This is a genomic window from Methylobacterium brachythecii, from assembly GCF_014196345.1.
GTDB lineage: Bacteria > Pseudomonadota > Alphaproteobacteria > Rhizobiales > Beijerinckiaceae > Methylobacterium > Methylobacterium brachythecii.
This window is the reverse complement of the sequence record NZ_JACIDN010000005.1, coordinates 114,227-169,815: the sequence shown is the minus strand read 5'-3', so window position 1 is coordinate 169,815 and position 55,589 is coordinate 114,227. Positions and strand designations below refer to the sequence as shown.

Below are 55,589 nucleotides of genomic sequence, written 5' to 3'. Positions count from 1 at the left end.
TGAGGCGCAGGGTCGAGTCGGGAATGAGCCAGATCGGCATCAGGCTGGCATGGCTGCCCGTGAGCGTGCCGGAAGCCACGACGATGCCTTCGCGTCGCTCGACGACGACGCGGTAACGTACGCGCACGGCCTCGACCCCCTCCGCCGAGACATGACCTCGCCCGGTGAGGACCTGCAGGACTTCGTTCGGCTCGAACATGGAGGAGCGATCGGGGATCGGGACGTTTCGGCAAGTACTTTGCCGTTTAATCCCGAGAAAGGGTAGCCCCCTTCGTCATCGCCGAGCCCGCGACTGCTGCGGACGGCGCCCGAAGAGCCGCTTCAGGAAGGATATGCCCCTTAGCTCAGCTCGCGCACGACGACGCGGCCGTGCTCCGTCGAGAGCGCCAGACGGCCGGTCTTCAGCGCCAGCGCCTTCTCGCCGAACAGGCTGCGCCGCCAGCCCTGGAGCACCGGCACGTCGGCGTGGTCGTCATCCGCGATCGCCTCGAGATCGTCCACCGTAGCGATGATCTTCGGGGCGATGCCCTCCTCCTCCGCGACGGCCTTGAGCAACACCTTGAGCAGCTCGACCACCGCCGCATTGCCCCCGCGCGAGCGCCCCCGCTCGGGAAGCTTGATGTCGGTGGTGTCGCGCGCGAAACCCTGCTCGACGGCGGCGAGGATGTCGGCGCCGGTCCGCGAGCGCTCGAAGCCGGTGGGGATCGTGCGCAGGCGGCCGAGGGCCTCAATGCTGCGCGGCGCCGAGGAGGCGATGTCGATGACCGCCTCGTCCTTGAGGATGCGCCCGCGCGGGACGTTGCGGGTCTGCGCCTCGCGCTCGCGCCAGGCCGCGACCTCCATCAGCACGGCGATTTCGCGGGCTTTCCGCATCCGTCCCGAAAGGCGCCGCCACGCCAGCGCCGGGTCGGCCCGGTAGGTGTCAGGCGAGGTCAGCACCGCCATCTCGTCGTCGAGCCAGGCGCCGCGATCGGTCTCGATGAGCTGCTTGGCGAGGGCTTCGTAAACCTTCACGAGATGCGTCACGTCCGAGAGCGCGTAGGTGAGCTGGGCATCCGAGAGCGGCCGGCGCGACCAGTCGGTGAAGCGCGAGGACTTGTCGATCTTTGCCTTGGCGAGGTCGTTGACGAGCTGCTCGTAGGAGACGCTGTCGCCGTAGCCGCAGACCATGGCCGCGACCTGGGTGTCGAAGAACGGGTGCGGCAGCAGCTCGCCCATCAGCCAAATGATCTCGAGGTCCTGGCGGGCCGAATGAAACACCTTCACCACGCCCTCGTCGGCCATCAGGTCGACGAAGGGCTTGAGATCGAGATCCTTGGCGAGCGGATCGACCAGCGCCGCGAAGCCGTCCGGCGCCGCCATCTGGATGAGGCAGAGCTTCGGGTAATAGGTCGTCTCGCGCATGAACTCCGTGTCGACGGTGACGAAGGATTGCGCGGCGAAGCGGGCACAGGCGTCGGCGAGTTCCGACGTGGTCGAGATCAGGTCCATTCCTGAGGCTATATCGAAGGTTCCGGGCTCAGGCGAGGCGAAGTCCGCCAATACGAGGTGGACGTTTGGCTGGGCGGATGCGCCTTGGCCAAGGTCCGCGCCTTGACTTGCCCGGCATCGCGTGAATGGTGCCGGCCTTCATTCCCAAGAGCCCGTCATGCACCGTTACCGTTCGCACACCTGCGGGGCGCTTCGCCCGTCCGATGTCGGGCAGACCACGCGTCTGTCGGGCTGGTGCCATCGTATCCGCGACCATGGCGGTGTGTTGTTCATCGATCTGCGCGACCATTACGGCCTGACGCAATGCGTGGTGGATTCCGATTCCAAGGCGTTCAAGCTTGCCGAGTCCGTGCGCTCGGAATGGGTGATCCGCCTCGACGGCCGCGTCCGTACCCGGCCCGCCGGCACCGAGAATGCCGAGCTGCCAACGGGCTCGATCGAGGTCTATATCGACGACATCGAGGTGCTCGGCCCCGCGGCTGAACTGCCGCTGCCGGTCTTCGGCGACCAGGAATATCCGGAAGAGACGCGCCTCGCCTACCGCTTCCTCGACCTGCGCCGCGAGAAGCTGCACGCCAACATCATGAAGCGCGGGGCGATCATCGACTCGCTGCGCCGTCGCATGCGCGAGAGCGGCTTCTTCGAGTTCCAGACGCCGATCCTGACGGCCTCCTCGCCCGAAGGTGCGCGCGACTTCCTGGTGCCGTCCCGCCTGCATCCCGGCAAGTTCTACGCGCTGCCGCAGGCGCCGCAGCAGTTCAAGCAGCTCACGATGATCGCGGGCTTCGACCGCTACTTCCAGATCGCGCCCTGCTTCCGCGACGAGGATCCGCGCGCCGACCGTCTGCCCGGCGAGTTCTACCAGCTCGACGTCGAGATGAGCTTCGTCACGGAGCAGGACGTCTACGCCACGATGGAGCCGGTCGTCCGCGATACCTTCGTGGAGTTCGCCGACGGCAAACCCGTCACGGAGACGTTCCCGCGGATTCCCTATGCCGAGGCCATGCTCAAATACGGTTCGGACAAGCCGGATCTGCGCAACCCGCTGATCATCGCCGACGTGTCGGACGAGTTCGCCCGCGACGAGGTCGAGTTCAAGGCGTTCAAGGGCGTGATCAAATCCGGCGGTGTCGTGCGCGCGATTCCCGCGACGGGAGCGGCCGGCCAATCGCGCTCGTTCTTCGACAAGCTGAACGACTGGGCCCGCTCCGAGGGCGCGCCGGGCCTCGGCTACGTCGTGTTCGAGGACGAGGGCGGCACGCTCACGGGCAAGGGCCCAATCGCGAAGTTCATTCCCGCCGAGGTCCAGGCGATCATCGCCGAGAAGGCCGGTGTGAAGGCTGGCGACGCGGTGTTCTTCTCGGCCGGCACCGAAGACAAGGCGGCGGCGCTCGCCGGCAAGGCGCGCAACCGCATCGCCGACGAACTCGGCCTCGTCGACCGCGACCGCTACGCCTTCTGCTGGATCACCGACTTCCCGATGTACGAGTGGAACGAGGACGAGAAGAAGATCGACTTCTCGCACAACCCGTTCTCGGGCCCGAACGTCAGCCACGAAGAGTTCCTGGCGCTCGACCCGGCCGACACCGAGGCGGTGCTGAAGCTCAAGGCCGTGCAGTACGACATGGTCTGCAACGGCTACGAGGTCGCCTCGGGCTCGATCCGTAACCACCGCCCCGATGCGATGGTGAAGGCCTTCGAGATTGCCGGTTACGGCGAAGCGGATGTCCATGCCCGTTTCGGCGGCATGTATCGCGCCTTCCAGTATGGGGCGCCGCCCCACGGTGGCATGGCGGCGGGCATCGACCGTCTGGTGATGCTGCTCGTCGGCGCGATCAACCTGCGCGAGGTGACGCTGTTCCCGATGAACCAGCGGGCCGAGGATCTGCTGCTCGGTGCGCCGTCGGAGGCCACGCCGAAGCAGCTGCGTGAGCTTCACATCCGGTTGAACCCGCCCGAGAAGAAGGCCTGAGGGCCGGGCGGGGGCTGGTGATCCGCTCCTGCGTCTCCCTCTCCCCTCTGCGGGAGAGGGTGGGCCTCGCGTCAGCGAGGGTCGGGAGAGGGGTGCGCCCTCTCCGGACACGTCGCTCCCCTCTCCCGACCCGCTCTGCGGGCCACCCTCTCCCGCAGAGGGGAGAGGGATCTCCGCCTTCCGGCGGGGATTTCGCGACGTGACCCTCACCGCCATCGTCGTCTCCCACGACAGCGCCCAGGCGCTGCCGGATTGCCTCGCGGCCCTCGCGCGCGAAAAGATCCCCGCCATCGTCGTCGACAATGCCAGCCGCGACGCCTCGGTGCGGGTAGCCGAGGCGGGGGGTGCCCGGGTGGTGCGCAACGCGCGCAACGAAGGCTACGGCCGTGCCAACAATCGCGGTGTGAGGGCGGCGGAGGGGGCGAGCCATGTCGTCATCCTCAACCCCGACCTGATCCTGCAGCCCGGCGCCGCGCGCGCCCTGATGGCGGCGGCCGAGGCCTATCCCGATGCTGGCTTGTTCTCGCCGCGCATCATGGAAGCCGATGGACGTTACTTCTTCCAGCCGCGCTCGCTGCTCTCGCCCTATCTCCACAATCCGAAGGGCATTCGCTCCCTGCCCGAGGGCGATGCCTGTGCGCCCTTCCTGATGGGTGCGTGCCTGATGGCCGAGCGCGGCCTGTTCCTGGAGCTCGGCGGCTTCGATCCCAACATCTTCCTGTTCTTCGAGGACGACGACCTCTGTCGGAGGGTCGCGGATACCGGCCGGGCACTGATCCACGTCCATGACGCGGTAGCCTTGCACGGGCGCGGAAAATCCTCGTCGCCGGAGCCGGGACGGGTCTTCCGCACACGCTGGCATCAGGCTTGGTCGCGCAGCTACGTTTCCCGCAAATACGGTCTGCCCGATCCGAACCTGAAGATGCTCGCGGTGAACGCGCCGAAGGCTGCGCTCTCGGCACTCCTCCTGCGTCGAGCCGGCATGGAGCGCTATGGAGGCTCGGCCGCCGGGGCATTCGCAGCCCTGCGCGGACGACAGGCCCTTGCGCGCGAAGACCTCGGCCGGGACGAGCCGGCGTGAGGCCTACGCCGACCCTCGCCGAGGCGCTCGCGCGTCCGCACAACGCCTTCTCGATTCTGCGGCTCGCCCTGGCCCTGGCAGTGGTGGTCTCGCACGCCTTCAGCCTTCCGACCGGGCGCGTCGAGGACGAGCCTCTGTTCGGCCTGACCGGCTTCTCCCTGGGCGAACACGCGGTGAACGGCTTCTTTGCCGTATCCGGCTTCCTCGTCACGATGAGCCTCGATCGCCGGGGCTTGCGCGACTACGTCCTCGCCCGTACGCTGCGCATCCTGCCCGGCCTCGTCGCGGCGACGCTCGTGGTCTCGCTGGCACTCGGCGCTGCGATGACGCGGCTGCCATTGGCCGAGTATTACGGCTTGCCGGATCTCTGGCGCTTCATCCTGGGCACGCTGACGAGCTTCAAGAGCCACGCGAGCCTGCCGGGCGTGTTCGAAGATAATCCGATCCGCAGTCCGCTCGGAACCGTCTGGACCCTGAAATACGAGACCCTCTGCTATCTCGGCGTATGTCTGGCCGGGCTGCTGAGGCTGCTGCGCGGGCGCTGGGTCTCGCTCGTTCTGGTCGCGGGCCTATCCGTCGCGCTGATCGCGGTCGCGGCCGTGAACCCGGCCATGCCGAAGGGCATCGAGACGGCCTTGCGCCTGCCGCTGATCTTCGCCGGGGGCGCCGCGCTTTACCTCTGGCGAGACCGGGTGCGGCTCTCGGCCTGGCCGCTTCTCGGCCTCGCTCTGGCGCTGCTGCTCCGAGACACCCCGCTCTATCGGACCGTGTTGTTCCTGGCCGAATGCTACGCGGCGATCTGGATCGCCTTCGTGCCTGCGCTCGGCCGCCCTGCCCTCGATCTGCCGGCGGATCTTTCCTACGGCGTCTATCTCTACGGCTGGCCGATCCAGCAGACGCTCTACGCGCTCTGGCCCCAGGCCTCGGTGTCGGCGCTGCTGGCGGCTTCGCTCATGCCTTCGCTCGGCGTCGCGGCCTTGTCTTGGTACGCGATCGAGAAGCCGGCGCTGCGGCTCAAGGCGCGTGCCATGGGGCGGCGCACCATCGGCACCATCGAGCCGGCGAGACCGTGAGCGGGCTCCCTCCCCCCGCCGCCATCGCCCTCGCCGTGCGTCTGCTGGAGGCCGAAGGCTTCGTCGTTACGGCGCGGAACGAGCGCGGCGACAGCGTCTATCTCTCGCCTCCCGGCGAGGCGTTTGCGCTGCGCGTCTCCAACCACGCCCGGACCCCGAAGCAGCGTCGAAAGCACCCGGAGGTGCTGACGAGCCTCGTTCTCCACGGCTCGACGACTCCCGCGCAGATCGAGGCGCTGGCAGCGCGAAGCCTGCGGGTGTTTCGGATCGAGCGCGAGCGACGCGCGAATGTGCCGCCCTGAACGGCTTTATGCCTTCTTCGGATAGGGCGTTTCGCCCCGCTCCAGCATCGCGACGAAGCCGGCGATGCGCTTGGCGCGCGTCTCCGCGCGTTTCGCATCGTGGATGCGGTAGAGGATCGCGTAGCGGTTCTGCCGGTCGAGGTTTTCGAATTGGCGTTTCGCTCCCGGCGCAGCGTCTAACGCGGCGGTGAGGTCCGCGGGGACTTCGATGCGGCTCGACGGTGCGTAGGCCGCCTCCCAGCGTCCGTCGGCGCGGGCCGCCTCGATCTCGGCGAGACCCGCCTCTCGTACCCGCCCGGCAGCGACCAGCGCCTCGGCCTTCTCGCGATTGACCAGCGACCATTTCGAGCGCGCCCGCCGCGGCGTGAAACGGATCAGCCAGCAGCTCCCATCGAAAGGCGCGGCCTGTCCGTCGATCCAGCCATGGCAGAGCGCGCCTTCGATCGCCTCCGGCTGCGTGACGCTGGCGAGATCTGAGCCCTTCTTAGCGAGCTTGAGCCAGATCCCCGGCGTGGTGCGCGGATTGGCTTCGAGCCAGGACTCCCATTCGGCGAGACCTGCGAAGGCGAGAATGGGAAGGCCGGCCTTCTCGGCCACCGGTCCCTACTCCGGGTCGCGCAGATACGGCTCGACTGGGCCCTTCAGCTTCACCGTCATCGGATTGCCGGCGCGGTCGAGGGTCTTGCCGGCCGAGAGCCGCACCCAGCCCTCGCTCACGCAGTACTCCTCGACATTGGTCTTCTCGACGCCCTTGAAGCGGATGCCGATGCCGCGCTCCAGCAGCGCCTCGTCGTAATACGGGCTGTTCGGGTTGACCGAGAGGCGGTCGGGCAAGGTCGTGGACGGGGTGTCGGACATCGTCGGGCTCGGATCTGTGATCGTTGATCGGGGTAGGAGATTCAGGCCTCGTTCGCAACGCCGTGCGCCGCCCGCGCGGCTGAGGCGAGTTCCGCGACGCGGTCGCTGGAGAGCAGAGGAATCAGCCGGCTCACCGCCTCGGGCGGCAGGTCCCACCAAGCCGCGTCCAGCAGCGCGTCCACCGTCGCGTCGTCGAAGCGCCGACGGAGCACCCGTGCCGGGTTGCCGGCGACGATCGCGTAGGGCGCCACGTCGCGCGTGACGACGGCGTTCGCTCCAATCACCGCGCCGTGCCCGATCGTGATGCCCGGCAGGATCAGGCAGCCGGTGCCGAGCCAGACGTCGTGCCCGATGGTGATGCCGCCGCGCGAGCGCTCGTAGTCCTCGGACGCCTCGGCATCCGGCCAGAGCCCGCGCATCGCCGCGAACGGGTAGGTGGTCACCCAATCGTGTCTGTGATTGCCCCCCATCAAAAGCTGGACGTTGCTGGCAATGGAACAGTATCGACCGATCGTCAGCGGGTGGCCCGATTCAGGGTAGCGCACCCGGGGCCGGCCGTAGGAATACGCGCCGATCGAGTAGTGCCAGCGCTTCGCGAGCTTCTGAAGGTGAAGTCTCGTCTCGTTGTGTGGGTTGCGCCCTTGCCGCAGGCGGTGCACCACATCGGCAAGACGAGAACGACGCGGCTCAAGCACGCGTGGCGCGGCCGAACCGCAAGGCAGTGGGAGGAAAAGCCATGGCCGATACTATGTCCGAAGATCTGAAGGCCGGAGCGCTCGTCTATCACCGCCTGCCGCGCCCGGGGAAGCTGGAGATCCAGGCGACGAAGCCGCTCGGCAACCAGCGCGACCTGGCGCTGGCCTATTCCCCCGGCGTCGCCGCCGCCTGCATGGCGATCCACGAGGATCCGCAGGAGGCCGCCACCCTCACCATCCGCCAGAACCTCGTCGCCGTGCTCTCGAACGGTACCGCGGTGCTCGGCCTCGGCAATATCGGCCCGCTGGCCTCGAAGCCGGTGATGGAGGGCAAGGCCGTCCTCTTCAAGAAATTCGCCGGTATCGACGTCTTCGACATCGAGGTCGACCAGACCGATGTCAGCAAGCTCGTCGACGTGGTCTGCGCCCTGGAGCCGACCTTCGGCGGCATCAACCTCGAAGACATCAAGTCGCCCGAGTGCTTCGAAGTCGAGGAGCAGTGCCGGGCGCGCATGAAGATCCCGGTCTTCCATGACGACCAGCACGGCACGGCGATCATCGTCGCGGCCGCCGTGCTCAACGGCATGGAACTCGCCGGCAAGCGGCTCGAAGACGTCCGCATCGTCACCTCGGGTGCCGGCGCGGCGGCGATCGCCTGCCTCAACCTGCTGGTCGCCCTCGGCGTCCGGGTCGAGAACATCACCGTCACCGACATCAAGGGCGTGGTCTACAAGGGCCGCACCGAGCTGATGGACCGCTGGAAGGACGTCTACGCGAAGGAGACGGAGGCGCGTACGCTGGCCGACGTCATCCCCGGCGCCGACGTGTTCATCGGCCTCTCGGCCGGCGGCGTGCTGAAGCCGGAATACCTGGAGAAGATGGCCGAGAAGCCGCTGATCATGGCGCTCGCCAACCCATACCCCGAGATCATGCCGGACCTCGCCGAGGCGAAGCGGCCCGACGCGATGATCTGTACCGGGCGCTCGGACTTCCCGAACCAGGTCAACAACGTCCTCTGCTTCCCCTACATCTTCCGCGGCGCGCTCGATGTCGGCGCCACGGCGATCAACGAGGAGATGAAGAAGGCGGCGGTGAAGGCCATCGCGGCGCTCGCCCACGAGACCACATCGGACGTCGTCGCCCGCGCCTATGGCGGCGAGGTGCGTCCCTTCGGACCGAAATCGTTGATCCCGAGCCCGTTCGATCCGCGCCTGATCCTGCGCATCGCCCCGGCCGTGGCCAAGGCGGCGATGGATTCCGGCGTGGCCGGCCGGCCGGTCGAGAACATCGAGGCCTACGCCGAGTCGCTCGATCGCTTCGTCCACCGCTCGGGCTTCATCATGAAGCCGCTCTTCTCGAAGGCGAAGGCCGACCCGAAGCGCGTGATCTACGCCGAGGGCGAGGACGAGCGCGTGCTGCGTGCCGCCCAGGCCATCGTCGAGGACGGCGTCGCCCGTCCGATCCTGGTCGGCCGCCAGCGTGTGATCGAGGTGCGCGTCAAGCGCTTCGGCCTCAGCCTGCGCCAGGGCGAGCATTTCGACCTGATCGATCCCGATGACGATCCGCGCTACCGCGACTACGTCGCGACCTATCTCGACGTGGCCGGCCGCAAGGGCATCACGCCCGATCTCGCCCGCACCCTGGTGCGCACCAACTCGACGGTGATCGGTGCGCTCGCCGTGCGCCGCGGCGAGGCCGATGCGCTGATCTGCGGCCTCGAAGGCCGCTTCGACACGCGGCTTCGCGTGATCCGCGACATCATCGGCCTCGCGCCGGGCGTCCGCGATCTCGCGGCGATGAGCCTGATCGTCACCAAGAAGGGCGCCTTCTTCCTCGCCGACACCCATGTTCGAAAGGACCCGAGCGCGGAAGAGATCGCCGACATGACGCTGGCCTGCGCGAACCACGTCGGCCGTTTCGGGCTGACGCCGAAGATCGCGCTGCTCAGCCACTCCGATTTCGGCCAGTCGGACAGCGACTCCTCGGTGAAGATGCGCCGCGCCCTCGAACTGATCCAGGCCCGCGACGCAGGGCTCCAGGTCGACGGCGAGATGCAGGCGGATTCGGCGCTCTCCGAGCTGATCCGCGACAAGGTGTTGCCCGGCTCACGGCTCAAGGGCGCGGCCAACGTGCTGGTCTTCCCGAACCTCGATGCGGCCAACATCGCCTTCCAGTTCGCGAAGGTGCTGGCGGATGCTCTGCCGGTCGGCCCACTGCTGATCGGCCCGGCCAAGCCGGCCCACATCCTGACGCCCTCGGTGACCGCCCGCGGCATCGTGAACGTCACCGCGGCGGCAGTGGTCGAGGCTCAGTCCAGCCACCAACTCTCGGTGGCGGCGGCCGAACCTGGTGCCGGACTGATCGCGGAGTAGGCTGGTTCGAACGGCGAAGCGTCAGCTTCATGGAGGCGGCGGAGAGAGGATCTCCGCCGCCTTTCATTTTGTTTGGCGGTCAAAGTCCGATGCCTGAGGTCTCTCGAATTCAATCGAGGGCCATCGGTGATCCACGCGTGATGTCCGCGCGCAGCGCCGAGAACACGTCGACGAGATGATCTTGCAGCGGCCGCGTACCGTCGCTGGCGCTCCACGCATCCGAGGCCAAACGCAAGGCGCCGACACAAGCCAGCGAGACCAGCCGGAGCTTGAGGGCGAGATCCGGCTCGGGCCATTTCTGGCGTAGCGCCTCGAAGATCATCTGTTCCTGCGTCTGGTAGTTGGCCTGTTTGCGGGCGCGCAGGGTCTCGGTCGAGCGCAACAAGCGATCGATGGCGCGCGCTTCTTCCGTTCCGAAGCGGGAGATCATCCCGAGCATGGCCTCGCACACCACATCGAAGGGCGCGCTCTTCGGATCGGCCTCGACGATGACCGCGCGGAGGCTGCTCTCGGTCGTGTCCTGCAGCGTGTTGAGGATGGCTTCCTTCGTGTCGAAGTAGTGGAAGAAGGTCCGCCTTGCGATGTCCGCCTGTTCGGCGATCGCATCGAGCGTCGTCTCTTCGAAGCCCCGCTCCAGAAACAAGCGCATACCGGCCTCGGCGATCCGCGCGCGGGTCTGCCGGCGCTTGCGTTCGCGTAAGCCCTCACGCGGTTCAGCCGCCTCCTCTTTGGTCGCCGTCATAGGTCGGCCATAAGATATTTATGCCCTTATTGCAATTTTGCATTGAGTGCATAATATCTGTCTCGACGCTTTGATGAAGGGCCTTCCGTCGGGCCTCCGCGCCGAAAAAGGCACAGCAGCAGCCTGGCGAGGCTTCGACCGAGGATTCGGGCTTCCCCCGTCCTCGGAACGACGAGTCATGCCGAAACCAATAGGAACGAGATTCATGACCATCACCGGCAAGCCCGTCGCCCTGATCACCGGTGCCTCCTCCGGTATGGGGAAAGACTTCGCCCTCCGCCTGATCGGCGAGGGCTACGTCGTCTACGGCGCGGCTCGCCGCCTCGAACGGATGGGCGAGATCGAGGCAGCCGGCGGACACGTCCTGGCGATGGACGTGACCCAGGACTCGACGATGGTGTCGGCCATCGAGCGGATCATCGGCGAGCAGGGTCGCATCGACATTCTGATCAACAATGCAGGCTACGGGCAATACGGCGCGCTGGAGGACGTCACCCTCGACGACGCCCGCAGGCAGATGGAGATCAACCTGTTCGGGCTGGCGCGTCTGACCCAGCTTTGCCTGCCGCACATGCGGGCTCGCAAGTTTGGCCGGATCTTCAACGTGTCCTCGATCGGTGGGCGGCTCGCGACCCCGCTCGGCGGCTGGTACCACGCCTCCAAATTCGCTCTTGAGGGCTATTCGGACGCCCTGCGCATGGAAGTGCGCCCGTTCGGCATCGACGTCGTCGTGATCGAGCCCGGCGGCGTCGAGAGCGAGTGGAGCGGCATTGCCGCGACGGAAGCGGAGCGGATCTCCGGTCAAGGTGCCTATGCGGGCCTCGTCGCCAAGGCGAAGACGTTGATGACCAGTCAGAAGGGGGCGCCGCCCAAGGCCATCAGCGACCTCATCGTCAGGGGGCTTCAGGCCCGGACACCGCGGACCCGTTACCACGGCGGCATGCTGGCCGGAACGATGCTGTTCCTGCGCAACTGGCTATCCGACCGGATGTTCGACCGCCTGATCATGATGGCCCTCCGCTAACCGCGGTGCTGGTCTCGGCGAAGACAGCGGGCGTCATCAGGTGCAGAGCATCCCGCCTCAATCCGTCGGACCAGCTCTAACCCGCCGGGCGCGCCCGAAACCGCTCAGCGATCGCGATGCCGCCGAGAACCAGGATCAGGGCCAGTGCCTCGGTTGGGCCGAACGCCTCGCGCGCGACGAGCACCGCGAGCATTGCCCCGAACACCGGCACCAGGTTCACGAACAGTCCGGCCCGGTTCGCGCCGATCATCTCGACGCCGCGAATGAAGAGCAATTGGCCGATCAGCGTCGGGCCGAGCGCGACATAGGCGACGATCAGCCAGCCGCGTGGCGTCGGCCATTGCAGATGACCAGCCGCCCACTCGGCTCCCAGCGGGACGAAGGAGGTGAGCGCGGCGGCGGCCGAGAGGGCGGTGAAGAAGGTCAGGCCGGCGACCTTCGGGCGACGCGCGAGCGCCACCGCGTAGGCGGCATAGAGCACACAGGCGGCGACCATCAGCGCGTCGCCGAACTTGAACGAGAGCGTCGTCAGCACCGCCCAGTCGCCATGCGTGGTGGCGACCACGGCCCCGAAAAGGGTGACCACGAGCCCGACGGCCTGGCCGCCGGTGACGCCGATCCGGTGAACGACGAGGTTGATCAGCACGACCAGAGCCGGGATCAACCCCTGGATCAGTGCGAGATTGAGGGCGCTGGTCGTCTCACCCGCGATATAGAACAGGCTCGCGAAGGCGGTGAAGCCGGTGGCGCCCATCAGCAGCACGTAAAGCCAGTGCGGCCTCAGCCTCGGCAGGTCCGAGATCGATCGACGGCCGGTGAAGGCGATAAGCGCGCCGAAAGCGATCACCCAGCGCAGCGTCGTCAGCACCTGCGGCGAGACCTGGCCCACCGCCCATTTGCCGGCGACGGCATTGCCGCCCCAGAGCAGGGCCGTGAAGGTCAGGATGAGATAGGCCGTGACCGCCTCGTTCCGGCGCGGCACGATGGCGGAAGGGCTGTCCACGTTCGCCTCGAGGCGTGATCGATGGGACGGTGGCCGGCCGGTGTGCCGCCGGCGCCTCGATGGGCGGATGTCCCCTCCCCGCCTCAGCGGCGGGAAGGGAGTTTGGTCAGGCCTGACCGTGCCACTCGCGGATGTCGACGAAGCGCCCGGCCACCGCCGCGGCGGCTGCCATGGCCGGCGAGACGAGGTGGGTGCGCCCACGATGGCCCTGACGGCCCTCGAAGTTGCGGTTCGAGGTCGAGGCGCAGCGCTCCAGCGGGCTGAGGCGGTCGGCGTTCATGCCGAGGCACATCGAGCAGCCCGGCTCGCGCCAGTCGAAGCCGGCAGCCTTCAGGATGCGGTCGATCCCCTCGGCCTCGGCCTGGGCTTTCACGAGGCCCGAGCCTGGCACCACCATCGCCGAGACGCCCTCGTGCACCTTCTGGCCCTCGACCATCTTGGCGACGATGCGAAGGTCCTCGATGCGTCCGTTGGTGCAGGAGCCGATGAAGATGCGGTCGACCGTGATGTCGGTCATCCGGGTGCCGGGCGTCAGGCCCATATAGGCGAGCGCCTGCTCTTTCGACTGCCGCTTGTTCTCGTCGGCGATGGAGGCCGGATCCGGTACGACGCCCAGGATCGAGACCACGTCCTCGGGGCTAGTGCCCCAGGAGACAATCGGCGGGAGGTTCGCCGCATCGAGCCGCACCTCGCGGTCGAAATGCGCGCCCTCGTCGGTGACGAGGCTCTCCCAATAGGCGCGTGCGCGAGCGAAGGCCTCGCCCTTGGGCGCCTTCGGGCGGCCGTCGACATAGGCGAAGGTGGTGGCGTCCGGCGCGACGAGGCCGGCGCGGGCGCCGCCTTCGATCGACATGTTGCAGATCGTCATGCGCCCCTCCATCGAGAGGGCGCGGATGGCCTCGCCGGCATATTCGATGACGTGGCCGGTGCCGCCGGCCGTGCCGATCTCGCCGATGATCGCGAGCACGATGTCCTTGGCGCTGACGCCGGCCGGCAGGGTGCCGTCGACGGTGACGCGCATGTTCTTCGCTTTGCGCTGGATCAGCGTCTGCGTGGCGAGCACGTGCTCGACCTCCGACGTGCCGATGCCGTGGGCGAGCGAGCCGAAGGCGCCGTGCGTCGAGGTGTGGCTGTCGCCGCAGACGATGGTCTGGCCCGGCAGCGTGAAGCCCTGCTCCGGCCCGATGATGTGCACGATGCCCTGGCGCCGATCGAGCGCGTCGTAGAACTCGACGCCGAAGTCGCGCACGTTCTCGGCGAGCGCTTCGAGCTGGATCCGGCTCTCCGGGTCCTCGATGCCTTTGGAGCGGTCCGAGGTCTGCACGTTGTGATCGACCACCGCGAGCGTCTTCTCCGGCGCGCGCACCGGGCGGCCGGCCACGCGAAGACCCTCGAAGGCCTGCGGGCTCGTCACCTCGTGGACGAGGTGGCGGTCGATGTAGAGAAGCGTGTTTCCGTCCGGCAGAGTCTCGACGACGTGGTCGTCCCAGATCTTGTCGTACAGGGTGCGGGGAGCGGTCATGGCTCTGTCGGCGAGGTTACGATGGTCAGGGTCTCGACGAGCCCGGCTCGTGGTGGCCACGGGGCGGCGCGCGAGTTGGGATCATTCCAGATCCCTCTAGTAGTGCTCCGGGCAACATTTCGGAAGAGCCCAGCCGACGGGGGCGGTGCTGCCTTGCATTGCCGGAAGTGTGAAGCCTCCTCGCTGGACCGTCGCCCGACCCGGCGGTAAGCCGGCGGGGCAACCAGCAGAGGCCCCCGGCCAGTGACCGATACCGCGAAACCCGACGTCCTCGCCATTCGGCAGATGCAGTCCGAGGTCATGGAGGCGCTGAACGGCCACTTCCAGTTCCATCGTCTGCACGAGGCCGGCGACCGGGACGCGTTCCTCGCCGAATTCGGCCCGCGCATCCGCGGCCTCGCCGTGGGCGCGCAGACGCCGGTCGACAGCGCCCTGCTCGATCGGCTGCCGCGGCTCGAGATCATTTCGAATTTCGGCGTCGGCTACGACACGATCGATGCAGCCGAGGCAGGGCGTCGCGGGATCATCGTCACCAATACGCCGGACGTTCTCACGGACGAAGTCGCCGACCTCGCACTAGGCCTGCTGCTCTCGACCCTGCGCCAGATTCCCCAGGCCGACCGCTACCTTCGTGCCGGGAAGTGGCCCGAGAAGCCCTACCCGCTCTCTGCGACGCTTCGCGAGCGCAAGGTCGGCATCCTCGGCCTCGGCCGGATCGGACGGGCCATCGCCCGACGGCTCGAAGGGTTCGACGTGGCGATCCACTATCATGGGCGCTCGCGCCAATCCGACGTCTCCTACGCCTATCACCCGACACTGATGGAGATGGCCCAGGCCGTCGACGTGCTGATGGTCGTGGCACCGGGTGGCGCCGGGACCGAGGGCATGGTCGATGCCGCTGTGCTCGCCGCGCTCGGGTCGGACGGCATCGTGATCAACGTCGCCCGCGGCACGGTCATCGACGAGCCGGCGCTGATCGAGGCGCTGCGCTCCGGCACTATCCACGGCGCCGGGCTCGACGTCTTCGCCAAGGAGCCGCAGGTCCCGCAGGCGCTGATCGACGTCGAGCGCACCGTGCTGCTGCCGCATGTCGGCTCGGCCTCCGTCCATACGCGCCGGGCAATGGGCCGGCTCGTCGTCGACAACCTCGTCTCCTGGTTCGAGGGCCGTGGCCCGCTGACGCCCGTCGCCGAGACGCCCTGGAGCCCGCGGACATGATCCTGCGCGCGCTGGTGGGGTGTGCGCTGCTGATCGCAGCGGGCGCGCCCTTGCGCGCACAGGATACGGGACTGAGGATCGACGAGATGCCGGCGCCGGCGGCGGAGACGCCCTCGGCACCTCCCCCTGCGCCTCCCATGAAGACTCTCCCCGAGACCCTCGGGGATGCTGTCGGCACCTGGGACATGGCCCTCGACGGCAGCAACCGTCGCTGCGAGCTGTCCCTATCCGGCGATAGCGGGCCGAACGGCCGTCTTCTGCGCTTCCCCGCCGGTTGCCGACGGGCCCTCCCCGTCCTCGCCGAGGCCGCGGGCTGGCTGTTCGCGGAGAAGGGCATCCGGATCGTCGACCGCAATGTGCGCCCGCTGGTCTCGTTCGTGCCGCGCCCCGACCAGCAGAGCCTCATCGGCAAGGATGAGAAGGGCGGAAGCTACAGTCTCGTTCCCCTGCAGACCATGGCGACGTTGCCGCCCCCGCCGCCGCCGATTGCGGACGAGTCCCAACCCTCTGCCCCAGGCATCTCCGACGTTGCGCCGAGCCAGGGCATCCCTGGTTCGCAGCCGATGCTGCAATCGGGCGTCCTGACCAAGCCGCAGCCGATAGCGCGGGCCGATGTCCCCGCTCCCATCAGTGCGGCTCCCATGAACGGTTCGCCGGTCGGGACCTACGCCCTCGACCGCTTCAACGAAAAGGATGTCTGCCGGATCGCCCTGGAATCGAGGGCGATCGCGGCCAAGGCGGAGCGGGAGCCTCTCAAGGACCTGTCACCCGCCAGGCTTCTGCCCGGTTGTCGCGACAGCGGGATCGCCACCTTCGATCCGACCTCGTGGCGCTACGCCAGCGGCCACCTCACCCTGAAGGCGCGGCGCGGCCACGCGATCAACCTGGTCCGCACCGCCGATGGGGTCTGGCGGCGCGATCCCGACACCGGCACCACGCTGGTTCTGCGCAAGGTCGAGAACTGACTGGGACGGGGCCGGCGGCCCCGCGCTCTCGCTTCGTCCGGTGATGCGCGCTTGGGTTGAGTGAATCGCTCAGCGATCGCGCAGAAGAAGGTATAGGGCGTGGAACGAGCCCGGGAGATAGAACAGCAGACAGAGCAGCACGTTCAGCAGGAACTGCAGACCGAATCCATTCGTCATCAGGACGGAGATCGGCGGCAGAAAGAATGCAATCAGGATCTGTACGAAGGTTGACACGGGAGCTCCGTCGATTTGGACGTCCTCGGAACGCAAGCGTGAGCATTCGAGTTCCAGCGGCGATGTTTTGTAAAGGTCTGGCGATCAAAATCCGACGAGGTTCGCCGGTACCCCTAACGCGATGATGGTTTCCCTCGCCCAGGATGTCGAATACGCCGTGACCAACGGCGATCCGGCGGCGCGGCGGGTGATGCTCCTGCGGATGACCGATCTCTTCGTCGACACCGCGGAGCGGCTCGGCCAGAGCCAGCTCTCGGCCTTCGAGACCGTGATCCTCAAGCTGTCCCAGAGCGTCGAGACGGCGGCCAGGGCTGCTCTGTCCGAATCCGTCGCCGGCATCGCCAACGCGCCGCGCTCCGTGGTGCGCGATCTCGCCTACGACGCGGACGCGGCCGTAGCCGGTCCCGTGCTGTCGCGATCCGTACAGGTCGCGGAGGGCGATCTCATCCGGATCGCCGAGGAACGCGGCCAGGACCATCTCCAGGCGATCTCGCGGCGGCGCTCGCTGTCGGAGCGGGTCACGAACGTACTCGTCTCACGCGGCGACGGAGCGGTTCTCCGGACGGTCGCGGGCAATGACGGCGCGCGCTTCTCACCCCAGAGCTTCGACACGCTCGCGAGTCACGGCGCTGACGACCCCGACCTGAAGAACATCCTCCTCCTGCGCCGCGACATCCCGGCGATCCACATCGATCATCTCGTGGAGACCGCCAAGGCGCGCGTCTCGCGCAAGCTCGGCGACGAGTTCGGAGGCGAGGCCGCCGCGGTCGCGGTGTCGCGCGCCGCCCGCGCCGTCGCCGGCGAGTCGATCTCCCTCCAGGAGGCGGCCGTTGCGGTCGACGGTTGGCTCGCCGGTAAGGGCGCCCGGCACCCGGAGGAAGCGGATCTCGTCGCGTGGCTGGCAGAGGGCCGCGTGATGGAGGCGATCGTCGGTCTCTCCCGCGCGGCGGCGATGCCGGCGGAGATGGTGTTGAGCGCCTACCAGGGCGCGCATTCCGATCCGCTGCTCTTCCTGATCCGCTCGCTGCGCTTCGGCTGGGGGACCTTCAAGGCCTTCCTGATCTCGAAGACCGGCAAGGAGCCGCCGGCGGAGGAGATGCGCGGCGCGTTCGAAGCGTTCCAGGCGCTCTCCGTGGCGACCGCACAGCGCGTGGTACGCTTCACGGCCGCCCGGGATCAGCTGCAGAAGGCCGGCTGAGCCGGCGCGAGGCTCAGGCCGCCTTCTTCTTCAGCGCGTCGTAGAAGCGGCCGCCGTTCTCGGCCATCGCGACGAGGTTGTCCGGCGGCGCGAAGCGGGGGCCATGTTTGGCCTCCAGCCCACGCGCCAGCTCGACGAAGCGGCTGGCTCCCATGAAATCGATGTAGGAGAGCGCGCCGCCCGTGAAGGGCGCGAAGCCGAAGCCCAGGATCGAGCCGACATCGGCCTCACGTGGGTCGGTGATGACGCCCTCCTGGACCGTGCGCGCGGCCTCCAGCGCCTGCACGACGAGGAAGCGCTGCTTCAACTCGGCGACGTCGATCTCGTCTGCGACGAGCGGCTCGGCCTGCATCTCGCGAAGCGCCGGCCAGAGCCGCTTCTGGCCGCTCTCGGGGTAGTCGTAGAAGCCCTTGCGGTTCTTGCGGCCGAGACGGCCCTGGTTCTCGACGAGCTCGGTGAGCAGCGCCTTCTGGATCGGATCGACCGCGTCGGGGCCGAGCTGCGCTTCGGTCGCCTTCAGGATCTTGAGGCCGAGATCGATGCCGACCTCGTCGTTGAGTGAGAGGGGCCCGACCGGCATGCCGGCCATCTTGCCGGCATTCTCGATCATGGCCGGCGGCACGCCCTCGGCGAGCATGCGGTGACCCTCTTCGAGATAGGCGATCACGCAGCGATTGGCGAAGAAACCGCGGCTGTCGTTGACGATGATCGGCGTCTTCTTGATGGCGCGCACATAATCGAGCGCGGCGGCGATCGCCTTGTCGCCGGTCTGCTCACCCCGGATGATCTCGACGAGCAGCATCTTCTCGACCGGCGAGAAGAAGTGGATGCCGACGAAATCCGTCGGTCGCGACGAAGCCTTGGCGAGGCCGGAGATCGGCAGGGTCGAGGTGTTGGAGGCGAAGATCGCGCCCTCCCCGATCACCGCCTCGACCTTGGCGATCACCTCGGCCTTCACCTTCGGGTCTTCGAAGACCGCCTCGATGACGAGGTCGCAGCCGGCGAGATCGGCATAGTCGCCGCTGGCGGTGATGCGTCCGAGCAGCGCGTCGCGGTCGGCCGCCTTGGCCCGGCCCTTGTTGACCCGGTCGGTGATGAGTTTCTGAGCGTGGCCCTTGCCCTTCTCGGCGGCTTCCAGGCTCTGGTCGACGAGCACGACCTCCATGCCGGCCTCGGCCGTGACATAGGCGACGCCAGCACCCATGAAGCCGGCGCCGACGACACCGACCTTCTTGATCGAAGTCGGAGGCACGTCCTTCGGGCGGCGAGCGCCCTTGTTGATTTCACCCATGGAGATGAACAGGGTGCGGATCATCGCCTGCGCTTCCTTGGTGCGCAGGATGTTGGTGAAGTACCGGCTCTCGACCTTCAGGGCGAGATCCATCGGCAGCTGCAGCCCTTCGTAGACCGAGTGCAGGATCGCCTTGGCGGCGGGGTAGTTGTCGTGGGTCTCGCGGCGGTAGATCGCGTTGGCCGGCGGCCAGATCATCATGCCGGCCGGCGAATAGACCTTACCCGACGGGGCCTTGTATTTCGGCACGTCCCAGGGCGCGACGGCCGAGCCGCCTTCCTTGATCCAGGCCTTGGCCTTCTCGACGATCTCGGCACGGGGCGCGACGGCGTGGACGAGGCCCATGCCCTTGGCCATGGGAGCGCGGATCTGCTCGCCCTTGAACAGCATCTGCAGGGCGTCGCCCGTCTGCATCAGGCGGGGCACACGCTGGGTGCCGCCACCGCCGGGGAAAAGGCCAACCTTGATCTCGGGCAGGCCAACCCGCGTCTTGTCGTCGTCGGACAGGATCCTGTGATGACAGGACAGCGCCAGCTCGAAGGCGCCGCCGAGGCAGAGCCCATGGATCGCTGCGGCGAAGGGCTTGCCGCAGGTCTCCAGCCCCCGGAAGACTAGGTTCAGCCGCCGGGCGCCCTCGAAGAAGTGGCGCATCGCCTCCTCTTCGCCGGCCGTCGCCTTGAGCCGCTCGTATTCGGCGCCGAGGCCCTGCAGCATGGTCAGGTCGGCGCCGCCCGAGAACTGCTCCTTGCCGCTGGTGATGACGCAGCCCTTGATGGCCGCGTCACCCGCCACCGCCTGCACGATCCGCTCAAGCTCATCCATCACCTCCATGGTGATGACGTTCATCGAGCGGCCCGGCATGTCCCAGGTCGCCAGCGCGATCCCGTCGGCATCGGTCTCGAAGCGGAAATTCGTATAGGCGCTCATCGCGGATCCTCGGGGATGGGCGGCGGCTGGCGCCGGCGCGGTCTTGCGGCGGGCGCTGCTCCCTGCAGCGCCCGCGAGCGTCGTGTGCGGCCTGTCTACTTGGCCGGCATCTGCATCGGCTTGTCGTAGTTCGGCACGCCGGGCTTCTGGTCGCCGGCGGCAGCCAGGGTGAGCATGTTCAGGAGCTTCGTCACGGCGGCCTGCGAGATCACGTTGATCTCCGACTTCGGGTCGGCGTTCATCGCCTGATACTTCTGGTAGATCGGATCTTCGTAGATGCCCTGCAGGTGCTTGAGTTCGGTGAGGCTGAACTTCTCAGCGTACTGCTTAGAGATGCCGTCGAGCAGAGTCTGACGCTGCGTGTCGAACTCGGCGCGAGCGTCCTTGCGGACCTTCTCAGCCTTTTCCTCGGGCATCTGGGCGACGGTTTTCTCCAGGGCGCCGGCGAAACCCGTATCGAGGGTCTTCAGAATCGTCTTGTCGACGAGCGCCTTCGCCACGGCGACCTTATCGGCCATTTCGTCGGCGCGGGCGGCGAGCGGCATGCCGAGCGCGAGCGCGAGGCCGACGGTTGCGAGAAGTCTCATCATCTTGGCGTTTCTCCCATTCTGACGGCCGCTCCGCTGATGCGGGGCGCCGGGTGGCCGCCTTTACCAGCCTTTGCCGGCGGGCGGCCACTGTCTGGTGAAATGGGCCGTTCAGACCCGCTCGATGATGGTCGCGGTGCCCATGCCGGCACCGATGCAGAGCGTGACCAGCGCGCGTTCCTTGCCCGTCCGCTCCAACTCGTCGAGCACGGTGCCGAGGATCATCGCGCCGGTTGCGCCGAGCGGGTGGCCCATGGCTATGGCGCCGCCGTTGACGTTCACGCGGGAGGGGTCGAGGTCGAAGGCCTGCTGGAAGCGCAGCACCACCGAGGCGAAGGCCTCGTTAATCTCGAACAGATCGATGTCGTCGAGGCTCATCCCGGCCCGCGCCAACACCTTCTTGGTGACGTCCACTGGGCCGGTCAGCATCAGGGCCGGGTCGGAACCGATATTGGCGAAGGCCCGGATTCTCGCGCGCGGCCGCAGGCCGGCGGCGCTGCCCGCCTCTTTGGAGCCGATCAGCACGGCGGCGGCGCCATCGACGATGCCCGACGAGTTGCCGGCATGATGGACGTGATCGACGGCCTCTACCTCGGGATGGGCATCGATGGCCACGGCGTCGAAGCCACCCATCTGGCCCATCTGCACAAACGAGGCCTTGAGCTGGCCGAGCGACTGCATGTCGGTTGAGGGCCGCATGTGCTCGTCCTTGGCGAGCAGCGTGATGCCGTTGATGTCCTTCACCGGCACCACCGAGCCGTCGAACTTCCCGGCGGCCCAGGACTGGCCTGATCGCTGCTGCGACTGCACGGCGTAGGCGTCGCAATCATCGCGCGTGAAGCCGTATTTCGTGGCGATCAGATCGGCCGAAACGCCCTGCGGCATAAAGTAGGATTTTACCGCGATGGCCGGATCGACCGGCCATGCGCCGCCCGAGGCGCCGAGGCCGACGCGGCTCATCGATTCGACGCCGCCGCCCACCGTCATGTCGTGCTGGCCGGCCATAACCTGCGCGGCTGCGAAGTTGATCGCGTCGAGGCCCGAGGCGCAGAAGCGGTTGATCTGAACGCCGGGCACGTGCGTGCCGTAATCGGCCACCAGCGCCGCGGCGCGGGCGATGTCGCCGCCGGCCTCGCCGACCGGATCGACGCAGCCGAGCACCACGTCGTCGACCCGGCGCGTGTCGAGGTTGTTGCGGTCCTTGATCGCGCGCAGGGCCGTCTCGGCGAGGCGGAGCGCCGTGACCTCGTGCAGCGCGCCGTCGGGCTTGCCGCGTCCGCGCGGGGTGCGCACGTGATCGTAGATGTAGGCCTCGGGCATATCCGCTTCCTCGGTTCCTCGATCCTGGACGCCGATCCCCTCCCCCTTGCGGGGAGGGGTTAGGGGTGGGGGTGGTGCAGACGGCACCGTTACGATCGATTTTGCACGACCCCACTTCCAACTCCTCCCCGCAAGGGAGAGGAGAGCGCGTTGCGTTCGCTTAGAACGCCTCGGCCGCCAAGGCCATCGTCGTGTCCGATCCGGCCTTGATCCGGGCCAGCCTGAGCGCCGTCTCCGGCAGCATCCGCTCCGCGAAGAACCGGCCCGTGACGAGCTTGGCATCCATCCGCTCGGCGTCGCCGCCCTCAGCCTTCGCCGCGATCGCCGCCTTGGCGATCCGGCCCCACATGTAGCCCAGGGCGACGAGGCCGAGGAGGTGCATGTAGTCGGTGGCGCCGGCACCGGCATTGTCGGGCTTGGCCATGGCGTTCTGCATCAGCCACATCGTGGCGCCCTGGAGGTCGTCGAGCGCGGCCTGGAGCGGTCCGGTCAAGGCCTTGAGCTGCTCGTCCTCGCCGTGGTCCTTCACGAAGGTTTGGACCTCGCCGAGGAAGCCCATCATGGCGCGGCCGCCGTCCTTGGGCAGCTTGCGGCCGATCAGGTCCATGGCCTGAACGCCGTTGGCGCCCTCGTAGATCATGGCGATGCGGGCATCGCGCACGAACTGCGACATGCCCCATTCCTCGATGTAGCCGTGGCCGCCGAACATCTGCTGGGCCTCGACCGCATTGGCGAAGCCCTTGTCGGTGAGCACGCCCTTCACGACCGGAGTGAGCAGGCCGAGCAGGTCGTCTGCGGCCTGGCGCTCCTTCGCGTCCTGCGAGCGGTGGGCGATATCGGATTGCAGGGCCGTCCAGAGGGCGAGCGCGCGGGCCGCCTCGTTGAAGGCGCGGATGCCCATCAGCGTACGACGGACATCGGCATGCACGATGATCGGATCGGCCACCTTGCCGGGCTCCTTGGTGCCCGTCAGCGCGCGGCCCTGGAGCCGGTCCTTCGCGTAGGCGACGGCGTTCTGGTAGGCGACCTCGGACTGGCCGAGCCCCTGCACGCCGACGGCGAGGCGAGCCTCGTTCATCATCACGAACATCGCCGCGAGACCCTTGTTCTCGGCGCCGACGAGCCAGCCCTTGGCGCCGTCGTAGTACATCACGCAGGTGGAATTCCCGTGGATGCCCATCTTGTGCTCGATGGAGCCGCAGGAGACGCCGTTGCGCGCGCCCACCGAGCCGTCCTCGTTCACGAGGAACTTCGGCACCACGAAGAGCGAGATGCCCTTGGTGCCGGCCGGCGCGCCTTCGATGCGGGCGATGACGAGGTGAATGATGTTTTCCGAAAGATCGTGCTCGCCGGCCGAAATGAAGATCTTGGTCCCGGAAAGGCTGTAGGAGCCATCGCCGTTCGCCACGGCCTTGGTCTTCAGGAGCCCGAGATCCGTGCCGCAATGCGGCTCGGTGAGGTTCATGGTCCCGGTCCAGGAGCCCTCGACCATCTTCGGGATGTAGGCCTGCTTCTGCTCCTCGCTGCCATGGACGAGCAAAGCCGCGATCGCGCCCTGGGTCAGGCCGGGGTACATGGCGAGCGCGAGGTTGGCGCCGCTGGCGAATTCTGAGATCGCGGTGTTCAGGACGTGCGGCAGGCCCTGGCCACCGTATTCCTCCGGCACCGAGAGGCCGTTCCATCCGCCCTCGATATGCGCGGCATAGGCCTTCTTGAAGGCTGCCGGCGTCGTCACGCTGCCGTCGTCGTTGCGGGTGCAGCCTTCCTTGTCTCCGGCGAGGTTCGCCGGTGCGAACACGTTGCCGGCGAGCTTCCCGCCCTCGTTCAGGAGGGCCTCGATCACGTCGTCGGAGGCGTCCGAGAAACCCGGCAGGTTGTCGTAACGGCGGATGCCGAGGACGTCGTTCAAGAGGAACGTCACGTCCTCGACCGGTGCCCGGTAGCTCGGCATGTCCTGTTTCTCCCCGTGCGCGGATTGGCGACGCGCTTCGATAGTTCATATGTAAACTATCGCGCCCGGTTCGAAAAGACCCTTCCGGTCCCGGCGTGCCGAGAAACCCGAATTCGGTCGGCTGGCCAGTGGCAACGTGGCCGGAATTAACCGGAGGTTTACCAAGATTGTTAAAGGTCTGCCGGACCGTTCAGGTCTTTGCCCGTCCTGCGCGTTGGCGCCAGCGGGTGAAGTCCCACCGAACGATGCTTCCGACCCTGGGTCCGACGATGAGACGTACCGCGACGCTCAGCCTCGAAGGTTTCGATCCCGACGTGATCGAGGCTGCGCGCGAAGTCGCCCAGCGCGCCGGCGTTCCGCTGGAAACCTGGATCGCATCGGTGGTCGCGCCCGAGAAATCCGAGGCAAAGCCCGCAGCGGCCCGGCAGCGTAACCGTGCTGCCGCCCGCGAGGCCGCCGTGCCCGAGCCTCAGGCCGAACGGCCGGCTCCCGAACCGGCTCCCACGCCTGCACCGGCGGCCGTGACGCCGCCGAAGCCGAAGGCGGTGAAGGCTCCTGCTCCCGCGCGGGCCCCCGCCGTAACGGCGGCAGAGCCCGCAACTGCCTCGATCACCGAGATGATGCGCCGCCTCGACGCCCTCGACCGCACACTCAAGGAAGACCGCAGCACCGCGAATGCGGAGGCTCCGGCCACAGCCAACGTCGACCACGTCGCCGAGCGCCTCGCCGAGATCGAGCGCCGGATGGGCGAGATGACGGCCCAGATCGGCGGCCCGCGCCCGCTCGGTCGCCGCGGTCGCCCGATCTCCGCCGAGATGCGTGACGCCGTGGACGAAGTCCGCCGCCGCCAGCGCGAGCTCGACGCGGACGGCTCGACCGCGCAGCCCTTCGCCGAGGCCGCCCCCCCCTCCCCGGCCATCACCGAGTTGCAGGCCGAGACTGCGCGCCTTCGCGAGTCGCTCGGCACCCTCGCCACCGGCCGCGATGTGGGAGCCCTCGAAAAGGCGATGCGCTCGCTCTCCGAGGACGTGCACCGCTCGCGCGATCCGGCGGAGTTCGCCGCTCCGATCGAGGCGATGCGCCGCCAGGCCGAGACGCTCGCGGAAGAATTCGCGGACAACGTCCAAGCCCGCCTCGCGGGCGAGGTCGAGCGCTTGGCGCGCCGCGCCGACGGGGCGGCATCGAGCCACGCCGATCAGAGCGCGCTCGACGGGGTCCATCGCGAACTCGACGAGATCCGCCAGATGATCGCGGGCCTCGCCGGCCCCGAGCGCATTCAGAGCCTCGCCCAGGGCCTGCAGGCCTTGAGCGGGCAGATTGCCGACCTGCAGAGCCGCGTCGACGTCAACCCGGTCCGCGACCTCATCGGGCGCCTCGAGACCATCGGCGAGACCTTGCACCGCCCGGCCGCCCCCCCGGCGGAGCTCGCCTCGATGCATGCGCTTCTGCGCGGCATCGCCGAGAAGGTCGACCGTGTCGGTTCTGGCGGTGGCAATCTCGATGCGCTCGAAAGTCATGTCGTCAGCCTGGCCGAGCGCCTGGACACCCGCGCCGTCGATCCGGCCGTGGCCGGCCTCGAGCGGACGATGGGTGAGTTGCTGACCCAGATCTCCGCCTTGCGCGACGACACCCACGTCGAGGCCGCCGTCGAGCGTGCCACGCGCCGGGCGCTCTCCGAAGCGGTCGGCCAGGGCGGCCTGAGCCCGGCTCCGGCCAAGTTCGATGCCTTCCGCGCCGACCTCGACGAGCTCCGTGCCCGCCAGATTTCCGCCGACCAGCGCATGCAGGCGACGATGGACGGCCTGAACTCGGTGCTGACGCGGCTCGTCGACCGGCTCGGCATGTCCGACTCCGGCCCCGTGATCCGGCCGCCGGTCCAGGATGAGAGCGTTTCGCTCGGGCAGCAGCTTCGCGCCTCGACCACGCTCGGCGCACCGAAGATCGAGACCATCCCCGTCTCAGCCCCGCGCAGCCGCACGGCTCGCCGTGCGCAGCCGGCCCTGGAGCCGGCGAGCCTCGGCGACGAGCTGCTCGAGCCCGGCGCCGGCCGTCCGAGCCCGGCCCGCAGCGCCGTGCCCGAGGCTTCGGCCGCTCCGGCCGGCGACATCAAGTCCAGCTTCATCGCCGCCGCGCGCCGCGCCGCCCAGGCCGCCCAGGCCGACATCGCCGCCGAGGCGCCGTCCGCCCCCGAGCGCCGCGAAGCCTCCGCTGCGCGCGTCAGCTCCTCCGCTCCGCCTGCGGCCGGCGTCGTCGGGCGCTTGCTCGGCAGTTTCGAGAAGCGCCGCCGTCCCCTGATCCTCGGCCTCGCCGCCGTGGTGCTCGTCCTCGGCGCGCTCCAGGCCTACCAGATGGGCAGCCCGGCAGGTCAGGCCGAGCCGGTCAAGCCGGTGGCCGCCGCAAAGCCGGTTCCCGTCGAGCCCCCGGCCGCCGAAGCCGCCGTCGATCCGGCTGCGTCCGCACCTGCCGTGGCCCCCTCCGCTGGACCGCAGACTACGCAGTCCATCGCCGATGCCAGCCCTTCCGTCCCGAAGGCCGCCGCGCCCTCACGGATAGAGGAGAGCGCTCCCGCCCAGGCAGCGATCCCGAAGGTCGCCACGATGGCTTCGCTCGGCCGCGAGCTGTCCTCGGTTCCTGCCGGCCTCGCCACCCTCAAGCAATCGGCCCTCGACGGCGACGGCGCCGCCATCTACGAGCTCGCCGCTCGCGAGGCCGATGGTCGCGGTATGCCGCGCGATCTCGCCGTCGCCGCCAAGCTCTACGAGAAGCTCGCCGACGCGGGCTACGCCCCGGCGCAGTTCAAGCTCGGCAGCTTCTTCGAGAAGGGCTCCGGCGTGATCCGCGATCTCGGCCAAGCCAAGACCTGGTACGGCCGCGCAGCCGACCGCGGCAACATCCGCGCGATGCACAACCTCGCCGTGCTGCACGCCGAGAATCCGAGCGCCAGCGGTAAGCCGGACTTCGCCACCGCCTCGACCTGGTTCCGCCGCGCGGCCGAGTACGGCGTGCGCGACAGCCAGTACAACCTCGCCGTGCTCTATGCCCGCGGCCTCGGTGTCGGCCAGGACCTCATCCAGTCCTACGCCTGGTTCTCCGCCGCCGCCGTGCAGGGCGACGAGGAGGCTGGCAAGAAGCGGGACGACGTCGCGGCCAAGCTCGCGCCTAAGGACCTCGCCGCGGCCAAGGCCGTCGCCTCGGCCTACAAGCCGAAGGTTGCCGACCCCTCCGCCAACGACCTGCCGCCGGCCAAGGCCGCGGCGCCTGCGGCGATGTCGCTGCTCGGCGCGCCTCCGCCCGGCTCGCCGACCGGCAGCTTCGCCCGCTCCGGGCCGCGCGCCGGCGTCTGATCGGACCTCTTGGGCCGCCGCTCGCGAGAGCGGCGTCTTCGCGCCCGCTCCGACTCGCGAAATAGTGCGTGCGTTCGACCCGGTGTGCCAAAGCGTCCCGGTTGCCGTCAACGCCCGTTTCTGCGCGTGTGAATCCCGCAACCGGCGTCCGGGCCAACCTTCGGGGGCCCAGCTCTGGTGCTCGGGAGCATGGGGCGATGAACGCGCAAGAACGTTCATACAGGCGACATCGTCTCTCGCCGGACTGGGAGTGCCCATGCCGCGGCTGACGACGGTGCCGATGGGCGCCGTCTTTCTCGGTGTCGCCGGGCTGATTCCCTTTCTCGGCTTCGCGGCTCTCTCCGTCAGCGGCTCGGACGCGGGCCTCGGTCCGGTCGGGTTGTCCCCCCGCACGATCCTCTCAGCCTACGGTGCGGTGATCGCGTCCTTTCTCGGCGGGATCCGCTGGGGCGCCGCCGCGGCCCGCGATGCCGGCAACGCCGACTATCTCATCGCCGTCGTCCCCTCCCTACTCGCCTGGGCGGCGCTCGCCGCGCCTGCGCCCTGGGACCTGCGGGTGCTCGGCTGCCTCGTGCTGCTCTGGGGCGTGATCGACCAGGATCTCACCCGCCGCGGCATGACCCCGGTCTGGATGGGGCGTTTGCGCCTCGTCCTCTCGGGTGTCGCGGGGGTGTCCCTGCTCGTCGCAGCGTAGGGGTCTAGCCGGCTGGCTATTTCAGCAGGGCCGAGAGAGCCTTGCCGGCAGGAGTCTTCAGCTCCTTCGCATCAAGTGTTCCGTCGCCATCCGGATCGGCCGCCTTGAAGCGCTGCTCCACCAGGGCAGAGTATTCCTTCTTGTCGAGATGACCGTCGTTGTCGGGATCGGCGGCCTTGAGGTCCTTCTTGCTCAGCCGACCCTGCAACTCCTTGGTATCGACCGAGCCGTCATTGTCCTTGTCGAGCTTGGTGAAGGTCGCCTCGCCCGCAGCAGTCGCTTCCTTCAGGTCGATCGTGCCGTCATTGTCCGTGTCGACCGCCTTCAGCGTCTTGTCGGCGCCGGATGCGCGCGCGATGGCGCTGGACGATGCGAGCGGTGCCGTAAAGCCGACGAGGGCCAGAAGAAGAGCCGAAGCGGTGACTGGGCGCATGGATGGTCTCCGATGAATGGGTGGCTCGGTGCGGGTCCGAACTGGGCAATGAGGTATTTCCCGCGCGCTCCGTCGGCGAGTGGTGATCGCGCCGATGTGATCGGCTCGAAGATACGGCTCCCGAAATGGCGCCGGGACCGTCTTCCGAGCCGGCAGTGATGTGCCGAGCTCCCCTTTCAGGCGTGCGGCGGACGCGGTGTCGCGAAAACTGTGCCGTGTTTACTACAGATAGACAGTCATGAGAGGGCTATGAGAGGGCGGCCGCAGATCGCTCATAAATCTCGTGCAATCCTCACAAGATGGCACGCTCTGATTCGCGAAAAGCTTTTCTCGTGACCTCGCCCGGCGACTGTCATTCGCATGGCGCAGTCTACACGATCCTGACGCGGCATCCCGACGATGCCGTGCGGGCCGTCGCGGCTGCGCTCGGGATGGAGGCGAGGCAACTTTCGCTCTCGGGGTCGCTGTCGCGGTCCCTCGCGCGCGCCATCGGCCTGAAGCCGCTTCAGGTGCACCGGATCTGACGGCTGCCTGCCTTCAGCCTGATCGTCACGCGATCGCGCCGTGCAGGTAGCGCTGGAGCGTCGGCCCGAGACCGGCCGCCACCGTATCCGCATCCATCGCCACGACGGGTGGCAGGCCCAGGATGTAGCGGCAGAACACCAGGCCGAGCACCTGCGAAGCGATGAGGCCGGCTCGGCGCTCGGGATCGGATAGCCCGAGCGCTTGAACCATCGCCAGGACCTGGCCTGCGAAAATACCGCGTGCCGTCTCGGCAGCGGTTTCGTGGGTGGCGCAGGCCCGCAGCATCGGCAGCAGGGTCGCGCCGTCGGGGCCGTCCCAGAGCGCGATCACGTGCCGGGCGAGCCGGCTGCCGCGTTCCTCCTTCGGCAATGTCGCGAGATCGGGGAAGCGCAGATCGACCTCGACGGCTTGCGCGAACAGGCCGTCCTTGCTGCCGAAATAGCGGATCACGAGAGCTGGGTCTGCGGCCGCGGCCTGAGCCACCGCGCGAACCGTCGTACGCTCGTAGCCCTGTTCCGCGAACAGGGTCTTTGCCGACGCGAGAAGCCGCTCGCGCGCGCCTGCCGGGCGGGTGCTCATATCTCGGCTTAGCAGTGGTCAACGCTTGTTGACAAGCGATGGCCGGCACCTACCATAGTCAACAACCGTTGACTGACCTGACCTGGATGGAGGTGCATCATGCCCCTGCCCGACCGGACCGAAGTGTTCATCTGTGGAGCCGGCCCCGCCGGCCTCGCCCTGGCGGTGGGATTGCAGCAGCAAGGTGTGCCCCACCTGCTCTGCGATCGGCTGGCCGAGGGGCAGAACACCTCCCGCGCAGCCGTGGTTCATGCCCGGACCCTGGAGCGGCTGGAGAATCTCGGGATCAGCCAGCGCTTGGTGGCGCAGGGCAATCCGATCCCGACCTTCGCCGTCTGCGAAGGCGAGACGCGCCGTCTGACCATCGACCTCTCGGCGCTGAAGACGGCCTATCCCTACGGGTTAATCATCCCTCAGGACCGCACCGAGGCGATCCTGCGGGAGCGGCTGTCCGAACTCGGCGGCGCGGTGAACTGGAGCCACGAGGTCATCGGCATCGCCCGCGGCGACGAGGGCGCAACGGTCTCCGTTCGGCAGGAGGACGGCACGGTTCAGCAGGTCGCGGCGCGCTTCGTGATCGGCGCGGACGGCTTTCACAGCGCGGTTCGCGAGGCGGCCGAAATCCCTTTCCAGCACGGGACTTATCCGGAATCCTTCATCCTCGGTGACGTCGAGGGCCACTGGCCGCTGCCGCCGGACGTGATCCAGCTCTACCTCCATCCGGAGGGTCTAATGGTGGTGGTGCCGTTCTCGCCGGGACATCTGCGGATCGTGGCCACCTGCGATCAGGCGCCCGAACACGCGTCTCTCGACGATCTTTCGGCCATCGCGACCGCCCGTGGACCGTCCGGCGTGCGGCTCGAGCGACTGGTCTGGTCCTCGCGCTTCCGCATTCATCACGGCGTCGCCGAGCGCTACCGGGAAGGGCCGTTCCTGCTCGTGGGGGATGCTGCCCATGTCCACAGCCCGGCCGGCGGCCAGGGCATGAACACCGGCATCCAGGACGCCGTGCGCCTTGCCGAACTTCTCGCGGAAGCGATCCAGGACGGCCGCCCCGAGACCCTCGACGCCTATGAGCGTGAGCGCCGCCCTGTCGCCGAGGGCGTCGTCGCGATGACCGATCGGATGACGCGCCTCGCAGCGCTGAAAGGCCCGATGGGCCGGGGCTTGCGCAGCCTCGTCCTGAGGGCGGTCGGCGCCAGTTCGACCATGCGCCACGGCATCGCCCGGCAGATCGCCGAGCTCGACGTCTAATCCTTGCCGAGCATCGCGCGGCCGATGGCGAAGACGCGGCCATCGCCCAGCAGGTGGGCGGTGAAGCCTCGCGGGAAAAGCGGATCGAACGCCGCCGCACGCACGTTCAGGCCGCCGGTGAAGGCGCCGAAAGCCGGCATCACGAGCCGGCTTTCGTCGGTCACGAAGCAGCGCCGCCGTACGCTGCGCCCCCGCATCGTCACCTTGCCGCACGGATGGAGATGGCCGGCGATCTCTCCCTCCTCGACCTTGGCGGAGGGTTCGTGACGTAGCGTCAGACCGCCGATTGTGACGTTCTCGCAATAGCTTCCGCCGATTCCCTCGCGCACCGTCGCATCATGGTTTCCGGCGATCCAGATCCAGTCCCGGCCGACCTGAAGGGCAGCGACCATGGCGCGGTCGCCCGGCTCCAGCCGCTCCGGCCCGCGGGCATCATGGAAGGAATCGCCGAGCGCGACGATGCAGGCCGGATCGAGCCGCTGGATCACCTCGTGTAGGCAGGACAGCGTCTCGCGGGTGTCGTAGGGCGGAAGAAACTGGCCCGAGCGCTCCGCGAAAGACGAGCCCTTCTCCAGGTGAAGGTCCGACACTACCAATGTGCGATGCGCCTCCAGCCAAAGCGCGCCGGTGCGGTCGAGGGTCATGGTCTCGCCGGCGAGCATCAGCCCCGCCGCCTTCGCGGTCTTTTCCAGTCTCAGGCCGAGCGCCAAGATCGCATCCTCATCGAAACGATGGGAGGAATCGCTCACGCCAGGGCCTCTTCGAGAAGCTCTGCTTCGGCTTCGGCCAGAATCTCGTCGGCCCCCTCTCCGTAGACCCGCTCACGCCCGATCTCGAGCATGACGGACACGGAGAGAGGCGAGACGCGGTCCAGTGCTTTGTGGGTGATTCGCCCCTTGATGCGTCTTAGCATCATGCCGAGGCGTGCCACGTCGAGGAGTCCGGTTGCCGCATCCTGCCGTGCAGCCTGCAGGAGCAGGTGATCCGGCTGGTGCTTGCGCAGCACGTCGTAGATCAAGTCGGTCGAGATCGTGACCTGCCGCCCGGTCTTCTTCTGGCCAGGATAGCGCCGCTCGATCAGGCCGGAGATGACCGCGCATTGGCGAAAGGTCCGCTTCATCATGGCGGATTCGTCGAGCCACGCTTCGAGATCGTCGCCGAGCATGTCCTCGTCGAACAAGCCTTGAGCGAAGTCCGAATCGATGGCGATGCGCTCGCTGACATCGCGCCCCATCCAGATGGCGATGCCGTAATCGTTGGCGGCGAAGCCGTGCGGCTGCAGCCGGGCGCGCTCCAACCGGCGCGTCAGCAGCATGCCCAGCGTCTGGTGCGCGAGCCGGCCTTCGAACGGGAAGGCCGTGAGGTAGAAGCGGTTGCCGCGCGGAAACGTCTCGACGAGCAGGTCGCGCTCGCCCGGCAGCAGCGAGTGTTTGCGCTGCTGCAGCAGATACTTGGAGAGCTGCGGCGGCAGCCGGTCCCACTCGAACGGGTCGGCGATGATCGCCCGGACCCGCGCGGCGAGGAAGGTCGAGAGCGGAAATTTCGACCCGGCATAGGAGGGGATCGCCGGATCTTCGACGTTCTTGGCGCGGGTGACGAGGCAATCGTCCTCGAACAGGCCCTCGAAGCGCAGCACCTCGCCCGCGAAGAGGAAGGTGTCGCCCACTGTCAGCGTCTCGCCGAATTCTTCTTCGATCTCGCCGAGCACGCGGCCCGATTTCGGCATCACCGTGCCGGGCTTGCCGCGCAGATGCCGGGTCAGCCGCACCTTGACCCGTGCCGCCTCGACGATGGTGCCGACATTCATGCGGTATTGCTGGGCTGTGCGCGCATCGCGCACCCTCCACTTCCCGTCGGTCCCGCGAAGGATCTTGGCGAAGCGCTCGTAGGCGCGCAGCGCGTAGCCGCCGGTGGCGACGTAATCGACGACCTGTTCGAACATCTCCCAGGTCAGGTCCTGGTACGGCGCCGCGGAGACGATTTCTTCGTACAGCTCGTTGGCGTCGAAGGCATCGGCGCAGGCCATGCCGAGGACGTGTTGTGCGAGCACGTCGAGGCCGCCGATGCGCGCATCCGGCGTGTCCTGGGCCGCCTCCTCGACCGCGTCGAGGGCCGCCCTGCATTCCAGCATCTCGAAGCGGTTGCCCGGCACCAGATAGGCCTTGGAGGGCTCGTCCATCCGATGGTTGGCGCGGCCGATCCGCTGCATGATCCGGCTCGCGCCCTTCGGCGCGCCGATATTCACGACGAGATCGACGTCGCCCCAGTCGATGCCGAGGTCGAGCGTCGCGGTGCAGACGATCGCACGCAGCCTGCCCACCGCCATCGCCGCCTCGACCCGGCGGCGCTGCGCGGCATCGAGCGAGCCGTGATGGATCGCGATCGGCAGGACATCGTCGTTGAGCCGCCAGAGTTCCTGGAACGTGTACTCGGCCTGCAGGCGGGTGTTCACGAAGACCAGCACGGTGCGGTGCTCGCGGATCAGCTCGTAGATCGCCGGCATCGAGTGCCAGGCCGTGTGCCCGGCGAGCGGCAGGGTGCGCTCGATGTCGAGCATGCGCAGATCCGCCTTGGCCCCGCCCTCGACGACGACGAGATCGGCCATGGGGGGCGCCTCCCCGTCATTGCGATCGGCAGCCAAGCAATCCAGGGCCGCACCCACGACGTCAGCGCGTTGGCCCTGGATTGCTTCGCTTTCGCTCGCAATGACGGGAGCAGGGTTCTGCCCCACTAGGTACCGCCGCAACTCGTCCGGCTGGCGCACCGTCGCCGAGAGCCCGATCGCGCTTGCCTCCGGGCTCAGCCGACGAAGGCGCGCCAGGGCGAGCGAGAGCAGGTCCCCGCGTTTCGAGGTGACGAGCGCATGCAACTCGTCGAGCACGATATGCTTGAGCCCGCCCAGCAGCTCCGCCGCCTCCCGATGGGCGAGCAGCAGCGACAGCTGTTCCGGCGTCGTCAGCAGGATGTCCGGAGGTCGTGCGATCTGGCGGGTGCGCTTGTGCGAAGGCGTATCGCCTGTGCGGGTCTCGACGCGGATCGACAGGCCCATCTCGTCGATCGGCGCATCGAGGTTGCGGGCGATGTCGACGGCGAGTGCCTTGAGTGGCGAGACGTAGAGCGTGTGCAGCCGGTACTCGGTCGGCTTCCGCTTCATCCCGCTCAGGGCGACGAGCGAGGGCAGGAAGCCGGCGAGCGTCTTGCCGGCGCCGGTCGGGGCCACGAGCAGTGTCGAGCGGCCGGCTCGGGCGTTCTCCAAGAGCGCGAGCTGATGCGCGCGCGGCTGCCAGCCCCGCGAAGCGAACCAATCGGTGAAGCGTTGCGGGAGCGGCGAGGCAGGCACGGGGCCGTGACGGACTGGACGGAGGTGGCCTCATTCCCAGCGGAACGGGCAGACGCTCTATCTAAGGACCTCGCGCCGGATCGGCAGCCCCTGCGGCGACGGGTGTGTCGTCCGCAGGCGGAACGAGCGCAGGCTCAGGCCACCGCCTTGGTGGCCTCGGGCTCTGCCGGCAATCCGGTGAACCGCGAGAACTGCGAGATCGGACCAGGCCGCCCCATCAGGTAGCCCTGGGCCTCATTGCAGGATTCGCGTTGCAGGAAGCGCAACTCCTCCTCGGTCTCGACGCCTTCCGCGAGGACGGGCATGCCGAGCCCCCGGCCCAGACCCAGCACCGACCGGACGATCGCCGCCGTTTGCTCGTTGCTGTGCACGGAGCGCACGAAGGAGCCGTCGATCTTGATCTTGTCGAAGGGGAACGAGCGCAGGTTCGACAGCGATGAGTATCCGGTGCCGAAATCGTCCATGGCGATGCGGATGCCGAGTGCCTTGAGCTGACGCAGGGTCAGCAGGGCACGCGCGGGATCGCGGATCAGCGCCGTCTCGGTGATCTCGATCTCCAGCCGGCTGGGGGCGATACCCGTCTCGAACAGGACTTCGTGGACCAGCGGGACGAAATGCGGGCTGTGGATCTGTACGCCCGAGACGTTCACCGCGATCGCCAAGGGGGCGCGGCCACGAAGCCGCCTCGCGGCAGGTCTCGCGCAGCACCCATTCGCCGATCTGCAGGATGAGCCCGCACTCCTCCGCGATCGGAATGAATACGGAGGGCGAAACGTGGCCTCGCTGCGGATGGTGCCAGCGCAGCAGGGCCTCGAAGCCGACGACCTCGCCGGTCTCGACCTGGCTCTGCGGTTGATAGACCAGCTCGAATTCGCCGCGCGCCGCCGCATGGCGCAGGTCGTGTTCGAGCACGCGCCGGTCGCGCACCTCCGCGCCCATCTTGGCCTCGTAGAAGCGGTAGGTCCCGCGTCCCTCGCCTTTGGCGCGATACAACGCCGTGTCGGCGTGGCTCATCAGGAGATGCGGATCGGGCGAGTCGTCAGGAAAGATGGCGATGCCGATGCTCGACGCGATCAGCGGACCGGTCGCGTCGGCGTTTCGGGCGCGCATTGCATCGAGGATTTGCTCGGCCAGCCGGCCGGCGGCGGATGCGCTGTCGCAGGGCGCGAGAACCGCGAACTCGTCGCCGCCGAGGCGGGCCATCATGTGGGTGTCGTCGAGCACGCCGGTCACCAGCCGGGCGACCTCGACGAGCATGGCATCGCCGGCCGAGTGCCCGAACAGGTCGTTGACCTCCTTGAAGCGGTCGAGGTCGAGGCAGAGCGCGGCGAGCTTGCGATCCTCCGCCGTCGCCGTCCTGATCTCCTGCTCGAGCCGCTTGCCGAAGCTCGCCCGATTGGCGAGGCCGGTCAGGGCATCGTGATGGGCGAGAAACTGGATCTGCCGCTCGGCGCGTCGGCGCGCGCTCAGATCGCGGACGGCCACCGCATGATGGGCGCGGCTGGCATATTGGACCGTCCGCACGATCAGCTCGACGGGAATCTCGTCGCCATCCGCCCGGCGCAGGCTCGTCTCGACGGGATGGTCGGCGGGAGCGTTCAGGGCGAGCTGCGTCGTGCCGCTCGGCAGGAACTGCGACAGGAGCGCGCCCGGCAGACCATCGACCCCCACGCCGACCAACCGTGCGAAGGCTTCGTTGCCGCTGACGATCGTATCCCCGGCGCAGACCACGAGACCCTCGACCGCGGCGTTGGCGAGGCTGCGCAGCCTTTCCCCTTCCAGTGCCGCACGCCGGCGATCGCGCAGGTCCAATCCGAGGGCCGCGCTCGCCAGCAGCAGGATGGCGAACCCGGCCAACGCGACGGCGATCGCGAGCCAGCTCGTGGGCAGTGCACTCGCCGAGATTACGATGGTCGGGTCCGGGCTGATCGTCACTGCGCCCATCGCGGTGAAATGGTGCCCGCAGATGGCGAGGATCAGCAGCAGAGCGGCGAGCAGCTGACGCGGGAACGTCCGGGCCTCGCGAGCCACCCAGAGAGCACCGGCGCCGAAGATCCCGCCGATGGCGATGGAGGCGACGACGAGTCTCGTGTCCCAGATGACGTGGCCCGGGACCTCCCACGCCGCCATGCCGGTGTAATGCATCGCTGCGATCCCACCGCCGACGACCGCGCCCCCGATCGAGGCTGCGATGCGGCCGCCGAAGGCCGCCATGGCGAAGCCGATGCCGACCAGAACGATGGCACAGATGAGCGACACGGCCGTCAGGCCGAGAGCATAGCCGCTCGGCAGGCCCGTGCTGAATGCCAGCATGGCGATGAAATGCGTCGCCCAGATCCCCGAGCCGCCCGCGATTGCGGCCACCGGCAGCCAGGCGGCCCGGAGCGCCGTCTCCGAGCGCCGGGCATGTAGCAGAAGTTGAATCGACGTGAATGCCGCCAAGGCACATATGGCCGCGGCCAAGCCGACCAGTCGCAGATCATGGGCGGTGGCGAAGCACCCGAGCACCTTCAGCATCGTTCCGACCGGCTTGAGCGCGTAGCCCTATCGAGGCACTATTTGAAAAGCTGTTTATCCGAACGGTATTAAAAATTCATGTGAGACACGACGCGTCAGCTCGCGCTCTGCGTGTACTGGCCCAACGTATCCCGCTGCAACTTGAAATCGCGACAGGTTAATCTCGTAGTTTATTTTGCGCGGCGATCATCGAGACGAGATACATCCGATTTCTAGTTTAATAGCAGTGTAATGGAGTATATTTTCTGTGAAATGGCCGTTAAGAACTGAGATAAACCTTGTAGGTTATGAGGTATTCTTGACCGGCGCGCCAATATGATCAATGGCCGCGACGAGTCGATCTTCTGCCATAACCACAACTTGAGACGATGGATATCCCGATGTCCCTCACCGGCGGAAGACATAGGCGATGCTTGGCGCTGTCTGCCCTTCCGGCGCGTAGGGCGGCTTGGTTGCCGCTGCCGGGGCAATACGCCAGCGGCTTGATGGCCTCTCGGTAGCGTTTCGAGAATGCGCTCTACGATATCCCTAGGCCAGGGCCATCAGAAATCGCTCGCTCAGCTCCTGCGCGCGCTCGGTCAGCTCGCCGGGGTAGCGGATGAAGACATGGCAGCCGCCGGGATAGATCGCCGTGTGACCGCCATTGCCGGCTGCTGCCCAGCGCGCGGACATGTAGAGCGTGTCGTCGAGGAGGGCGTCGGCCGTGCCCACCGAAAAAAGGGCCGGCGGCAGTCCCTTCAGGTTCGCGTAGAGCGGCGAGACCTCTGGCTGGCGGCGATCCACCGCGCCAGCGCAGAAGCCGTCGGCGAAGGTCTTCAGGTCGCGGGTGTTATTGACGAGGCGTTCCTCGCCCCAGGCGCGAACACTCGGCGTCAGGCCGAGGTCGAAAAAGCCACAGTTCAGGTTGGCGCCGCGGAAGGCGCGGGGCTGATCGTGATGGTCGCGCAGACGCAGCAGCGTCGAGACGGCGAGATGTGCGCCGACCGACTCACCGCCGATGGTCAGCGAGGAGACGTTGAGGCTCGCCCTGCCCGGCCCGGCGAGCCAGAGGGCCGCCGCCTCGCAATCCTCGAGCGCGGCGGGATAAGGATGCTCGGGCGCCAGCCGGTATTCCACCGAAAGGCAGACGAAGCCGCAGGTGTCGGCGATGCGCTCGAGCCACGGGTCCTGCTGGTCGGCCCCGCCGAACACCCAGCCGCCGCCATGGATGTGAAGGTAGGCGCCCCGCGGCTTCTCCGCCGCCTTGCTCTTCGGCCGGATGACCCGCAACGCGATAGGGCCGCTCGGACCATCGACGGTGATTGCTTCCGCGCGGGCGCTGCGCGTGAGCCGGGGAAAGGCAATCGAGCCCTTGGCCCGCAAAGCCCTCGCCTCGGCGATGGGCAACGACCACGGGTCGGGCTGGCTCGCCTGGTCCTTGCGGATTTCCTCGTTGAGGCGCTTGGTCTCGGGGTCGATCGTCGCCGGGTCGAATAAGGCATGATCGAGCATGGATGCTCCCCGGGTTGAATCGCGCGTTGGCCGCGCTGGTCGATCGTCTTGATACGACCCCTACGATCCGGGTCGCATCTCGCGGGCTCTCGTGAAAGGGCGTAACGCTTTCAAGCTCGGGCGGTTTCGTGGGGCTGTGTCATGCCGGCCACGCTTGCCGCGGCCCGTCGTCGTTGTGAAACCTGCGCCGACCCATCACCTCTTCACAATGAAACACTCGCCGGCGGCAGACGGCATCAGACGGGACACGAGGCATGATCGGCGATCAGGATCGACGCAGTCGCGCCACTCCCTATCGGGACCTGCCCGAGGTCGGCGACCCCCGCGCCTACGGGCATGGTCGGTCCTCGGGCCTGCGCCGGTTCCTCGGCGGCTCGCCGGTGGCGGTGTTCGTCAAACTGGTATTCCTCTCCGTGCTCGTCGGCGCAGCGATGGCCATGCTCGGCCTCACGCCGGGCCAGCTGTTCTGGCGGCTTTATGATGCCTGCCGCGCGCTGATCGAGCTCGGCTTCGATACCTTCCACGATTTCGGCCGCTGGATTCTCGCGGGGGCCGTCGTGGTGGTGCCGCTCTGGCTGGTCACCCGCTTTCTGGCGATCAGGAAATAAAACCACTGCCAGTGGCAGGATCTTACCGGTCCGGCATGCTCGCACGTCTCCGAGAAAGAATGATCCGAAGCCGTCAAAGCGAGGCTTGCAACGTCCGGCGGAATGGTGTTTAGAGAGCGCCGTTCGGGTCCGGCGGCGCTGCCACGGACCTGCTGCGAGCGGGTGTAGCTCAGGGGTAGAGCACAACCTTGCCAAGGTTGGGGTCGAGGGTTCGAATCCCTTCGCCCGCTCCAGTTTTCATCAAGACAATCAAAACAATAGGTCGGCGCGGATCGGCGCGAGGGCGTCTTGTCCTCGCCGGCACGTCCGGGGAACCGAGCATGCGTGTAATCGCTGATCTGTGCATCGTGCCGATGGGCGTCGGGCCCTCGGTGTCTCCCTACGTGAAGGAGATCAAGGCGATCATCGATGCCAGCCCGCTGAATGCCGAGATGCATGCCAACGGCACCAACATCGAAGGCGAGCTGTCCGACATCTGCAAGCTCATCGAGGAGTGCGAGGCCAAGCTCAACGCACTCGGCGTCGAGCGCCTGTTCTACACGATGGTCTTCGGGTCGCGCCGCGACAAGGAACAGACCATGGCCGACAAACTCGCCGCGGTGTCGTGATCGACATGGCCTCGACGCCGCCGACGGCATCGAGGTCCTTGTTCTGCACGTGAAAGCCCTGCCCGGGCGCCGGGTCAGACCTTCAGGCGCTTGTTGCATTCCGAATAGTAGCCGCCGCCCTTCTGGATCCAGTTGAGGCCGCCGTTGCCGCCATTGGCCTTGTTGACGTTGTATTGATCCAGGCAGGTCTTCTGGCGCTGCTTGCCGGCCGACTCGCTGGCGTATTTCGGATCGATCTTGCTCGGGAACACCGTGGAGCCCGAGGCGGCGGGAGCCGCCGGCTTCGCGGCAGGCGCGGCCTTGGCCGTCGGCTGGGCCGCCGCGGGGGCCGGTGCCGGAGCGGGGGCAGCAGCGGGAGCAGTCGTCGTCGCGGCGGCGGGCTGAGCGTCGGCGCCGCACTGGGCCTTGCGGAAGTCGTTCCACTTCTGGCCGCCGAGCGTGCCGTCCTTCTTGGCCGCCTGGTACTTGGTGGAGCACTCGCTCGCCGAGAGGGCCGAAGCCGGTGCGCTCGCAGCGCAGGTCAGTGCGAGAACGGAAACTGCGAAGATCAGACGAGACATGGGATGAGACCTCCCTGGCAGAGCGTTTACCAGTCTCGAGAAACTACGCCGAGGTTCCAGTGCTGAGAAGGGCCGGGCCGGAGTTTTCCCAACCGTAGCGGGAGTTCCGGCCGGCCCTTCGCGTCAGCGCTTCTTGCCGGGGGGAGGAGGCGGTCCGGGTGGGCCATCGTCGCCTCCGCTGCCGGCATTCGCCTTGATCGCGAAGGCGACGAGGGGGCTGGCGACGTCGACCACCTCGGCCTTCGTCACGCCCGCTTTCGGATCGTAGCTGCCGGTCAACATGACGACCTTGCCCTCGTTGGCAGACAGGTCGAGCGGGGCGCCGGCATCACCGGTGGTTGCGCCGAGCGGCTTGCCGAGAGCGTCCTCGCCCTTCGGATCGTTCGTGAACAGCAGCACCAGCTTGCCGTCCTTCACGCCGCCGACGAAGCAGATCTCCTTCTCGCTCCGGCACGGAAACAGGCCGGTATTGGGCGGGGCGGCCTGCGGCGGCGGTGGAGGCGGAGCGGCTTTCGGACGGCCCTGCGCGAAGGCGCCGCCGGCGAGCGTCACCGCCAACGACGCAGCGATGGCGGAGGGGAGGATACGTGGCATGTCTCGCTCCTTTTGAAATCGCGTCGGGACCAGGGTCCGCCAATCGGGCAATTCTTCGGCAGCGGACCCACAGGAGTGCTTCGGCAGCCGGTTTCGAGCCTCGTGCGGCGGTGGTTCAGCCCGCGGAGGACAGCACGAGCGGCAGATCCGTGTCGCCGACGCGCTGACCGGCGGCGGTGAGCATCGCGTGGACCTGTCCGCGGTGATGGGTCTGGTGGTTGAAGAGATGCATGACGATCAGCGCCCGCGGCGCCGTCATCTCGCGGCCGGCAGCGCCGCTGAACCAGGTCATCGCGCTGCCCAGCCAGGTCGGATCGAGCCGCGCCGCCCAAGCGGCGAGATCCGTATCGATCCTCGTCCGCTCAGCGGCGAGCGTGGCGAAGTCCTCGTGCAGGCCGCCGCTCTCGGCCAGCCCCTCGTTCGGCGCCTTCCAGCCGTCGATCCGCGACATCCACATACGGTCGGCCCAGAGGAGATGGTTCAGCGTGCCTTGGATCGAGTGCCAGAAGGCTCCACGATCCGCCCGGCGCTCGCCGTCGGAGAGCCGGGCTGCCGCGGTGTAGGTCTTCGTGTTCAGGACGGCGTTGTAGGCCGCCATGGTCTGCGCGAATGCCGGAGTGATCACCGGCACGGCACTCCGGGCGGACAGACGCGTCCGCCACCGTGCTGCTGCTGTGGCTGCTGCTGGGGGCGCGCCATCTGCTGCTGACGCTGCGCGGCCTGCTGCTGCATCTGCATCTGACGCTGCTGCGCCATCTGCTGCTGTTGAGCGGCACGTTGCTGCATCTGTTGCTGCTGCATCATCTGCCGCTGCTGGGCCGCCTGCTGTTGCTGCCGTTGAGCGGCCTGCTGCTGCATCTGCATTTGGCGCTGCTGCGCCGCCTGCTGCTGCATCGCGGCCCGTTGACCGGCTTGCTGCTGAGCAGCGGCTCTCTGCTGCTGTTGCTGCTGCATCATCTGTTGGCGCTGCACGGCTTGCTGCTGCTGAGCCGCCGCCCTCTGCTGAGCCTGCTGCTGCTGCAATTGGCGCTGCTGGATTGCCTGCTGCTGAGCGGCGCCCGCCCCTCCCGGAGGCTGGCCCGGCCGCACGACCTGCGGAGCCGCGCCGTTTTGAGCCGGCAGGCCCTGCGCAATCCCGGGCCTGTTCCCGTTGGGAAGACCCTGCGCCGGTTGGCCGGGACGGTTGGCCTGCTGCAAGGGCTGCGGGCCGCCCTGGCCCGGAAGCCCCTGGCCGACGCCCGGGCGGCCGGGCGTGACGCCGGGCTGCACCTGACCGGGTTGCAGGGGCTGGGCCGGCCGGGTGGCCTGCAGCGGCTGCACCTCCCCATTCGGGTTGGGAAGGCCTTGCCCGGGCTGTCCGAGCCGATTGCCGGGAACGAGCCCCTGCTGGGGCTGCCCGGGTTGGCCGGGACGGTTCGCCTGTTGCGGGAGCGGCTGCCCATTCTGGCCCGGGAGTGGCTGGCCGAGCCCCGGACGCGCGCCGGGTGCGAACCCCTGCGGCGGTTGTCCGGGCAGGACCGGTTGGCCCGGGCGATTGGCCTGCTGCGGAAGACCCTGGCCGTTCGGTGCGAGGCCGGGATTGCCGATGATGCCGGGCCTGAGGCCGGGAGCGCCTCCAGGCGCGCCTGCGCCGGGGGGGACGTTGCCCTGAAGCGCCGCCCTGTTGGCGACGGCCGGAGGCAGCGCTACACGCGAGACGGCAAGGCCGGCAGCCGCGCCCGCGACCGCACCGGCTCCGATGGCCAGGGCCGAGGGACCATGGCGTTCGCGCGAGACGTCCAGGTTCTGACGGTTGATCTGGTCGATCACCGTCACGTTGTGGATGTTCTCGTAATAGACGTTGTTCGGCGGCGCGACGATGTAGGCCGGCGCGCTGACATAGGCCGGGATCGGCACGAAGGCCGGCGCCGGCAGCGCGTAGTCGACGTAGACCGGCGGCGGCGGTGCGAGGTCGACGATGTAGGCCGGCCGCGGGGGCAGGAAGAAAGCCGGCGGCGGGGGCGGCGGCGCGAGCTCGTAGTAGGGGTCGTCGAAATAGACGACGGGGCGCTCGACGTAGACGACTTCCTCCGGCGGGGGCGGCGGCACGTCGTAGGCGAGCATAGCGAAATGCGGCGGCGGCTCGAGCGCCACGGCGAGTTCGCGCAGGCGGCGGCGCGCGTCCCAAGCATGGGGGCCGCGCGGATAACGGCTGAGATAAGACCAGTACCCGTCCGGATTGTCCACGAGATAGGTTCGGCGCCAAGTTTGCGCCTCGCGCCGCGCCGCGATCAGCAGGCGCACGCGTTTGGCGAGCGCGTCCCGCGGATAGGCGGATACGAAGTCCTGGTAACCCTGCAGCGTGTCGCGCTGCAGGCAGGCGGCATAGGCATCCTGGGCCCCGATCTCCTTCAGCGGCCGATTGCGCAGGGCCGCGACCTGTGCCGGATCGGCGACGGGCGGCGCGTCGGCCGCGCGTTTGAAGAACTCGAACCCACCCTGGATCCGCGAGGCGCTCCAAGGGACCTCGCCGCCTTGCGTGGTCTCGCTGACGCGCAGGCGGACGCGGTCGAACAGATCGGCCGGCGGCAGGCCGCCCTCCCGGATCATCTCGACCAACGCCTGCGCATAGGCGCCGTAAGGCCCCTTTTCCTCGGGCCCGATGGTGCCCGGCGCGGCGTTGAAGGCGACGAGCGAGCCGGGTTCGGCCTCGGTGAGCGCGAGGCCACCGGCGAGTGGATCGCCGGTCCTGGCGAAGGGCGCGTTGCGGGCGGCGTCGAGCACGACGAAGCGCGCCTTGAGCGGGATCGCGGCGAGCTGGCGCTTGTAGTCGGAGAGCCGCAGCGCCCGCACCGGCACGTCGGCGGCGGAGGGGATCTGCGCGTCGACCGGCGCGAAGTAATTCTCGCCGTTGAGCTGCAGGCCGTAGCCCGCGAGGTAGACGAAGGCGACGGTGTCCGGGCCGGATTGCGCGGCCTTGTCGGTGAAGTCGCGCATCGCGCGGCGCAGCGAATCCTCGTCGAGGTCGCGGGCGCCGACGACGTCGAAGCCGGCCGCCTGCAAGGTCTGCGCGACGAGCCCGGCATCGTTGGCTGGCGTCGCCAGTTCGCCGGCCTTGTAAGCGGCGTTGCCGATGACGAGGGCGATGCGCTTTTCGGAGCCGCCGGGTGCCGGTTCGGCCCGGGCGAGGCCGGCGAGGAGACACGACGACAGGATCGTCAGAAGGGCGAGAAACCGCGACGCTGCGCGCATGAAAAGCCTCCCTCGGCTGGCTCGACGGACGAGCCGGGGCGGCACCAGAGCGCTCTTCCCCTCATGAATGGAGGTTGAACCGTCAATCGGGGCGATTTCGGGGTGCCTTGGCCGACCTCATTCGGCGGCGTCGTGCAGCGCGCGTCTCACGGCCTCCGTCATGAACGCGACGAATGCGGAGACCTTCGGGAGTGGAAAGTTGCTGCGAGGCCAGAGCAGGCGCAGTGCGCGACACGTCTTCTCGGTGCCGGGAAGCACCTCGTGCAGACGGCCCGTCCTGATCCGGTCGGCCACCGCGAAAGACGGCAGCCAAGCGATCCCGTTCCCTGCCTCGGCCAGACCGATCAGCGGTTCCAGGGAGGTTGCTGCGAGCGCCACCGGCAGGACCACGCCTTCGGGAAGGGGCAGGCCCCAATCGCCGAGTTTTCCGGTTTCGTAGAAGCGATGATGCAGCAGACGGTGACTCGTCAGATCCGAGGGCGTCTCCGGTGTGCCCATTCGGGCGAGGTAGCTCGGAGCCGCGACGAGCAGTGATGAAAAGTCGCCGAGCTTCACGTGCATCAGACGGCTGTCGCTGACTTCGCCCGAACGGATCACCGCGTCGAATCCGTCCTCGATCACGTCGACCATCCGATCGTTGTAGTCGAGGTCGAGTTCGATCTCCGGATTGCGGGCCATGAACGCGCCGAAGAGCGGCGTGAGCAGGTCGCCGGCGAAGGGAACGGCGACACGAAGCCGCCCCCGCGGCGAGGCCGTGCTGTGGGCCAGCTCCGCTTCTGCCGCCTCCAGCTCCGATAGGACGCTTCGGCAGCGCGTGAGAAACGCCTCTCCCTCATGCGTCAGCCTGATGGCGCGGGTGGAGCGATGGAACAGCCGAACACCGAGCTGATCCTCCAGCCGGGCGATGGTCTTGCCGATCGCCGAGGAGGACAGCCCGACTTGCTGGCCGGCCAGCTTGAAGCTCTGCAGCTCAGCCGACTGCACGAAGGCGGACAGGGCGCTCACGCTCTCGATCCGGATGCTCATGGTATCGTTTTCGTCCGTAATGATCAGAAACGCGGCCTGTTTTTCGGCTGTAGGGACTGCCTTAGTCAATCGGGTGTCGCGCTGAAGGCTGCGACTGTGACGAAGGAGATCTTATGCCGACGCTCTTCGATCCCCTCACGCTCGGCGCGCTGACCGTCCCGAACCGCGTAATCATGGCGCCGTTGACTCGCAGCCGCGCCAGCCGTGACGGCATCCCGACGCCGATAATGGCGGAGTACTACGTGCAGCGCGCCTCGGCCGGGCTGATCATCAGCGAGGCCATCGGCGTCTCGCGCCAGGGCAATGGCTTCACCTATACGCCGGGGCTCTGGACCGACGCCCAAATGGGCGCCTGGAAGCCGATCACGCAGGCCGTGCATGCAGCGGGCGGGCTGATCGTCGCCCAGCTCGCGCATAATGGCCGCGCCGGACATCATACCGTGATCGGCGAACAGCCGGTCTCGTCCAGCGCGACGGTCTCGCCGGTTGCCGCCTGGACCTATGACGGGCCGAAACCCTCCGAGATGTCGCGGCCGCTGGCGGTGGAGGAGATTCCGGGCCTCGTGGCCAGCTATTCGCGCGCGGCCAGCAATGCGATCGCCGCCGGCTTCGACGGGATCCAGATCCATGCCGCGAACGGCATGCTGATCGACCAGTTCCTGCGCAACAACAGCAACGCACGCACCGACGCATACGGTGGCAGCATCGAGAACAGGTTGCGCCCGCTCCGGCAGATCACGCAGGCCGTGGTCGAGGTGGTAGGCGCGGATCGCACCTCGGTGCGCCTGTCTCCCAACGGCGCGACCTGGGGCGTCGACGACAGCGATCCCACGCCTCTGTTCACGGCGGCGGCCGAGATGCTCGACGGCATCGGTATCGGATTCCTGGAACTGAAGGAGCACGGCCCGGCCGGGACCTTCCTCCCGACCGACGTCCCGCGCCAATCACCGATGATGCGTCGATTCTTTCGGGGGCCGCTGGTCCTCAACTGCGACTACGACCGCACCCGCGCACAGGCCGACCTCGACAGCGGGCTCGCCGACGCGATCAGCTTCGGGCGGCCCTTCATCGCCAATCCCGACCTCGTGCGGCGGCTGTACGAGCGTGCGCCGCTGACACCGGCCGCGGATGCGACTTTCTACACGCAGGGCACGGAAGGCTACACGGACTATCCGACGCTCGAAGACATCGCCGCCGTCGCCTGACCGGCAGGACGATCGGGCCTGCCGTCTCGCTTCCCTCTCTTCACCTCAAAGCCGCGTCGCGGCCCTTCAATGGAGTCTGACATGGACTGGAATGCCAATCGCGATCATCTGCTGGCGAATGTCGGCAGGCTTCAGGAGTTGTCGCCCGACACCGTCAAAGGCTACCTCACCGCCTCGGGAGCAGGCCGCCGAACCGCGCATCTGGACGAGAAGACGCGCCAGCTCGTCGCCCTGGCGGTTGCCGTGACGACGCGCTGCGACGGGTGCATCTCGATCCACAGCAACGAGGCCCTGAAGGCCGGCGCGACCCGCGAACAACTGGCCGAAGCACTCGGCGTCGCGGTCGCCATGAATGCAGGCGCCGCCCTCGTCTATTCGACGCGCGCACTGGAGGCGTTCGACGCCGCTTAGGGAGTGAGGTCGCAGGCTGAAGGCCCAAATCAGCCGCGTGGGATGCTCCCGGGCGTCTCACGCGTTTCGGATCACGAGGAGCGAGCGATGACCGACTCTTTGGAAAACCAACCCTCAGGCTATGTGCCACCCAAAGTCTGGGCTCCGAAGACGGCACTGGGCGGGACGTTCGGCAGCATCAACCAGCCGGTCTCGGGGGCCCGCTTCGAGCGGGAGCTGCCGGTCGGCCGGCATGGTTTGCAGCTCTACTCGCAGGGAACCCCGAACGGACAAAAGGTCACGATCCTCCTCGAGGAGCTGCTGGCGGCCGGGTATTCGGATGCCGAGTACGATGCCTGGCTGATCGACATCTTCCAGGGCGACCAATTCGGCAGCGGCTTCGTCGGCATCAATCCGAACGCGAAGATCCCGGCGCTCGTGGACCACTCGACGGACCCGGTCATGCGCGTCTTCGAGAGCGGCTCGATCCTCGTCTACCTCGCGGAAAAGTTCGGCGCCTTCCTGCCGACCGAGCCCCGCGCCAGAACCGACACCTTCAACTGGCTGATGTGGCAGATGGGAACGGCGCCCTTCGTGGGCGGCGGCCTCGGCCACTTCTACGCCTACGCGCCGCTGAAGATCGAGTACGCGATCGACCGCTACGCGATAGAGGTCAAACGCCAGCTCCACGTGCTCGACACGCATCTGGCCGCGCACGAGTTTCTCGCCGGCGACACCTATACGATCGCAGACATGGCGGTCTGGCCGTGGCAGCCCGGCAGCCTCTACGGCGCCTACGACGCGCACGAGTTCCTCGCGGTCGAGGAGTATTCTCACCTGCTTCGTTGGTATCGGGCCATCGCAGCCCGACCGGCGGTGGCACGGGGACGGACCGTCAACCGCACCTCTGGCGCGCCGGGCGAGTTCCTGCGCGAACGCCACGATGCCTCGGATTTCGATCGGGAGCCCGACGCATCGTGAGCCGGGACGGCTGCCCGGCGACACGGATCACGCTTGCATCTCCCGAAACCGCCAGACGCTCGACCGCTTGATCTCCGCATCTTCGAGCGAGCGCGTCACCGGCACTTCGTACGTCGCGATAGCCTCGAGCCGGTCGCGCGGCAGGTAACAGCGGCCCGGATCGCCGATCAGCACGGTGGTGCCCTGCGCGTGAAGGCCCTGCAGCCAGCCGCCGACGGCGCCGGCCAGGTCGCGCTCGTAGAAGACGTCGGCGGCGAGCACGCCGTCGAAGGGGCGCTCACTGCCGATCAGATCCTCGCCCGTCGCGACGATCCGGTCGGCGACGCCGTTCGCAGCGGCGTTGAGCGGGATGGCGGCGAGCGCGAAAGCGTCGAGGTCGCTCGCCAGCACATGGGCGGCTCCCGCCTTCGCTGCGGCGATGGCGACGAGGCCGGAGCCTGAGGCGAAGTCGAGCAGGCGCTTGCCAGCGACCGTCTCGGGATGATCGAGGATGTAACGGGCGAGCGCCTGCCCCCCCGCCCAGGCGAAGGCCCAGAATGGCGGCGGCAGGCCGATCTCGTCCAGTTCGTCCTCGGTCTTCTGCCAGAGCTCCGTCGCCTCGTCGGCGACGTGCAGGCGGATCTCGGGGGCGTGCGGAACCGGCATGAGCCGGGTGTTGGCGCGGATGAAGGCGAGCGGGTCGCGGGACGGGGTCACGCGGAGAGCAACTCCGCATAGATGTCGGCGACGCGGCTGGGGTCGCTGCCCATTTGGCCGAGGATGGTCACGGCGGTATCCGCCGGATCGAGCCCGAGAGCGCGGGCATCGTCTGCGCTCTCGAACAGGTAGCGCGTGCTTCGGTTTGCGAGCGGTCCGCGCAGCAGGCCTTTGACCGCGAGCCGCGATAGGCGGCCGGCGTCACGGGCGAGCGCGCCTGGCGCGTAGACGCGGTTCGGAATGCCGGCCATCACCGCCGCCGTGCCGCCGACGAGAATGCCGCGCAGGCCAACGCAGTGGACGATGTCGGCCTTCAACGCCTTCAGCATTGCCGAGAGCTGCCCCGCCGCGTAGCCGGCGCTCATCGGGTTGATGCCGGATTGGGTGCCCTCCAGGGCGACCACGCGCACACCGGTAACCTCGATCGCGGCGCGGTGGGTGCCAACCTGGGTGACCACTGCAATCGACAGCCCCATCGCCACGGCGGCTTCGGCCATGGGAAGACCGTGCGCGACGAAAACGGCATCGTCGCTCGCCACGAAGGCGAGGGTTTTCTCAGTGCCCGTCGCGGCTCTAGGAGATTGGGTCAGCTCGTCCATCGCGGCGGTCTGTAGCACGGGCGCAGGATAGCGGCATGGACGGAACGCTGAGCATCAGGCCCTTCGACGAAGGCGATCGGGGGCTGGTCAAAGCACTGTGGATCGGGTGCGGGCTCGTGGTACCGTACAACGATCCCGATGCCGACATCGATCTTGCGGCAGGCCGCGAGAATTCCGACGTCCTCGTCGGCTGCGCGGCCGACGGCAGCCTCGTTGCGACCGCCATGGTGGGCCATGACGGTCATCGCGGCTGGCTCTACTACGTCGCCGTCAATCCAGCCCATCGCGATACCGGCTTCGGGCGGATCATGGTGCGAGCGGGCGAGGACTGGTTGCGCGCGCGTGGCATCCGCAAGGCGCAGCTTCTGGTGCGCGAGACCAACACGGCGGTGCGCGCCTTCTACGAGCGCATCGGCTGGGCCGAGAGCCCGCGCACGGTGATGGAGCGCTGGCTTTAGCGCCGCTGCCCTCGCAAGGCGGTTGCGGGCTCCGCAGGCTGGAACACGGCCGGTCCGATTCCGGTTGAGCCCTCGCGTCGCGTGAGTGAGCCATCATGTCAGCCTGTGAAGACACCGGAACCGTCGATCCGCGAGAGGCTGCCCGCGAGGCCGGCCTGCGCTACGTGGACGATTCGAGGCCGGGCTGGACGCGCAAGCGCAGCGGGACGGGCTTCTCGTTCCGGGATACCGACGGCAAGGCGATCCGCGACAAGGCCGTGATCGCGCGCATCAAGAAGCTGGCGATCCCTCCCGCCTACACCGACGTCTGGATCTGCCCGCACGCCAACGGCCACATCCAGGCTACGGGTCGCGACGCGAAGGGCCGCAAGCAGTACCGGTATCACCCGGATTTCCGCGAGGCGCGGGAAGCGACGAAGTTCGAGCGGATCATGGAGTTCGCGGACGCCCTGCCAGGCATCCGCACCCGGATCGATGCCGATATGGGCAAGCGCGGACTGCCGCGCGAGAAGGTGCTCGCCACAGTGGTGCACCTCCTCGAAAATACCCTGATCCGAGTCGGTAATGACGACTACGCCCGCTCGAACAAGAGCTACGGCCTTTCGACGCTGCGTGATCGACACGTGACGATCGAAGGCTCGGAGCTCACCTTCCGCTTCAAGGGCAAGAGCGGACAGGAATGGAACCTGTCGATCCGCGACCGGCGCGTCGCCCGGATCGTCAAGGCTTGCCAGGACCTGCCGGGCCAGGAGCTTTTTCAGTATCTTGACGACGAGGGGGTTCGCAGGGACGTCACCTCGTCAGACGTCAACGCCTATCTTCGCGAGATCACGGGCCGAGACTTCACTGCCAAGGATTTTCGGACCTGGGCTGGCACCGTGCTCGCCGCTTTGGCCTTGCAGGAATTCGAGAGCTTCGACAGCGAGGCCATGGCCAAGCGGAACGTGCGCGACGCGATCGAATCCGTCGCCTCGCGCCTCGGCAACACGCCGACGATCTGCCGGAAATGCTACATCCACCCGCAGGTGCTCGGTTGCTACCTCGACGGCGCGCTGCTGCTCCAGGTGAAGGAGAGGGTCGAGGATGAGCTGACCGAAGAACTCGACCAATTGAAGCCCGAGGAAGCCGCGGTGCTCAGCCTGTTGCGCAGCCGGCTTCAGGAGCCTGCGCCCAAGCCGCGGGCGAAGCCGACGCGCAAGGGCGCCTCGACCGGAGGCCGGCCGGCCGCTGGACGTCGGCGCGCGGCCTGACCGAGCGAGCCGGGGCGGTGCCAGCGAGGACGCCGCTCACGGCCGTTGTCGAGCCGGGCCTCAGTGCGAGGCGGAGCGGCGCGGGAGGTCGGCGTCGATCACCGGGTCGAGGCCGAGCTGCCGGGCGAGCATCACGAGATCCTTGAGCCGGCCGGTCTGGGTCTTGCGGCGCAGGTTGAGCCGGTGCGTCTCGACCGTCCGGACCGAGAGCGAGAGGCGGCGCGCCACCTCCTTGTTCGAGAAACCCGCGCTGAGGAAGCGCAGCACCTCGGCCTCGCGCGGCGTCAGGGTCAACGCGTCCGGGGTGGTATAAGCGTTCTTCTGTGTCTCGACGCCGACCTCGGTCGGGGCGCCAGCCAGCCCGAGAATAACGCCGCAGACGTCGCGCGCCGCGGTGCCGCGCCCGACGAAGGCGTCGGCTCCAGCCGCGAGCAGGTCGCGAAGGTCATCGGAGCCCAGCGACTGGAAGACGACCAGGATGCGCAGCAAAGGCTGACGTTCGCGCAGCACTATGATCCTCTCGCAGGCCGCGGCGAGCAGCGCGTCACGAACGCAGATCAGGGCGACGACGGTGCCTGATGCGTCCGAGCCGAGGTCTTCCTCGCCGATCGTGCGCAAGGCCGGGGTATGTTCCAGTGCCGCCCGAAAGCTTGGATCGAACCCGAGTGGCTCGTCGACGATCAGGACTTCGACGGTGTGGCTCATACCGCACTCCCCTTTACGCGTGCCGCCGCAATACATCGCGGCCGTATGGGAGTGTTCAGAACAAAATCCGTTCCAGGGGTTCTATGCAGTAAAGTGGTTCAAAACAGCAATGCGCCACTATATATGTGTCATTCCGATCCCGTTTAGGGACAGTTCGCGTGACGCTTCGTTAATACTTCTTAATGTCAGCGAAAAACATTCCAGATTATCTCAGCTGGCTTTGCTGAGCGGCTGTTCCATGCCTGAGGCGACCACGCGGTCTCTGCCTGTCGCCTTCGCCTCGTAGAGCGCAACGTCGGCGCGCTTGAGCAGGCCATCGACGGTGTCCCCATCGCGCCAAGTGCTGACGCCGAAGCTGCAGGACAGTTTCACGGGACCTTTCTCCGCCGGGATGCGCAGGCCGAGGGCACGGCGACGCAGACGTTCGGCAACCATCATGGCCTTGTCGAGATCGCGCTCCGGCAGCAGCAGCGCGTATTCCTCGCCACCGAGACGGCCGGCAATGCCCTTCCCGGAGATCAGGGTCGCCACCGCTTTGATGACCTCGTCGCCGATATCATGGCCATGGGCATCGTTAATGCGCTTGAAATGGTCGATGTCGAGTAGCACCGCGGAGAGGTTGCCCGAGGTTCCGGCATGGGCGACGGCCTCGTGCGCGCGGCTCATGAAGGCACGGCGGTTCATCAGGCCCGTGAGGGGGTCGGTTTCGGCCAGCCGGATCAGGGCAGCCTGCATGGTGGTGAGCCGCTCGGCCGCGCGCAGACGCGCGTGAAGTTCCTCGGCACTCGGCGGCTTCTCGATGAAGTCGTCGGCGCCGCTGTCCAGTGCTTCGGCCAGCGTGTGCGTGCAGCGCGTCGAGGACATCACGATGATGGAAAGCGGCCGGTTGGCATCGCCGATCAGGCGCGAGCCCCAGCACAATTCCAGGCCTCCGATCGGCCTGACTTCCAGGCTCGTGATCAAGGCCCTGACCGACGGTTGCCTGGAGAGATAGTCCAGCGCTTCCGAGGAGTCGGTGAACAGTTCGACCACGTGGCCACGCGGCTCCAGAAGCCCGGCGATGAGCTTCAGGACGACGCGGCTCGAATCGACAATCGCGATGTGCATCTCAGCCTGCCGTGATCGGTCCCGCCTCGCGGCAACCGTGCAGTCAAGATGACGCCAAGAGGTTAAAGCCTCCGCTCACAGGCCGCTCAACTTGAAATGGTAGGTGAAATTTGCCTCTGCATCTGCCGATTGATTCGGGCGATCGCGCTGCGATGCAGAGCCGGCTTCAGCGGCGTGGCACCGTCACCGAGATTACGCGCACGCCGCTCCGGCCCGGTTCGACGGCCCACTGCCCTCCCCCCTCGCGTGCAGCCTGACGGACGGCGCCGCTCCGGAGCCGAGGTCCCGCATCGCGGCCGTTGATCACGGTCAGGGTCGGCTCCCCAGCCGGGGCCTGACGGATGCCCGTGATGGTCGGGACGCCGTAGGTGCCATAGCCCCAGGCGGGCGGCACGATCTCGCTCGGCCGCGGGAACCGCGTAAGAGTCGCGCCGACATAGGCTCCGCCGATTGCCTCGCCGGCGAACCCGTACCCGCCGCCATACCCATAATCCCCGATGACGCTGAAGCGCTCGCCCGCCGTCGCGCCCGACGCGGCGCAGGCGGAGATCAGCGCGGCAAGGCCGAGAAACATGAGACGCATCGGACGGGACTCCAGGCTCGATGCGGGGTCAATCGCATCCTCCCCTAGCTCGTTCCGGGACGACCCTTTGCGCCATCGATGCAGAGTGCTGACACAGGCCGCCATCCCGCGGAAATTGCGGGTGCGACGGTGGCCGGGCGCGCCTCAGCGGCAGGTCGTGACGCGCCGGACGACCCAGCCCTCGCCCTCGATCCAGAGGCGCTTGCGGGATTTGTTGCAGGTTGCGGAAGATTCGTCATCCGCGACCGCCGTCTGGGCCTGTGCCGCCTCCGCCACCCGGGTAGGCTTCTGCTCGACTGGGGTTGCGGCTGCGATCGCGGCGCTGGTCGCGCCAGCGATCAGGAGGCCGCCCGACAAGGCGGCGAGCGAAGATACCAGCTTGATCGTCATCCCAACCCTACCCGCGCGGCCATCTGGCGCCGCGCCCTGTTCGTTCGAATTCCGCCGTGAACGCTCGGCCACACTTCTGTCCAATTCACAGCATGGCCGTTCGGTTTCCTGGAAACGTCGCTGACGGTGCATAAAAAGAGGTCGTTTCCAGTGAGACTCCGTCAGTCCCGCACGGGGCGTGGAGATGATGTTTCGGTCTTGCGAAGCTGCCCGGAATGAGACTACTTCCGATCCGGCCTTCGACACGGCCAGATCGGCGCGTGGGCCGGACAAAATATTCGTTTAAAATCATTATAAACTACCGATCGCCGGAATAAGACTGTGTCTCTGTTGAAATTCATGGCGATCTCGCTCATCGGCTCGGCCGATCGGCAATCGAAAGGCTTGAAAAGTCTATGAACGGTTCGACCTTTCTGCAGGCCTTCACGATCTTGTTTCGCGAAGGGCTCGAGGCGCTCCTGGTGATTGCGGCGCTGGCGGCCTTCCTGCGTCGGGCCGGTGCCCCGGAGCGGATCGCCCCCCTCTATGCCGGTGCCGCGGCGGCTGTGCTCGCGAGCCTCGGCATGGCCTGGGTGTTCGAGACCTATTACGACGGCAATCACAGCGACCTGTTCGAGGCGGCGGTGATGCTGCTTGCCGCCGCACTGATGTTCTACATGAGCGGCTGGCTCCTGATGCGGCAGGACCCGAAGGCCTGGCAGGCCGATCTCAACCGCCTTGCCGAGAAGGCCCTGGGTGCGGGCACGATCGTCTCGCTCGCCGCGATCGCCTTCCTCGCCGTCTTCCGCGAGGGAGCGGAGACCATGCTGTTCGTCCACGCATTGGCCAAGGGCGCCAACGGCTTCGATGCGAGCCTGCTCGCCGGCTTGGCGGTGGCTGTGGTGGCGCTGGCGGCGATGTTCGTCGCGATGCAGTGGCTCGCACTGCGCCTGCCGCTGCGGCCGATGTTCCTCGTGACCTCTGCGTTCCTGTTCGTGATGGCGCTGAAGATGGTCGGCGCCGCGTTCCAGGAGTTTCAGGAGCAGGCCATCGTCCCCGTCCACAACGACGGCGTGCCGGAATGGGTGGGCACGCTCGGCCTCAACGGAAGCTGGGAGGCGCTCGGAGCCCAGGGCGTGATCCTGGTGCTCGCATCGATCACGGGCGTGCTGCTGCTGCGCGGCGGCGGCGGAAACGGGCCGCGGAAGGCAACGGTCTCTTGACGGATCGCCGAGCTTACTCCGCCGGCTCTCCGGCCGTGACGGAGATCATCGGCAACGTGGTCGTCTCCGTGAAGGCTATCGCGCGCCCGTGCAGCCCCGAGAGGGTCGCAGCGCCCAATCCGAGGGCGAGGCTCAGCGCGATGAGCGAGGTCTCGACACCACGATAGAACAGATCCATGGCAAGCCTCCGGACCCGATTCGGATCATGTCCGATCGTCGGCCGGAAGCAGTGACCAAAGCGTAACCGGGAGCGGGCTCGGTGCCGAGCCGGTTCTGGCGCGGCTCAATCGTCGCGGTAGACGCGCTCGCGGCGCTCGTGGCGCTCCTGGGCTTCCAGCGACAGCGTGGCAATCGGCCGCGCGTCGAGACGCTTCAGGGAGATCGGCTCGCCGGTCTCCTCGCAGAAGCCGTAGGAGCGATCCTCGATCCGCGAGAGAGCCGCATCGATCTTGCTCGTGAGCTTGCGCTGGCGGTCGCGCGCCCGCAGCTCGATCGCCCGATCGGTCTCGGACGAGGCGCGGTCCGCCAAGTCCGGATGGTTCTCGTTCTCGCTCTGCAGGGCGCTCAGCGTGCCCTGCGCTTCGCGCAGGATCTCGCTTTTCCAGTTCAGCAGCTTGCGCCGAAAATACTCGCGCTGCCGGTCGTTCATGAAAGGCTCGGTGTCGGAGGGCGTGTAGCTCTCGTCGATCGTCACCTTGGTCATGCCTTGCCTCACGCCAATCACTGTCGGCTGCCGCGACATTGCGCGAGCGTATAAGCGAGGGGTGCGGTCTTCACAACGCACCTCGACGATGTCGAGGCAATCGATACAAAAAGATGTGGCCATGCGGCAAACACGTCACGGTCGTATCGGCGAAAAGGTGAAAAATTCAAATTTGATCGACGTTTCGCGGGCTGTGGTCGAGATTTTTCTTTTCTGAGGACGGAGGGTTGCTTGGAACGACGGCGTTTCGCGTCGCGGTATACATGGCCATTGCAGCCGTCATCGCCGTGAGACACGCGACGGCCCGCGGCCGGGCTCGCGAAACAAGTCCAGCGGCTGCGCGTCAGAACTGGAAATAAATAAATTCGCGATTCGCGTCATCGCCGATCTTGAGCACGATGACGACGAACAGCACCGCGAATGCCACTGCGAGTGCCCGGCTCGCCGGAAGCCGATGGACCACGACCCAGGCGCTAGGCCCGATCAGCGCAATGGCGGCGGGGATCGCGAGCCCGCGCCAGCGGAACAGGGAGCCGAGCGGCGCCTGCCCGAACAGCCCCTTGTAGACGCCGAGCGCGCCCTCGAAACTCGTGGCGCGGAACAAGACCCAGGTGAGTACGACGAAGCTCATCGTCAGCGCCCAGCCGAGCAGTGCGGGCATGGGGCGACCGCTGCGGCGCCAGAGCACAC

The 55,589-nt window shown here is 67.7% G+C and carries 52 protein-coding genes, 1 tRNA gene and 2 pseudogenes (2 of these 55 running past the window's edge); 22 read left to right on the top strand and 33 right to left on the bottom strand.

Annotated features, from left to right (window positions below; all coding sequences use genetic code 11):
* Together GGR33_RS14375 and rnd are read right to left on the bottom strand one after the other, a co-directional pair.
* Nucleotides 1-199, bottom strand: partial view of a hypothetical protein gene (locus GGR33_RS14375; RefSeq protein ID WP_183506353.1) — the 5' portion only. 89 nt of this gene lie to the left of the window's left edge; only the first 199 of its 288 coding nucleotides appear in the window; its start codon is at nt 197-199; the stop codon falls past the left edge of the window.
* Between the two features lie 140 nt (nt 200-339).
* Nucleotides 340-1,491 carry a ribonuclease D gene (rnd, locus tag GGR33_RS14370; RefSeq protein ID WP_183506351.1) on the bottom strand — a complete coding sequence of 384 codons (1,152 nt, stop codon included), beginning with the start codon at nt 1,489-1,491 and terminating at the stop codon, nt 340-342.
* A 157-nt stretch (nt 1,492-1,648) separates the two neighbouring features.
* On the opposite strand from rnd, the gene aspS reads away from it, so the two are divergent.
* The 4 genes from aspS to GGR33_RS14350 all read left to right on the top strand — a co-directional run bounded on the left by aspS (nt 1,649) and on the right by GGR33_RS14350 (nt 5,919).
* The gene (gene aspS, locus GGR33_RS14365; RefSeq protein WP_183506349.1) at nt 1,649-3,463 is read left to right on the top strand and encodes an aspartate--tRNA ligase; all 1,815 of its coding nucleotides are present in this window, start codon (nt 1,649-1,651) and stop codon (nt 3,461-3,463) included.
* A 199-nt stretch (nt 3,464-3,662) separates the two neighbouring features.
* Nucleotides 3,663-4,544, top strand: coding sequence for a glycosyltransferase family 2 protein (locus tag GGR33_RS14360; RefSeq protein ID WP_183506347.1), 882 nt, complete (start codon nt 3,663-3,665; stop codon nt 4,542-4,544).
* Nucleotides 4,541-5,617 carry an acyltransferase family protein gene (locus tag GGR33_RS14355; protein ID WP_183506345.1) on the top strand — a complete coding sequence of 359 codons (1,077 nt, stop codon included), beginning with the start codon at nt 4,541-4,543 and terminating at the stop codon, nt 5,615-5,617. Before GGR33_RS14360 ends, GGR33_RS14355 begins: the two co-directional genes overlap by 4 nt.
* Nucleotides 5,614-5,919 carry a hypothetical protein gene (locus GGR33_RS14350; protein ID WP_183506343.1) on the top strand — a complete coding sequence of 102 codons (306 nt, stop codon included), beginning with the start codon at nt 5,614-5,616 and terminating at the stop codon, nt 5,917-5,919. Before GGR33_RS14355 ends, GGR33_RS14350 begins: the two co-directional genes overlap by 4 nt.
* Before the next feature lie 6 nt (nt 5,920-5,925).
* On the opposite strand, the gene GGR33_RS26430 is transcribed toward GGR33_RS14350, so the two are convergent.
* Genes GGR33_RS26430 through GGR33_RS14335 form a run of 3 tightly spaced genes read right to left on the bottom strand, consistent with a single transcriptional unit; the run spans nt 5,926 to nt 7,436 of the window.
* Nucleotides 5,926-6,516, bottom strand: coding sequence for a YdeI/OmpD-associated family protein (locus tag GGR33_RS26430; protein ID WP_183506342.1), 591 nt, complete (start codon nt 6,514-6,516; stop codon nt 5,926-5,928).
* Between the two features lie 6 nt (nt 6,517-6,522).
* Nucleotides 6,523-6,777 carry a DUF3297 family protein gene (locus GGR33_RS14340; protein WP_183506340.1) on the bottom strand — a complete coding sequence of 85 codons (255 nt, stop codon included), beginning with the start codon at nt 6,775-6,777 and terminating at the stop codon, nt 6,523-6,525.
* Nucleotides 6,778-6,818: 41 nt separating this feature from the next.
* On the bottom strand, nt 6,819-7,436 hold the full coding sequence (locus GGR33_RS14335) for a CatB-related O-acetyltransferase (protein WP_284211793.1): 618 nt from the start codon (nt 7,434-7,436) through the stop codon (nt 6,819-6,821).
* 77 nt (nt 7,437-7,513) lie between these two features.
* Here GGR33_RS14335 and GGR33_RS14330 point away from each other — a divergent pair, with 77 nt between their 5' ends.
* Nucleotides 7,514-9,844, top strand: coding sequence for an NADP-dependent malic enzyme (locus GGR33_RS14330; protein ID WP_246413143.1), 2,331 nt, complete (start codon nt 7,514-7,516; stop codon nt 9,842-9,844).
* Nucleotides 9,845-9,953: 109 nt separating this feature from the next.
* Here the strand turns inward: GGR33_RS14330 and GGR33_RS14325 are convergent, their stop codons facing one another.
* The gene (locus GGR33_RS14325; protein WP_183506338.1) at nt 9,954-10,586 is read right to left on the bottom strand and encodes a TetR family transcriptional regulator; all 633 of its coding nucleotides are present in this window, start codon (nt 10,584-10,586) and stop codon (nt 9,954-9,956) included.
* 205 nt (nt 10,587-10,791) lie between these two features.
* Here GGR33_RS14325 and GGR33_RS14320 point away from each other — a divergent pair, with 205 nt between their 5' ends.
* Nucleotides 10,792-11,610: an oxidoreductase gene (locus tag GGR33_RS14320; RefSeq protein ID WP_183506336.1), complete on the top strand. Its 819-nt coding sequence runs from the start codon at nt 10,792-10,794 to the stop codon at nt 11,608-11,610.
* A 76-nt stretch (nt 11,611-11,686) separates the two neighbouring features.
* Here GGR33_RS14320 and GGR33_RS14315 read toward each other — a convergent pair whose 3' ends face one another.
* Together GGR33_RS14315 and leuC are read right to left on the bottom strand one after the other, a co-directional pair.
* Nucleotides 11,687-12,613, bottom strand: coding sequence for a DMT family transporter (locus GGR33_RS14315; protein ID WP_284211792.1), 927 nt, complete (start codon nt 12,611-12,613; stop codon nt 11,687-11,689).
* A 106-nt stretch (nt 12,614-12,719) separates the two neighbouring features.
* Complete coding sequence (leuC, locus tag GGR33_RS14310; RefSeq protein ID WP_183506334.1) at nt 12,720-14,135, bottom strand: 3-isopropylmalate dehydratase large subunit; 1,416 nt, start codon at nt 14,133-14,135, stop codon at nt 12,720-12,722.
* A gap of 285 nt (nt 14,136-14,420) precedes the next feature.
* On the opposite strand from leuC, the gene GGR33_RS14305 reads away from it, so the two are divergent.
* Together GGR33_RS14305 and GGR33_RS14300 are read left to right on the top strand one after the other, a co-directional pair.
* A complete protein-coding gene (locus GGR33_RS14305; RefSeq protein WP_183506925.1) occupies nt 14,421-15,353 on the top strand; it encodes a 2-hydroxyacid dehydrogenase in 933 nt (310 codons plus the stop codon).
* The gene (locus GGR33_RS14300; protein WP_183506332.1) at nt 15,350-16,318 is read left to right on the top strand and encodes an AprI/Inh family metalloprotease inhibitor; all 969 of its coding nucleotides are present in this window, start codon (nt 15,350-15,352) and stop codon (nt 16,316-16,318) included. Before GGR33_RS14305 ends, GGR33_RS14300 begins: the two co-directional genes overlap by 4 nt.
* Nucleotides 16,319-16,387: 69 nt before the next feature.
* Here GGR33_RS14300 and GGR33_RS14295 read toward each other — a convergent pair whose 3' ends face one another.
* A complete protein-coding gene (locus GGR33_RS14295) occupies nt 16,388-16,552 on the bottom strand; it encodes a YqaE/Pmp3 family membrane protein (RefSeq protein ID WP_183506330.1) in 165 nt (54 codons plus the stop codon).
* A 121-nt stretch (nt 16,553-16,673) separates the two neighbouring features.
* Here GGR33_RS14295 and GGR33_RS14290 point away from each other — a divergent pair, with 121 nt between their 5' ends.
* A complete protein-coding gene (locus tag GGR33_RS14290; RefSeq protein WP_183506328.1) occupies nt 16,674-17,750 on the top strand; it encodes a DUF2336 domain-containing protein in 1,077 nt (358 codons plus the stop codon).
* A 13-nt stretch (nt 17,751-17,763) separates the two neighbouring features.
* Here GGR33_RS14290 and GGR33_RS14285 read toward each other — a convergent pair whose 3' ends face one another.
* From GGR33_RS14285 to GGR33_RS14270, 4 genes are all read right to left on the bottom strand, one after another.
* Nucleotides 17,764-19,968: a 3-hydroxyacyl-CoA dehydrogenase NAD-binding domain-containing protein gene (locus GGR33_RS14285; RefSeq protein ID WP_183506326.1), complete on the bottom strand. Its 2,205-nt coding sequence runs from the start codon at nt 19,966-19,968 to the stop codon at nt 17,764-17,766.
* A gap of 95 nt (nt 19,969-20,063) precedes the next feature.
* Nucleotides 20,064-20,558: a DUF2059 domain-containing protein gene (locus tag GGR33_RS14280; protein WP_183506324.1), complete on the bottom strand. Its 495-nt coding sequence runs from the start codon at nt 20,556-20,558 to the stop codon at nt 20,064-20,066.
* Between the two features lie 108 nt (nt 20,559-20,666).
* Nucleotides 20,667-21,875 carry an acetyl-CoA C-acetyltransferase gene (locus tag GGR33_RS14275; RefSeq protein WP_183506322.1) on the bottom strand — a complete coding sequence of 403 codons (1,209 nt, stop codon included), beginning with the start codon at nt 21,873-21,875 and terminating at the stop codon, nt 20,667-20,669.
* A 160-nt stretch (nt 21,876-22,035) separates the two neighbouring features.
* Nucleotides 22,036-23,826, bottom strand: coding sequence for an acyl-CoA dehydrogenase C-terminal domain-containing protein (locus GGR33_RS14270; RefSeq protein WP_183506320.1), 1,791 nt, complete (start codon nt 23,824-23,826; stop codon nt 22,036-22,038).
* Nucleotides 23,827-24,095: 269 nt separating this feature from the next.
* Here GGR33_RS14270 and GGR33_RS14265 point away from each other — a divergent pair, with 269 nt between their 5' ends.
* Nucleotides 24,096-27,170: a tetratricopeptide repeat protein gene (locus GGR33_RS14265; protein WP_183506319.1), complete on the top strand. Its 3,075-nt coding sequence runs from the start codon at nt 24,096-24,098 to the stop codon at nt 27,168-27,170.
* Nucleotides 27,171-27,426: 256 nt separating this feature from the next.
* Nucleotides 27,427-27,864, top strand: coding sequence for a DUF3429 domain-containing protein (locus tag GGR33_RS14260; protein ID WP_183506316.1), 438 nt, complete (start codon nt 27,427-27,429; stop codon nt 27,862-27,864).
* A 16-nt stretch (nt 27,865-27,880) separates the two neighbouring features.
* Here GGR33_RS14260 and lanM read toward each other — a convergent pair whose 3' ends face one another.
* The gene (lanM, locus tag GGR33_RS14255; RefSeq protein WP_183506314.1) at nt 27,881-28,297 is read right to left on the bottom strand and encodes a lanmodulin LanM; all 417 of its coding nucleotides are present in this window, start codon (nt 28,295-28,297) and stop codon (nt 27,881-27,883) included.
* A gap of 332 nt (nt 28,298-28,629) precedes the next feature.
* Here lanM and GGR33_RS14250 point away from each other — a divergent pair, with 332 nt between their 5' ends.
* Nucleotides 28,630-28,821, top strand: coding sequence for a hypothetical protein (locus GGR33_RS14250; RefSeq protein WP_183506312.1), 192 nt, complete (start codon nt 28,630-28,632; stop codon nt 28,819-28,821).
* Nucleotides 28,822-28,846: 25 nt separating this feature from the next.
* On the opposite strand, the gene GGR33_RS14245 is transcribed toward GGR33_RS14250, so the two are convergent.
* Nucleotides 28,847-29,401, bottom strand: a complete 555-nt coding sequence (locus GGR33_RS14245; RefSeq protein WP_183506310.1) for a TetR/AcrR family transcriptional regulator — start codon at nt 29,399-29,401, stop codon at nt 28,847-28,849.
* Between the two features lie 99 nt (nt 29,402-29,500).
* On the opposite strand from GGR33_RS14245, the gene GGR33_RS14240 reads away from it, so the two are divergent.
* Nucleotides 29,501-30,655, top strand: a complete 1,155-nt coding sequence (locus GGR33_RS14240; protein WP_183506308.1) for an FAD-dependent oxidoreductase — start codon at nt 29,501-29,503, stop codon at nt 30,653-30,655.
* On the opposite strand, the gene pdeM is transcribed toward GGR33_RS14240, so the two are convergent.
* The 4 genes and pseudogenes from pdeM to GGR33_RS14220 form a co-directional block, all read right to left on the bottom strand.
* A complete protein-coding gene (gene pdeM / locus GGR33_RS14235; RefSeq protein WP_183506923.1) occupies nt 30,652-31,365 on the bottom strand; it encodes a ligase-associated DNA damage response endonuclease PdeM in 714 nt (237 codons plus the stop codon). The two genes, GGR33_RS14240 and pdeM, sit on opposite strands and share 4 nt — an antisense overlap.
* 35 nt (nt 31,366-31,400) lie before the next feature.
* Complete coding sequence (locus GGR33_RS14230; RefSeq protein ID WP_183506306.1) at nt 31,401-33,995, bottom strand: ligase-associated DNA damage response DEXH box helicase; 2,595 nt, start codon at nt 33,993-33,995, stop codon at nt 31,401-31,403.
* A 134-nt stretch (nt 33,996-34,129) separates the two neighbouring features.
* A pseudogene (locus GGR33_RS14225) lies at nt 34,130-36,512 on the bottom strand (bifunctional diguanylate cyclase/phosphodiesterase).
* Nucleotides 36,513-37,040: 528 nt separating this feature from the next.
* Nucleotides 37,041-38,003: an alpha/beta hydrolase gene (locus tag GGR33_RS14220; protein WP_183506304.1), complete on the bottom strand. Its 963-nt coding sequence runs from the start codon at nt 38,001-38,003 to the stop codon at nt 37,041-37,043.
* Nucleotides 38,004-38,257: 254 nt separating this feature from the next.
* Between GGR33_RS14220 and GGR33_RS14215 the strand changes: the two genes are divergently transcribed.
* From GGR33_RS14215 to GGR33_RS14205, 3 genes are all read left to right on the top strand, one after another.
* A complete protein-coding gene (locus GGR33_RS14215; protein WP_183506302.1) occupies nt 38,258-38,611 on the top strand; it encodes a DUF6460 domain-containing protein in 354 nt (117 codons plus the stop codon).
* Between the two features lie 158 nt (nt 38,612-38,769).
* Nucleotides 38,770-38,844 (top strand) — tRNA-Gly (locus tag GGR33_RS14210).
* A gap of 87 nt (nt 38,845-38,931) precedes the next feature.
* Nucleotides 38,932-39,219, top strand: a complete 288-nt coding sequence (locus GGR33_RS14205) for an MTH1187 family thiamine-binding protein (protein ID WP_183506300.1) — start codon at nt 38,932-38,934, stop codon at nt 39,217-39,219.
* A 74-nt stretch (nt 39,220-39,293) separates the two neighbouring features.
* Here GGR33_RS14205 and GGR33_RS14200 read toward each other — a convergent pair whose 3' ends face one another.
* From GGR33_RS14200 to GGR33_RS14180, 5 genes are all read right to left on the bottom strand, one after another.
* Nucleotides 39,294-39,779, bottom strand: coding sequence for a hypothetical protein (locus GGR33_RS14200; RefSeq protein WP_183506298.1), 486 nt, complete (start codon nt 39,777-39,779; stop codon nt 39,294-39,296).
* A 123-nt stretch (nt 39,780-39,902) separates the two neighbouring features.
* Entirely contained in the window at nt 39,903-40,373 is a 471-nt protein-coding gene (locus tag GGR33_RS14195; RefSeq protein WP_183506297.1) for a hypothetical protein, read from the bottom strand.
* 115 nt (nt 40,374-40,488) lie between these two features.
* Complete coding sequence (locus tag GGR33_RS14190; RefSeq protein WP_183506295.1) at nt 40,489-40,998, bottom strand: DinB family protein; 510 nt, start codon at nt 40,996-40,998, stop codon at nt 40,489-40,491.
* Complete coding sequence (locus GGR33_RS14185; protein WP_183506293.1) at nt 40,995-43,604, bottom strand: caspase family protein; 2,610 nt, start codon at nt 43,602-43,604, stop codon at nt 40,995-40,997. Before GGR33_RS14185 ends, GGR33_RS14190 begins: the two co-directional genes overlap by 4 nt.
* Nucleotides 43,605-43,721: 117 nt before the next feature.
* On the bottom strand, nt 43,722-44,630 hold the full coding sequence (locus tag GGR33_RS14180; RefSeq protein ID WP_210302020.1) for a LysR family transcriptional regulator: 909 nt from the start codon (nt 44,628-44,630) through the stop codon (nt 43,722-43,724).
* A 113-nt stretch (nt 44,631-44,743) separates the two neighbouring features.
* On the opposite strand from GGR33_RS14180, the gene GGR33_RS14175 reads away from it, so the two are divergent.
* The 3 genes from GGR33_RS14175 (at nt 44,744) to yghU (ending at nt 47,206) form a co-directional block, all read left to right on the top strand.
* Entirely contained in the window at nt 44,744-45,835 is a 1,092-nt protein-coding gene (locus GGR33_RS14175) for an alkene reductase (protein ID WP_183506290.1), read from the top strand.
* 81 nt (nt 45,836-45,916) lie between these two features.
* A complete protein-coding gene (locus tag GGR33_RS14170; RefSeq protein ID WP_210302019.1) occupies nt 45,917-46,246 on the top strand; it encodes a carboxymuconolactone decarboxylase family protein in 330 nt (109 codons plus the stop codon).
* A gap of 87 nt (nt 46,247-46,333) precedes the next feature.
* Nucleotides 46,334-47,206 (top strand): glutathione-dependent disulfide-bond oxidoreductase, encoded by an 873-nt coding sequence (gene yghU, locus GGR33_RS14165; RefSeq protein ID WP_183506287.1) that lies wholly within the window; start codon nt 46,334-46,336, stop codon nt 47,204-47,206.
* Nucleotides 47,207-47,233: 27 nt separating this feature from the next.
* Here the strand turns inward: yghU and GGR33_RS14160 are convergent, their stop codons facing one another.
* Nucleotides 47,234-47,851: a class I SAM-dependent methyltransferase gene (locus tag GGR33_RS14160; protein ID WP_183506919.1), complete on the bottom strand. Its 618-nt coding sequence runs from the start codon at nt 47,849-47,851 to the stop codon at nt 47,234-47,236.
* 77 nt (nt 47,852-47,928) lie between these two features.
* A pseudogene (locus GGR33_RS14155) lies at nt 47,929-48,501 on the bottom strand (glycosyltransferase); the annotation flags it as partial.
* A gap of 35 nt (nt 48,502-48,536) precedes the next feature.
* On the opposite strand from GGR33_RS14155, the gene GGR33_RS14150 reads away from it, so the two are divergent.
* Nucleotides 48,537-48,959 carry a GNAT family acetyltransferase gene (locus GGR33_RS14150; protein WP_183506285.1) on the top strand — a complete coding sequence of 141 codons (423 nt, stop codon included), beginning with the start codon at nt 48,537-48,539 and terminating at the stop codon, nt 48,957-48,959.
* Between the two features lie 95 nt (nt 48,960-49,054).
* Nucleotides 49,055-50,209 carry a DNA topoisomerase IB gene (locus GGR33_RS14145; protein WP_183506283.1) on the top strand — a complete coding sequence of 385 codons (1,155 nt, stop codon included), beginning with the start codon at nt 49,055-49,057 and terminating at the stop codon, nt 50,207-50,209.
* Between the two features lie 60 nt (nt 50,210-50,269).
* On the opposite strand, the gene GGR33_RS14140 is transcribed toward GGR33_RS14145, so the two are convergent.
* From GGR33_RS14140 to GGR33_RS14125, 4 genes are all read right to left on the bottom strand, one after another.
* Nucleotides 50,270-50,914 carry a response regulator transcription factor gene (locus GGR33_RS14140; protein WP_183506281.1) on the bottom strand — a complete coding sequence of 215 codons (645 nt, stop codon included), beginning with the start codon at nt 50,912-50,914 and terminating at the stop codon, nt 50,270-50,272.
* Nucleotides 50,915-51,124: 210 nt separating this feature from the next.
* Nucleotides 51,125-52,021 carry a GGDEF domain-containing response regulator gene (locus GGR33_RS14135; RefSeq protein WP_183506280.1) on the bottom strand — a complete coding sequence of 299 codons (897 nt, stop codon included), beginning with the start codon at nt 52,019-52,021 and terminating at the stop codon, nt 51,125-51,127.
* A 166-nt stretch (nt 52,022-52,187) separates the two neighbouring features.
* Nucleotides 52,188-52,604 (bottom strand): hypothetical protein, encoded by a 417-nt coding sequence (locus tag GGR33_RS14130; protein WP_183506278.1) that lies wholly within the window; start codon nt 52,602-52,604, stop codon nt 52,188-52,190.
* Between the two features lie 144 nt (nt 52,605-52,748).
* The gene (locus tag GGR33_RS14125; protein WP_210302018.1) at nt 52,749-52,994 is read right to left on the bottom strand and encodes a hypothetical protein; all 246 of its coding nucleotides are present in this window, start codon (nt 52,992-52,994) and stop codon (nt 52,749-52,751) included.
* Between the two features lie 395 nt (nt 52,995-53,389).
* On the opposite strand from GGR33_RS14125, the gene GGR33_RS14120 reads away from it, so the two are divergent.
* A complete protein-coding gene (locus GGR33_RS14120) occupies nt 53,390-54,196 on the top strand; it encodes an FTR1 family protein (RefSeq protein WP_183506276.1) in 807 nt (268 codons plus the stop codon).
* A gap of 13 nt (nt 54,197-54,209) precedes the next feature.
* Here the strand turns inward: GGR33_RS14120 and GGR33_RS14115 are convergent, their stop codons facing one another.
* The 3 genes from GGR33_RS14115 to GGR33_RS14105 form a co-directional block, all read right to left on the bottom strand.
* The gene (locus GGR33_RS14115; protein WP_183506274.1) at nt 54,210-54,374 is read right to left on the bottom strand and encodes a hypothetical protein; all 165 of its coding nucleotides are present in this window, start codon (nt 54,372-54,374) and stop codon (nt 54,210-54,212) included.
* Between the two features lie 105 nt (nt 54,375-54,479).
* Entirely contained in the window at nt 54,480-54,899 is a 420-nt protein-coding gene (gene dksA, locus GGR33_RS14110) for an RNA polymerase-binding protein DksA (protein WP_183506272.1), read from the bottom strand.
* Nucleotides 54,900-55,242: 343 nt separating this feature from the next.
* A protein-coding gene (locus GGR33_RS14105) for an MBOAT family O-acyltransferase (protein WP_183506270.1) crosses the window boundary here: on the bottom strand, nt 55,243-55,589 show its 3' portion. 1,027 nt of this gene lie beyond the right edge of the window; 347 of the gene's 1,374 nt are visible here — the last part of the coding sequence; the start codon falls outside the window, past its right edge — the gene reads right to left on this strand; it ends in the stop codon at nt 55,243-55,245.

Coding starts and splice junctions, on each gene's coding strand:
- rnd (WP_183506351.1), bottom strand. CDS start 1,491: ATGGACCTGATCTCGACCACGTCGGAACTCGCCGACGCCTGTGCCCGC.
- aspS (WP_183506349.1), top strand. CDS start 1,649: ATGCACCGTTACCGTTCGCACACCTGCGGGGCGCTTCGCCCGTCCGAT.
- GGR33_RS14340 (WP_183506340.1), bottom strand. CDS start 6,777: ATGTCCGACACCCCGTCCACGACCTTGCCCGACCGCCTCTCGGTCAAC.
- GGR33_RS14330 (WP_246413143.1), top strand. CDS start 7,514: ATGGCCGATACTATGTCCGAAGATCTGAAGGCCGGAGCGCTCGTCTAT.
- GGR33_RS14325 (WP_183506338.1), bottom strand. CDS start 10,586: ATGACGGCGACCAAAGAGGAGGCGGCTGAACCGCGTGAGGGCTTACGC.
- GGR33_RS14320 (WP_183506336.1), top strand. CDS start 10,792: ATGACCATCACCGGCAAGCCCGTCGCCCTGATCACCGGTGCCTCCTCC.
- leuC (WP_183506334.1), bottom strand. CDS start 14,135: ATGACCGCTCCCCGCACCCTGTACGACAAGATCTGGGACGACCACGTC.
- GGR33_RS14305 (WP_183506925.1), top strand. CDS start 14,421: ATGCAGTCCGAGGTCATGGAGGCGCTGAACGGCCACTTCCAGTTCCAT.
- GGR33_RS14300 (WP_183506332.1), top strand. CDS start 15,350: ATGATCCTGCGCGCGCTGGTGGGGTGTGCGCTGCTGATCGCAGCGGGC.
- GGR33_RS14290 (WP_183506328.1), top strand. CDS start 16,674: ATGATGGTTTCCCTCGCCCAGGATGTCGAATACGCCGTGACCAACGGC.
- GGR33_RS14285 (WP_183506326.1), bottom strand. CDS start 19,968: ATGAGCGCCTATACGAATTTCCGCTTCGAGACCGATGCCGACGGGATC.
- GGR33_RS14280 (WP_183506324.1), bottom strand. CDS start 20,558: ATGATGAGACTTCTCGCAACCGTCGGCCTCGCGCTCGCGCTCGGCATG.
- GGR33_RS14275 (WP_183506322.1), bottom strand. CDS start 21,875: ATGCCCGAGGCCTACATCTACGATCACGTGCGCACCCCGCGCGGACGC.
- GGR33_RS14270 (WP_183506320.1), bottom strand. CDS start 23,826: ATGCCGAGCTACCGGGCACCGGTCGAGGACGTGACGTTCCTCTTGAAC.
- GGR33_RS14265 (WP_183506319.1), top strand. CDS start 24,096: ATGAGACGTACCGCGACGCTCAGCCTCGAAGGTTTCGATCCCGACGTG.
- GGR33_RS14260 (WP_183506316.1), top strand. CDS start 27,427: ATGCCGCGGCTGACGACGGTGCCGATGGGCGCCGTCTTTCTCGGTGTC.
- lanM (WP_183506314.1), bottom strand. CDS start 28,297: ATGCGCCCAGTCACCGCTTCGGCTCTTCTTCTGGCCCTCGTCGGCTTT.
- GGR33_RS14245 (WP_183506310.1), bottom strand. CDS start 29,401: ATGAGCACCCGCCCGGCAGGCGCGCGCGAGCGGCTTCTCGCGTCGGCA.
- GGR33_RS14240 (WP_183506308.1), top strand. CDS start 29,501: ATGCCCCTGCCCGACCGGACCGAAGTGTTCATCTGTGGAGCCGGCCCC.
- GGR33_RS14220 (WP_183506304.1), bottom strand. CDS start 38,003: ATGCTCGATCATGCCTTATTCGACCCGGCGACGATCGACCCCGAGACC.
- GGR33_RS14215 (WP_183506302.1), top strand. CDS start 38,258: ATGATCGGCGATCAGGATCGACGCAGTCGCGCCACTCCCTATCGGGAC.
- GGR33_RS14205 (WP_183506300.1), top strand. CDS start 38,932: ATGCGTGTAATCGCTGATCTGTGCATCGTGCCGATGGGCGTCGGGCCC.
- GGR33_RS14200 (WP_183506298.1), bottom strand. CDS start 39,779: ATGTCTCGTCTGATCTTCGCAGTTTCCGTTCTCGCACTGACCTGCGCT.
- GGR33_RS14195 (WP_183506297.1), bottom strand. CDS start 40,373: ATGCCACGTATCCTCCCCTCCGCCATCGCTGCGTCGTTGGCGGTGACG.
- GGR33_RS14185 (WP_183506293.1), bottom strand. CDS start 43,604: ATGCGCGCAGCGTCGCGGTTTCTCGCCCTTCTGACGATCCTGTCGTCG.
- GGR33_RS14180 (WP_210302020.1), bottom strand. CDS start 44,630: ATGAGCATCCGGATCGAGAGCGTGAGCGCCCTGTCCGCCTTCGTGCAG.
- GGR33_RS14175 (WP_183506290.1), top strand. CDS start 44,744: ATGCCGACGCTCTTCGATCCCCTCACGCTCGGCGCGCTGACCGTCCCG.
- GGR33_RS14170 (WP_210302019.1), top strand. CDS start 45,917: ATGGACTGGAATGCCAATCGCGATCATCTGCTGGCGAATGTCGGCAGG.
- yghU (WP_183506287.1), top strand. CDS start 46,334: ATGACCGACTCTTTGGAAAACCAACCCTCAGGCTATGTGCCACCCAAA.
- GGR33_RS14160 (WP_183506919.1), bottom strand. CDS start 47,851: ATGCCGGTTCCGCACGCCCCCGAGATCCGCCTGCACGTCGCCGACGAG.
- GGR33_RS14150 (WP_183506285.1), top strand. CDS start 48,537: ATGGACGGAACGCTGAGCATCAGGCCCTTCGACGAAGGCGATCGGGGG.
- GGR33_RS14145 (WP_183506283.1), top strand. CDS start 49,055: ATGTCAGCCTGTGAAGACACCGGAACCGTCGATCCGCGAGAGGCTGCC.
- GGR33_RS14140 (WP_183506281.1), bottom strand. CDS start 50,914: ATGAGCCACACCGTCGAAGTCCTGATCGTCGACGAGCCACTCGGGTTC.
- GGR33_RS14135 (WP_183506280.1), bottom strand. CDS start 52,021: ATGCACATCGCGATTGTCGATTCGAGCCGCGTCGTCCTGAAGCTCATC.
- GGR33_RS14130 (WP_183506278.1), bottom strand. CDS start 52,604: ATGCGTCTCATGTTTCTCGGCCTTGCCGCGCTGATCTCCGCCTGCGCC.
- GGR33_RS14125 (WP_210302018.1), bottom strand. CDS start 52,994: ATGACGATCAAGCTGGTATCTTCGCTCGCCGCCTTGTCGGGCGGCCTC.
- GGR33_RS14120 (WP_183506276.1), top strand. CDS start 53,390: ATGAACGGTTCGACCTTTCTGCAGGCCTTCACGATCTTGTTTCGCGAA.
- GGR33_RS14115 (WP_183506274.1), bottom strand. CDS start 54,374: ATGGATCTGTTCTATCGTGGTGTCGAGACCTCGCTCATCGCGCTGAGC.
- dksA (WP_183506272.1), bottom strand. CDS start 54,899: ATGACCAAGGTGACGATCGACGAGAGCTACACGCCCTCCGACACCGAG.